The sequence below is a fragment of the Mycetocola tolaasinivorans genome, assembly GCF_003667565.1.
In the GTDB taxonomy this organism is placed as follows: Bacteria; Actinomycetota; Actinomycetes; order Actinomycetales; family Microbacteriaceae; genus Mycetocola; species Mycetocola tolaasinivorans.
This window is the reverse complement of record NZ_RCUX01000006.1, coordinates 1-56,233: the sequence shown is the minus strand read 5'-3', so window position 1 is coordinate 56,233 and position 56,233 is coordinate 1. Positions and strand designations below refer to the sequence as shown.

53 protein-coding genes, 2 rRNA genes and 3 pseudogenes (1 of these 58 cut by a window edge) are annotated in these 56,233 nt (G+C 67.0%); 29 read left to right on the top strand and 29 right to left on the bottom strand.

The window, feature by feature from the left end; all coding sequences use genetic code 11:
- On the top strand, positions 1 to 1,371 hold the 3' portion of the coding sequence (gene pgm, locus D9V32_RS08625) for a phosphoglucomutase (alpha-D-glucose-1,6-bisphosphate-dependent) (protein WP_121648508.1). The gene continues 276 nt to the left of window position 1, outside the view; the window shows 1,371 of its 1,647 coding nt (coding positions 277-1,647); its start codon lies off the left edge, out of view; its stop codon occupies positions 1,369 to 1,371.
- 75 nt (positions 1,372 to 1,446) lie between these two features.
- On the opposite strand, the gene thrC is transcribed toward pgm, so the two are convergent.
- Together thrC and D9V32_RS08615 are read right to left on the bottom strand one after the other, a co-directional pair.
- Positions 1,447 to 2,874, bottom strand: a complete 1,428-nt coding sequence (thrC, locus tag D9V32_RS08620) for a threonine synthase (protein WP_121648507.1) — start codon at positions 2,872 to 2,874, stop codon at positions 1,447 to 1,449.
- Between the two features lie 111 nt (positions 2,875 to 2,985).
- Complete coding sequence (locus tag D9V32_RS08615; protein ID WP_183086246.1) at positions 2,986 to 4,263, bottom strand: MFS transporter; 1,278 nt, start codon at positions 4,261 to 4,263, stop codon at positions 2,986 to 2,988.
- Between the two features lie 115 nt (positions 4,264 to 4,378).
- Here D9V32_RS08615 and D9V32_RS08610 point away from each other — a divergent pair, with 115 nt between their 5' ends.
- The 3 genes and pseudogenes from D9V32_RS08610 to D9V32_RS08600 form a co-directional block, all read left to right on the top strand.
- Complete coding sequence (locus tag D9V32_RS08610; RefSeq protein ID WP_220700678.1) at positions 4,379 to 5,011, top strand: TetR/AcrR family transcriptional regulator; 633 nt, start codon at positions 4,379 to 4,381, stop codon at positions 5,009 to 5,011.
- Entirely contained in the window at positions 5,008 to 6,039 is a 1,032-nt protein-coding gene (locus D9V32_RS16475) for an LLM class flavin-dependent oxidoreductase (RefSeq protein ID WP_121648504.1), read from the top strand. The genes D9V32_RS08610 and D9V32_RS16475 overlap by 4 nt, the downstream gene beginning before the upstream one ends.
- Positions 6,040 to 6,043: 4 nt before the next feature.
- A pseudogene (locus D9V32_RS08600) lies at positions 6,044 to 6,736 on the top strand (2-oxo acid dehydrogenase subunit E2); the annotation flags it as partial.
- A gap of 57 nt (positions 6,737 to 6,793) precedes the next feature.
- On the opposite strand, the gene D9V32_RS08595 reads toward D9V32_RS08600, so the two are convergent.
- Positions 6,794 to 7,705 carry an amidase domain-containing protein gene (locus D9V32_RS08595; RefSeq protein ID WP_121648502.1) on the bottom strand — a complete coding sequence of 304 codons (912 nt, stop codon included), beginning with the start codon at positions 7,703 to 7,705 and terminating at the stop codon, positions 6,794 to 6,796.
- A gap of 252 nt (positions 7,706 to 7,957) precedes the next feature.
- Between D9V32_RS08595 and D9V32_RS08590 the strand changes: the two genes are divergently transcribed.
- The 4 genes from D9V32_RS08590 (at position 7,958) to D9V32_RS08575 (ending at position 11,515) form a co-directional block, all read left to right on the top strand.
- Positions 7,958 to 9,247 carry an aminotransferase class V-fold PLP-dependent enzyme gene (locus D9V32_RS08590; RefSeq protein ID WP_121648501.1) on the top strand — a complete coding sequence of 430 codons (1,290 nt, stop codon included), beginning with the start codon at positions 7,958 to 7,960 and terminating at the stop codon, positions 9,245 to 9,247.
- 47 nt (positions 9,248 to 9,294) lie between these two features.
- A complete protein-coding gene (sufU, locus tag D9V32_RS08585) occupies positions 9,295 to 9,747 on the top strand; it encodes a Fe-S cluster assembly sulfur transfer protein SufU (protein WP_121648500.1) in 453 nt (150 codons plus the stop codon).
- Between the two features lie 145 nt (positions 9,748 to 9,892).
- Positions 9,893 to 10,327: a DoxX family protein gene (locus D9V32_RS08580; RefSeq protein ID WP_121648499.1), complete on the top strand. Its 435-nt coding sequence runs from the start codon at positions 9,893 to 9,895 to the stop codon at positions 10,325 to 10,327.
- 135 nt (positions 10,328 to 10,462) lie between these two features.
- Complete coding sequence (locus tag D9V32_RS08575; protein WP_121648498.1) at positions 10,463 to 11,515, top strand: Gfo/Idh/MocA family protein; 1,053 nt, start codon at positions 10,463 to 10,465, stop codon at positions 11,513 to 11,515.
- Positions 11,516 to 11,541: 26 nt separating this feature from the next.
- On the opposite strand, the gene D9V32_RS08570 is transcribed toward D9V32_RS08575, so the two are convergent.
- A complete protein-coding gene (locus D9V32_RS08570; protein WP_121648497.1) occupies positions 11,542 to 12,879 on the bottom strand; it encodes an FAD-dependent oxidoreductase in 1,338 nt (445 codons plus the stop codon).
- An 83-nt stretch (positions 12,880 to 12,962) separates the two neighbouring features.
- On the opposite strand from D9V32_RS08570, the gene D9V32_RS08565 reads away from it, so the two are divergent.
- Positions 12,963 to 13,340 carry an ArsR/SmtB family transcription factor gene (locus D9V32_RS08565; protein ID WP_121648496.1) on the top strand — a complete coding sequence of 126 codons (378 nt, stop codon included), beginning with the start codon at positions 12,963 to 12,965 and terminating at the stop codon, positions 13,338 to 13,340.
- A 59-nt stretch (positions 13,341 to 13,399) separates the two neighbouring features.
- Here D9V32_RS08565 and D9V32_RS08560 read toward each other — a convergent pair whose 3' ends face one another.
- The gene (locus D9V32_RS08560; RefSeq protein ID WP_121648495.1) at positions 13,400 to 13,804 is read right to left on the bottom strand and encodes a RidA family protein; all 405 of its coding nucleotides are present in this window, start codon (positions 13,802 to 13,804) and stop codon (positions 13,400 to 13,402) included.
- 198 nt (positions 13,805 to 14,002) lie between these two features.
- Between D9V32_RS08560 and D9V32_RS08555 the strand changes: the two genes are divergently transcribed.
- On the top strand, positions 14,003 to 15,286 hold the full coding sequence (locus tag D9V32_RS08555) for an alanine racemase (protein ID WP_245982199.1): 1,284 nt from the start codon (positions 14,003 to 14,005) through the stop codon (positions 15,284 to 15,286).
- A gap of 9 nt (positions 15,287 to 15,295) precedes the next feature.
- On the top strand, positions 15,296 to 16,948 hold the full coding sequence (locus D9V32_RS08550) for an N-acyl-D-amino-acid deacylase family protein (protein WP_121648494.1): 1,653 nt from the start codon (positions 15,296 to 15,298) through the stop codon (positions 16,946 to 16,948).
- A 63-nt stretch (positions 16,949 to 17,011) separates the two neighbouring features.
- Here D9V32_RS08550 and D9V32_RS16035 read toward each other — a convergent pair whose 3' ends face one another.
- Together D9V32_RS16035 and D9V32_RS16660 are read right to left on the bottom strand one after the other, a co-directional pair.
- Positions 17,012 to 18,064: an endonuclease/exonuclease/phosphatase family protein gene (locus D9V32_RS16035; protein ID WP_147440434.1), complete on the bottom strand. Its 1,053-nt coding sequence runs from the start codon at positions 18,062 to 18,064 to the stop codon at positions 17,012 to 17,014.
- A gap of 26 nt (positions 18,065 to 18,090) precedes the next feature.
- A pseudogene (locus D9V32_RS16660) lies at positions 18,091 to 18,327 on the bottom strand (DUF6973 domain-containing protein); the annotation flags it as partial.
- Positions 18,328 to 18,741: 414 nt separating this feature from the next.
- On the opposite strand from D9V32_RS16660, the gene D9V32_RS08540 reads away from it, so the two are divergent.
- The 5 genes from D9V32_RS08540 (at position 18,742) to D9V32_RS08520 (ending at position 23,535) form a co-directional block, all read left to right on the top strand.
- Positions 18,742 to 19,863, top strand: coding sequence for an ABC transporter substrate-binding protein (locus D9V32_RS08540; RefSeq protein WP_121648492.1), 1,122 nt, complete (start codon positions 18,742 to 18,744; stop codon positions 19,861 to 19,863).
- A gap of 4 nt (positions 19,864 to 19,867) precedes the next feature.
- Positions 19,868 to 20,806, top strand: a complete 939-nt coding sequence (locus tag D9V32_RS08535; RefSeq protein ID WP_342772572.1) for an ABC transporter permease — start codon at positions 19,868 to 19,870, stop codon at positions 20,804 to 20,806.
- Positions 20,803 to 21,666, top strand: a complete 864-nt coding sequence (locus D9V32_RS08530; protein ID WP_121648491.1) for an ABC transporter permease subunit — start codon at positions 20,803 to 20,805, stop codon at positions 21,664 to 21,666. The genes D9V32_RS08535 and D9V32_RS08530 overlap by 4 nt, the downstream gene beginning before the upstream one ends.
- Positions 21,663 to 22,787 carry an ABC transporter ATP-binding protein gene (locus tag D9V32_RS08525; RefSeq protein WP_121648490.1) on the top strand — a complete coding sequence of 375 codons (1,125 nt, stop codon included), beginning with the start codon at positions 21,663 to 21,665 and terminating at the stop codon, positions 22,785 to 22,787. Before D9V32_RS08530 ends, D9V32_RS08525 begins: the two co-directional genes overlap by 4 nt.
- Positions 22,788 to 23,121: 334 nt before the next feature.
- Entirely contained in the window at positions 23,122 to 23,535 is a 414-nt protein-coding gene (locus tag D9V32_RS08520) for a hypothetical protein (protein WP_121648489.1), read from the top strand.
- Between the two features lie 153 nt (positions 23,536 to 23,688).
- Here the strand turns inward: D9V32_RS08520 and D9V32_RS08515 are convergent, their stop codons facing one another.
- The 4 genes and pseudogenes from D9V32_RS08515 to lplAB all read right to left on the bottom strand — a co-directional run bounded on the left by D9V32_RS08515 (position 23,689) and on the right by lplAB (position 28,669).
- Positions 23,689 to 24,840, bottom strand: coding sequence for an acyl-CoA dehydrogenase family protein (locus tag D9V32_RS08515; RefSeq protein ID WP_121648488.1), 1,152 nt, complete (start codon positions 24,838 to 24,840; stop codon positions 23,689 to 23,691).
- Between the two features lie 56 nt (positions 24,841 to 24,896).
- Positions 24,897 to 26,273 carry an LLM class flavin-dependent oxidoreductase gene (locus tag D9V32_RS08510; protein ID WP_121648487.1) on the bottom strand — a complete coding sequence of 459 codons (1,377 nt, stop codon included), beginning with the start codon at positions 26,271 to 26,273 and terminating at the stop codon, positions 24,897 to 24,899.
- Positions 26,274 to 26,780: 507 nt separating this feature from the next.
- Positions 26,781 to 27,617: pseudogene (locus tag D9V32_RS08505) on the bottom strand (DNA-methyltransferase); the annotation flags it as partial.
- 2 nt (positions 27,618 to 27,619) lie between these two features.
- On the bottom strand, positions 27,620 to 28,669 hold the full coding sequence (gene lplAB / locus D9V32_RS08500) for a lipoate-protein ligase LplAB (protein WP_121648485.1): 1,050 nt from the start codon (positions 28,667 to 28,669) through the stop codon (positions 27,620 to 27,622).
- Between the two features lie 66 nt (positions 28,670 to 28,735).
- On the opposite strand from lplAB, the gene D9V32_RS08495 reads away from it, so the two are divergent.
- From D9V32_RS08495 to D9V32_RS08485, 3 genes are read left to right on the top strand one after another with little or no spacing between them, the layout of a single operon-like run.
- Positions 28,736 to 29,359 carry a histidine phosphatase family protein gene (locus D9V32_RS08495; RefSeq protein ID WP_121648484.1) on the top strand — a complete coding sequence of 208 codons (624 nt, stop codon included), beginning with the start codon at positions 28,736 to 28,738 and terminating at the stop codon, positions 29,357 to 29,359.
- Positions 29,356 to 29,679, top strand: coding sequence for a hypothetical protein (locus D9V32_RS08490; protein ID WP_121648483.1), 324 nt, complete (start codon positions 29,356 to 29,358; stop codon positions 29,677 to 29,679). The genes D9V32_RS08495 and D9V32_RS08490 overlap by 4 nt, the downstream gene beginning before the upstream one ends.
- 24 nt (positions 29,680 to 29,703) lie before the next feature.
- A complete protein-coding gene (locus tag D9V32_RS08485; protein ID WP_121648482.1) occupies positions 29,704 to 30,009 on the top strand; it encodes a DUF427 domain-containing protein in 306 nt (101 codons plus the stop codon).
- A gap of 19 nt (positions 30,010 to 30,028) precedes the next feature.
- On the opposite strand, the gene D9V32_RS08480 is transcribed toward D9V32_RS08485, so the two are convergent.
- Positions 30,029 to 30,913: an alpha/beta hydrolase gene (locus tag D9V32_RS08480; protein ID WP_121648481.1), complete on the bottom strand. Its 885-nt coding sequence runs from the start codon at positions 30,911 to 30,913 to the stop codon at positions 30,029 to 30,031.
- Between the two features lie 78 nt (positions 30,914 to 30,991).
- On the opposite strand from D9V32_RS08480, the gene D9V32_RS08475 reads away from it, so the two are divergent.
- On the top strand, positions 30,992 to 31,417 hold the full coding sequence (locus D9V32_RS08475; protein WP_121648480.1) for a MarR family winged helix-turn-helix transcriptional regulator: 426 nt from the start codon (positions 30,992 to 30,994) through the stop codon (positions 31,415 to 31,417).
- Positions 31,418 to 31,422: 5 nt separating this feature from the next.
- Positions 31,423 to 32,793, top strand: a complete 1,371-nt coding sequence (locus tag D9V32_RS08470) for an MFS transporter (protein ID WP_121648479.1) — start codon at positions 31,423 to 31,425, stop codon at positions 32,791 to 32,793.
- Positions 32,794 to 32,857: 64 nt separating this feature from the next.
- Here D9V32_RS08470 and D9V32_RS08465 read toward each other — a convergent pair whose 3' ends face one another.
- The 4 genes from D9V32_RS08465 to D9V32_RS08450 form a co-directional block, all read right to left on the bottom strand.
- Positions 32,858 to 33,805 (bottom strand): carbohydrate ABC transporter permease, encoded by a 948-nt coding sequence (locus D9V32_RS08465; RefSeq protein WP_121648478.1) that lies wholly within the window; start codon positions 33,803 to 33,805, stop codon positions 32,858 to 32,860.
- Entirely contained in the window at positions 33,805 to 34,752 is a 948-nt protein-coding gene (locus D9V32_RS08460) for a carbohydrate ABC transporter permease (RefSeq protein WP_121648477.1), read from the bottom strand. Before D9V32_RS08460 ends, D9V32_RS08465 begins: the two co-directional genes overlap by 1 nt.
- An 80-nt stretch (positions 34,753 to 34,832) precedes the next feature.
- On the bottom strand, positions 34,833 to 36,197 hold the full coding sequence (locus D9V32_RS08455; protein WP_121648476.1) for an ABC transporter substrate-binding protein: 1,365 nt from the start codon (positions 36,195 to 36,197) through the stop codon (positions 34,833 to 34,835).
- A gap of 201 nt (positions 36,198 to 36,398) precedes the next feature.
- Entirely contained in the window at positions 36,399 to 36,941 is a 543-nt protein-coding gene (locus tag D9V32_RS08450; protein WP_147440433.1) for a hypothetical protein, read from the bottom strand.
- Between the two features lie 58 nt (positions 36,942 to 36,999).
- On the opposite strand from D9V32_RS08450, the gene D9V32_RS08445 reads away from it, so the two are divergent.
- Both D9V32_RS08445 and D9V32_RS08440 read left to right on the top strand, forming a co-directional pair.
- The gene (locus D9V32_RS08445) at positions 37,000 to 37,695 is read left to right on the top strand and encodes a ThuA domain-containing protein (RefSeq protein ID WP_183086244.1); all 696 of its coding nucleotides are present in this window, start codon (positions 37,000 to 37,002) and stop codon (positions 37,693 to 37,695) included.
- A gap of 119 nt (positions 37,696 to 37,814) precedes the next feature.
- Positions 37,815 to 38,942, top strand: a complete 1,128-nt coding sequence (locus D9V32_RS08440) for a Gfo/Idh/MocA family protein (RefSeq protein WP_121648473.1) — start codon at positions 37,815 to 37,817, stop codon at positions 38,940 to 38,942.
- 83 nt (positions 38,943 to 39,025) lie between these two features.
- Here the strand turns inward: D9V32_RS08440 and D9V32_RS08435 are convergent, their stop codons facing one another.
- A complete protein-coding gene (locus D9V32_RS08435; protein WP_183086243.1) occupies positions 39,026 to 40,087 on the bottom strand; it encodes a LacI family DNA-binding transcriptional regulator in 1,062 nt (353 codons plus the stop codon).
- 107 nt (positions 40,088 to 40,194) lie between these two features.
- Positions 40,195 to 41,142: an aldo/keto reductase gene (locus D9V32_RS08430; protein WP_121648471.1), complete on the bottom strand. Its 948-nt coding sequence runs from the start codon at positions 41,140 to 41,142 to the stop codon at positions 40,195 to 40,197.
- A gap of 114 nt (positions 41,143 to 41,256) precedes the next feature.
- Between D9V32_RS08430 and D9V32_RS08425 the strand changes: the two genes are divergently transcribed.
- From D9V32_RS08425 to D9V32_RS08410, 4 genes are all read left to right on the top strand, one after another.
- Positions 41,257 to 42,183: an NAD(P)-dependent oxidoreductase gene (locus tag D9V32_RS08425; RefSeq protein WP_121648470.1), complete on the top strand. Its 927-nt coding sequence runs from the start codon at positions 41,257 to 41,259 to the stop codon at positions 42,181 to 42,183.
- A 127-nt stretch (positions 42,184 to 42,310) separates the two neighbouring features.
- Positions 42,311 to 43,048: a FadR/GntR family transcriptional regulator gene (locus D9V32_RS08420; RefSeq protein ID WP_121648469.1), complete on the top strand. Its 738-nt coding sequence runs from the start codon at positions 42,311 to 42,313 to the stop codon at positions 43,046 to 43,048.
- Positions 43,049 to 43,108: 60 nt separating this feature from the next.
- Positions 43,109 to 43,366 (top strand): helix-turn-helix domain-containing protein, encoded by a 258-nt coding sequence (locus D9V32_RS08415; protein WP_121648468.1) that lies wholly within the window; start codon positions 43,109 to 43,111, stop codon positions 43,364 to 43,366.
- Between the two features lie 61 nt (positions 43,367 to 43,427).
- Positions 43,428 to 44,150 (top strand): MBL fold metallo-hydrolase, encoded by a 723-nt coding sequence (locus D9V32_RS08410; RefSeq protein WP_121648467.1) that lies wholly within the window; start codon positions 43,428 to 43,430, stop codon positions 44,148 to 44,150.
- 44 nt (positions 44,151 to 44,194) lie between these two features.
- Here the strand turns inward: D9V32_RS08410 and D9V32_RS08405 are convergent, their stop codons facing one another.
- From D9V32_RS08405 to D9V32_RS08360, 10 genes are all read right to left on the bottom strand, one after another.
- Positions 44,195 to 44,449 carry a type II toxin-antitoxin system Phd/YefM family antitoxin gene (locus D9V32_RS08405; protein WP_121648466.1) on the bottom strand — a complete coding sequence of 85 codons (255 nt, stop codon included), beginning with the start codon at positions 44,447 to 44,449 and terminating at the stop codon, positions 44,195 to 44,197.
- Positions 44,450 to 44,728: 279 nt separating this feature from the next.
- A 5S ribosomal RNA gene (rrf, locus tag D9V32_RS08400) occupies positions 44,729 to 44,845 on the bottom strand.
- Between the two features lie 28 nt (positions 44,846 to 44,873).
- On the bottom strand, positions 44,874 to 45,647 hold the full coding sequence (locus D9V32_RS08395; RefSeq protein WP_121648465.1) for a glucosamine-6-phosphate deaminase: 774 nt from the start codon (positions 45,645 to 45,647) through the stop codon (positions 44,874 to 44,876).
- A 1-nt stretch (position 45,648) separates the two neighbouring features.
- Positions 45,649 to 46,569 carry an ROK family protein gene (locus D9V32_RS08390; protein WP_121648464.1) on the bottom strand — a complete coding sequence of 307 codons (921 nt, stop codon included), beginning with the start codon at positions 46,567 to 46,569 and terminating at the stop codon, positions 45,649 to 45,651.
- Positions 46,566 to 48,086 (bottom strand): glycoside hydrolase family 3 protein, encoded by a 1,521-nt coding sequence (locus tag D9V32_RS08385; protein WP_245982195.1) that lies wholly within the window; start codon positions 48,084 to 48,086, stop codon positions 46,566 to 46,568. The genes D9V32_RS08390 and D9V32_RS08385 overlap by 4 nt, the downstream gene beginning before the upstream one ends.
- Positions 48,087 to 48,089: 3 nt before the next feature.
- Positions 48,090 to 49,010 carry a carbohydrate ABC transporter permease gene (locus D9V32_RS08380; RefSeq protein ID WP_183086242.1) on the bottom strand — a complete coding sequence of 307 codons (921 nt, stop codon included), beginning with the start codon at positions 49,008 to 49,010 and terminating at the stop codon, positions 48,090 to 48,092.
- Positions 49,007 to 49,993, bottom strand: coding sequence for a carbohydrate ABC transporter permease (locus D9V32_RS08375; protein ID WP_121648463.1), 987 nt, complete (start codon positions 49,991 to 49,993; stop codon positions 49,007 to 49,009). Before D9V32_RS08375 ends, D9V32_RS08380 begins: the two co-directional genes overlap by 4 nt.
- Before the next feature lie 158 nt (positions 49,994 to 50,151).
- The gene (locus D9V32_RS08370) at positions 50,152 to 51,429 is read right to left on the bottom strand and encodes an extracellular solute-binding protein (RefSeq protein WP_121648462.1); all 1,278 of its coding nucleotides are present in this window, start codon (positions 51,427 to 51,429) and stop codon (positions 50,152 to 50,154) included.
- 61 nt (positions 51,430 to 51,490) lie between these two features.
- Positions 51,491 to 52,681, bottom strand: a complete 1,191-nt coding sequence (locus tag D9V32_RS08365) for an ROK family transcriptional regulator (RefSeq protein ID WP_121648461.1) — start codon at positions 52,679 to 52,681, stop codon at positions 51,491 to 51,493.
- Positions 52,682 to 52,804: 123 nt separating this feature from the next.
- On the bottom strand, positions 52,805 to 53,482 hold the full coding sequence (locus D9V32_RS08360) for a DUF4352 domain-containing protein (RefSeq protein WP_183086241.1): 678 nt from the start codon (positions 53,480 to 53,482) through the stop codon (positions 52,805 to 52,807).
- A 211-nt stretch (positions 53,483 to 53,693) separates the two neighbouring features.
- On the opposite strand from D9V32_RS08360, the gene D9V32_RS08355 reads away from it, so the two are divergent.
- Together D9V32_RS08355 and D9V32_RS08350 are read left to right on the top strand one after the other, a co-directional pair.
- Complete coding sequence (locus tag D9V32_RS08355) at positions 53,694 to 55,193, top strand: sensor histidine kinase (protein WP_183086240.1); 1,500 nt, start codon at positions 53,694 to 53,696, stop codon at positions 55,191 to 55,193.
- Positions 55,194 to 55,202: 9 nt separating this feature from the next.
- Positions 55,203 to 55,895, top strand: coding sequence for a response regulator (locus D9V32_RS08350; protein WP_121648459.1), 693 nt, complete (start codon positions 55,203 to 55,205; stop codon positions 55,893 to 55,895).
- A 217-nt stretch (positions 55,896 to 56,112) separates the two neighbouring features.
- Here D9V32_RS08350 and rrf (D9V32_RS08345) read toward each other — a convergent pair.
- A 5S ribosomal RNA gene (gene rrf, locus D9V32_RS08345) occupies positions 56,113 to 56,229 on the bottom strand.
- Positions 56,230 to 56,233 lie beyond the last annotated feature (4 nt).

Genomic DNA, 56,233 nt, shown 5'->3' with positions numbered 1-56,233 from the left:
CTCGCCACCGCGCTGCGCGTGCTGGTGGCCGGCGGCGTGCGCGTGCTGATCGACACCCACGATGAGGCGGTGCCGACGCCGGCACTGAGCCTCGCGATCATCGACTACAACCGCACCCGCACCGGCGCGGATCGGGCCGACGGCATCATCGTTACCCCGAGCCACAACCCGCCCGCGGATGGCGGTTTCAAGTACAACCCCGAGCACGGCGGCCCCGCCGATTCGGATGCCACCGGCTGGATCGCCGATCGCGCAAACGAGATCATCGCCGGCGGCCTGGCCGAGGTGAAGTCGGTACCGGAGATCGATTTTGAGCAGCCGCCCGTGCTGATTGAGCGCTACGACTTCCGCGGTGCCTACGTTGAGGCGCTGGCTCAGATCATCAACTTCGACACCATTCGTGACTCCGGAATCCGCATCGGTGCGGACCCCCTGGGCGGCGCGAGCGTCACCTACTGGCAGGCCATCGCCGATCGCTACCACCTCGACCTGACCGTGGTGAACCCCGAGGTTGACCCGCGCTGGGCGTTCATGACGCTCGACTGGGACGAAAAGATCCGGATGGACCCGTCGAGCGCCAACGCGATGGCCTCGGTCCTGGAGCACCGCGCGGACTATGACATCCTCACCGGTAATGACGCCGACGCCGACCGGCACGGAATCGTCACGCCCGATGGCGGCCTGATGAATCCAAACCACTTCCTCGCCGTCTCGATCGACTACCTGTATCGCACGCGCTTCTCCTGGCAGCGCGATGCGAAGGTGGGCAAGACCCTGGTGTCGAGTTCGATGATCGACCGGGTGACCGCCCAGCTTGGCCGCGAGCTGTGGGAGGTGCCGGTGGGCTTCAAGTGGTTCGTGCCGGGCCTGATCGACGGCTCGGTGGGCTTCGGCGGCGAGGAGAGCGCCGGGGCGAGCTTCCTGCGCCTCGATGGCACCGTGTGGACCACCGATAAGGACGGCATTCTGCTCGCCCTGCTCGCGAGCGAGATTCGCGCGGCCACCGGCAAGAGCCCCTCGACCCTGTATCGCGAACTCACCGAGCGTTTTGGTGACCCGGCCTATGAGCGCATCGATGCCCCGGCGACGCCCGCGCAGAAGGCCGCGCTGGCAAAGCTCGACCCCGCCGCGGTCACCGCGACCGAGCTGGCCGGCGAGAAGATCATCGCCGCGCTCTCGCACGCCCCCGGTAACGATGCGGCCCTCGGCGGCCTCAAGGTCGTCACCGAGAACGCCTGGTTTGCGGCCCGCCCGAGCGGTACCGAGGACGTCTACAAGATCTACGCGGAGTCCTTCCGCGGTGCCGAGCACCTGGTGCAGGTGCAGGAGGAGGCGCGCGCGATCGTGGCCGCGGCCCTCGGTAACGCCTAGCTCACGCAGTACAGAACCGGCCGGTCCCTTTCGGGGCCGGCCGGTTCTGTTTGTGTTGCGTGTGGTGACTTGCTGCTAGCGACCCACGGCACGCTCGGCGATGTACGCGCGCAGTGCGTCGGCGTCCGCGGGGATCTCCTCGACGCGCTGCGGGGCATCCATCAGGGCGCGGGTTTCGGCGGAGGGCTCGGGGGCGGAGCCCAGGGCCTCGGCGATGATTTCCGGGAACTTCCGCGGCTTGGCGGTTTCCAGAACGAGCATGGGCACCCCGGCCTCGACGTGCGGCAGGGCCACCTTCGCGCCGTCCGCGGTGTGCGGATCGAGCGTGATGTCCGCGCTCTCGGCGAAGGAGCGGATGGTGTCCAGGCGATCCGTGTGGGTGCTGGTGCCGCTCACGAAGCCGTACTCGGCGGCGAAGCGCTCGCGCTCGGCACTGAGGTCGAAGAATCCGTTTTCGCCCAGCTCACGCCAGAGACCGGCGGTGCGCTCGGGGTCGCGGCCCACGAAGTCGAAGATGAAGCGTTCGAGGTTGGAGGCCTTGGAGACGTCCATCGAGGGGCTCGAGGTGGCGAGGGTTTCCGCCGAGGTGCGCGGGCGGTAGATGCCGGTGCGGAAGAAGTCGTCCAGCACGTTGTTCTCGTTCGAGGCGAGCACCAGGGTGCGGATCGGCACGCCGATGAGCTTCGCGTAGTAGCCCGAGAGGATGTTACCGAAGTTGCCCGAGGGCACCGCGAAGGAGACCGGGAAACCGGCGCGCTTTTCGGCGTCTTCGGCGTCGGTGGCGCGCAGCCAGGCCCACACGTAGTAGACGATCTGCGCGGAAATCCGACCAAAGTTGATCGAGTTGACCGCGCCGAGGTGCTGCGCACGCTTGAAGTCGAGGTCCTCGGCGAGGGTCTTCACCAGGTGCTGGCAGTCGTCGAAGACACCGGCCACGGCGAGGTTGTGCACGTTGGCGTCCTGCAGCGAGTACATCTGCGCACGCTGGAAGGCGCTCATCCGGCCGAGCGGGGAGAGCATGAAGATCGAGATACGCTCGCGGCCACGGAAGGCGTACTCGGCGGCGGATCCGGTGTCACCGGAGGTGGCACCGAGGATGTTGAGGCTGCTACCGGTCTTGGCGAGCACGTACTCCATGGCCTCACCGAGGAACTGCATGGCCATGTCCTTGAAGGCCAGCGTCGGCCCCTCGGACAGGCCCACCAGGGTCATGCCGCGGCCGATGTCGGTCAGCGGTACGGTCTCAGCGGCCTCAAACTTCTCGGCGGCATAGGCGGCGTGGGTGAGGCGGGTGAGGTCCTCACGAGGAATGTCGGTCGCGAAGAGCCCGATGACCTCGGCGGCGAGGTCGGCGTAGCTCAGCGAACGCCAGCTCTCCAGCGTTTCCGCGGAGACGGTGGGCATGGTTTCGGGAACGGCGAGGCCGCCGTCCGGGGCAAGGCCCTCAACCAGAACGTCGGAATACTGGCCAATAGCGTGGCCGCGCGTCGAGATGTACTGCAATTCCGCGCCTTTCTCCTCGGGGGTCTGTGAGAAATCCAGCCTACCGGGCGCGCCGGGGAGAAGAACACCGCGGCCGGTGCACGTTGGTGCGTCGGCCGCGGTGGTTGCCACTCAGCGCGAGCGGCGCAGGTGCGTGCGGTGCAGCGCCGCCACGATAACCGTCAGGACGATATTGGCCCCGATCATCACGAGCAAAACGGTACGGAATGCGGCCGCGTAGTCCGCGCCATGACCGGGGATCCCCGCGGCGGTGGCATCGGCGACGCCCTGATCGCCGAGGCTCGCAAAGATGAGTGCCGCGACGATCGCCGCAAAGGCCGCGATCACCACGGCCTCGCTGCCCACGCGCACGAAGTTCAGGACTCCGGCTGCGGCCCCCGAGCGGTGCGGGGGCACCTGGGCCAGGGCCTCGCCATCCACGAGCCCGATGGTCATGCCAAAGGCAGCGCCGATCAGGAGCATGCCCGGGATCGCCCACCAGATTGCGACATCCGGTGAGATCACGAGCAGCGCGCCATCACCGATGATCATCGCGATCAGGGCCACATAGATCACACCCATCGGCGTGATTCCGGCGAAGCGGTGAATCGCTTTCGACACGGCCAGGGGTGCCACCACGATTGGCACCATCATGAACAGCATGAAGAGGCCGGCCGAGGAGGCGGAGAGATCGTAGATCGCGCCGAACGCGACCGGGAGGTAGGTGCCGAGCGTGATCGCCCCGATCGCGGTAGCGACGGGCACGAGGGCGAGGGCGAGGAAGTGGGGGTTGCGCAGAACCCCGAAGTCAACGACCTTCCGGCCGGGCTGCGGTTCGTGCCTGATCTGCGGAAGGGCACGGCTGAACACCAGGGCAAGTACGGTCACGATGCCAAACACGATGAAGACGCCGCGCCACCCGAGCCACCCGGTGAGCACGCCCGCGATTACCGGGCCGATGGCCGAGCCGATACCGATGACGGTGCCAAAGATCGCGAAGTTTCGCGCCCGCGCCGGCCCCTCCCAGGCGTTCGACATGATCGATGCCGCTCCGGTGAACACCGCGGCACCGCCAATGCCGGACAGGATGCGCCCGATGTCGAGCACCACCAGGTCGGCTGCGACCGTGCTCACGAGGGAACCAGCCGTGAAGAACACGAGCCCGAGGATGACCGTGGCGCGATACCCCAGGCGGTCGGAGAGCACTCCCCACACCAGGGTGAAGATGGCGAAGGATGCGTTGAATCCGTTGACCACCGCCTGCAGCAGGAATGGCGAGGCACCAAGATCGCGCGCAATGGTGGGCAGGAGCACCCCCATTCCCGAGATCGCCAACGGCACGACGAAGACCGAGAGCACGATCACCGGCATGGCCAGCCTCGAGGGGGAGGAACGGGGTTTTTCTGTCACGGGAGGACCTTTCACTGGGAAGACGGACACGGTGCGGAGCCGTCGACACCGCACGGTTTCGCGTGCGAGTGGACTAATTCTGTAGTGCCCGTTACAGTTATAACAGATTAATATAGTGACCATTACAGATTGGTGGAACATGTCTCGTGGACGAACCCGAACCTTTGACCTCGAACAGGCCCTCGACCGCGCGGTCGACGTGTTTTGGCGGCGCGGATACGAGGCAACATCGATTTCCGAGCTGACCGAGGCGATGGGCATCAACCCGCCGAGCCTGTACGCGGCGTTCGGGAACAAGCGCGCCCTGTTCGACCGAGTGGTCGAGCGATACATGCGCTTTTCGGCCGAGAACCTACGGGCGGCCGCCGCGCAGCCAACGGGCCGCGCGGCCGCCCGCCAGATGCTGACCAGCGTCGTGATCAGCGCAACGAGCGAGGGCCAGCCCACCGGCTGCCTGCTCGTGCAGGGCGCGCTGACGGGGGCGGCCGAGAACGCCGATGTGCAGGATGAACTCGCGCGGCGGCGCGAGGAGGTCCGGCACGGCATGCAGCTTCGCTTCGAGCAGGCGCGTGACGACGGCGACTTTCCGCCGCAGACCGATCCGGCAGCACTCGCCCGCTACTACCTCACGGTCGCGACCGGCCTGACCGTGCAGGCCGCAAGCGGCATCGGCCGCGAGGACCTCCTCCAGGCGGTGGACTTTGCGATGGTCGCATTCCCCGATGCCAGCGCGGAGGTGTCCCGGTGAGTGCGCGCAGACTCGGGTTCCTCTCCTTTGGGCACCACCAAAACACTCCGGGAGCGTCCGCCAGGACGGCCGGCGATGCCCTCCGACAGGGCATAGAGATCGCCGTGGGTGCCGAGGAGCTCGGTCTCGACGGGGCGTGGAGCCGCGTTCACCACCTTCAGCGCCAGTTCTCAAGCCCCTGGAGCCTCCTTGCCGCCATCGCAGCGCGGACATCGCGGATCGAGATCGGCACCGCCGTCATCGACATGCGCTATGAAAACCCACTGCTGATGGCGGAGCTCGCCGCCTCCGCCGACCTCATCAGTAACTCTCGCCTCCAGCTCGGGCTGAGCCGAGGATCCCAGGAACCCGCGCGACGCGGATACGAGCGCTTCGGCTTCCACCCACGCGAGGGCGAGAACGCGGCCGATATGGCGCGCGAACACACCGAGGCGTTCCGGGCGGCAATCGTCGGAGCATCCGTGGCCGAGACCGATCCTGGTGAGACCGGCGTGAGCCTTCCGCTGTCCGTCGAGCCCCACTCACCGACGCTCGGGGAGCGAATTTGGTGGGGATCCGCGACCCGCCACAGTGCGCAGTGGGCCGGCGAGCAGGACCTGAACCTCCTCAGCAGCACGCTGCTCTCAGAGGACACCGGCATTCCCTTCAGCGAGCTTCAAGCAGAGCAGATTCGAGGTTTTCACGCCGCTCGCTCGGCGGCCGGCTATACCGGGAACCGTCGCGTTGCGGTGGTGCGCAGCATCCTGCCGATCGTCTCGCAGCGGGATTCTGAACTCTACGGGGCCGCAGCGAATGCCTCACGGGAGCAGGTGGGCGTACTCGGTGGTGCGATCTCCCGGTTCGGGAAGAGCTTCATCGGGGCCCCAGATCGGATCATCGAGGAGCTCACCCGAGATGCGGCCGTCATGTCGGCCGATACCCTGCTCGTCGCGATCCCCAACATCCTCGGCGTCGACCACAACCTGCGCCTGCTGGAAACCATTCGCGATCACATTGTGCCGGCGATTGGATGGGAAAGAGATGCCTGAGTCCGAAGTTATCCCGGTCAAGGGGGTGCGCAAGGCGACCGCTGCGGCGATGACGAGGTCCGCATTTACCATCCCGCAGGTGTCGGTCTGGACCGAAGTGGATGCCACCCGCACCATCGAGTACGTTTCGCGGCTCAAGCTCTCCCCCGACTACGCCGACGTTCGGGTTACCCCGCTGCTCGTTGTCTCCCTCGCGGTGCTCTGGGCCGTGGGCCGCACGCCGATGATCAATGCCCGCTGGGTGGACGGCCCGGATGGAGCGGTGATCGAGATGCACCCGGGCGTAAACCTCGGTATCGCCGCGGCCACGCCGCGGGGTCTCCTGGTACCCAACATCAAGAATGCTCAGGAGCTTTCCGCCCACGATCTCGCCGCGGCACTGGGCACCCTCGCCGCCACGGCTCGCGCCGGCCGCACGACCCCCGCCGATCAACGCGACGGGACGATCACGATCACAAACATCGGAATTTTCGGTGTTGATGCGGCCACGCCCATGATCAATCCGGGTGAGGCGGGAATCGTCGCGGTGGGCACGATCCGGCAGAAACCCTGGGTGGTGGATGGCGAAATCGTGCCACGCTGGGTCGCCACCGTCGCCGGTTCGTTTGATCACCGGGTGGTCGATGGCGACGCCATGAGTCGCTTTATCGCCGACATCGCTGCGGTACTCGAAGACCCCGCGATCCTCCTCGCCTAGTGGCCGAGGGCTACGCCTTCGTTTCCGGGACGCGAACCGACACCTACCGACCGCGGGCTACGCCTTGGTCTCGGGGACCGAGTAGAACCAGGCCTTCATTTCCTGGCCGGGCTTGTTGGCGGCGTTCTTGTCCTTGATCAGTTCGTCGAGGTCGCGGTAGTCGCCGTCGAGGTTGTGTGAGACGAAGGCAACCTTGATGTGGCCGTTGACCTTCTTGACGCTGGACACGGTCATGACGTGGTCGGGGCGGCCCTCGCCGGTCCAGAGGAAGATGCCGATGTCGCCGACCTTGAGCTTGTCGCGGTCGTTCAGGCCGAGCTTGGTGAGACCCAGGGTGGAGGACTCGTCGGTCAGCCACTTATCCATGGTGGGTACGAAGCGCCAGGACTCGGTGGAGGAGGCGACGTTCACACCGGGGCTGCTCCACTTGGAGTTCTGCTGCCAGCCGCGGGCGATGAGCCCCTGGCTGGTGAAGTTGGCGCAGTCGCCACCGCCGGAGTTCATGTCGCCCCACTGCGCGGTGTTGTAGTTGTTCCAGTGCTTGAAGAGGTAGGCCATCTGGCGGTCGACGTCGGTCTTGACCTCGTAGTTGTAGTCGACGCTGCCGGCAATGGGCTTCTCGCCCACGAGTGCGGTGACCGGCACCTTGCCCACGACGTAGTTGAACGAGGAGGGCACGGTGACCTCGATCGTGGTGGGGTTCTTCACGGTGATATCGCCGGCGTCCTCGGTGCCGAAGTGCACGTTGGTCACGCCGGTGAGGTTTTCACCGGTGAGGGTCAGGGTGCTGCCACCGGCGAGCGCACCGGTGGTCTGCGAAAGCTTGGTGAGGGTGGCCGCGGACGAACCGGACTCGGCGCTCGCGGAGCTCTGCGGGGCACCCGAGGTTTCGGGGGCGGAGGCCGAGCAGCCGGCGAGGGTCACGGCAAGCAGGCCGCTCAGGGCGAGGGCGGGAATTCGAGTGCGCACGGGGGGCCTTTCACAGGTCTCAACAAGCAGTGTGTCGAGTTCATCCTAGGTTGCGCTTCCTGAGAACTAGACGCGAGCTTCCCGGCGGGCCGAGAATCGGCGGCGCGCCCCGGGTGTCGTAACCCGGGTGGCCGTGCGGGCCCGCGCACGAGAGAATGGGGGTACGGGGAATGCTCGTTCCCCGCCGAGTGTTGCCCACTGTGAGCAGTGCCCACCCCCAACGTGCCCCACCGGGCAGAGGAATCAGCACCCATGACCCAGAACCTCCCGATCGACGATGCCGCCGCCGCGGTTTACGCTGCCGACTTCCCGGCCCTGGATCAGGAGGTGAACGGCCACCGCCTCGCGTATCTCGACTCCGGTGCGACCTCACAGAAACCCACCGCGGTTCTCGACGCCGAGCGCGACTTCTACGAGCACCACAACGCCGCCGTGCACCGCGGCGCTCACACCCTCGCGGCCCTCGCGACCGAGCGCTTTGAGGATGCCCGCGCGAAGGTCGCCGGTTTCATCGGTGCCGATATCGACGAGGTGGTGTGGACGAGCGGTGCCACCGAGGCACTGAACCTCATCGCCTACGGCATCTCTAACGCCAGCGCTGGCCTCGGCGGTGAGTCCGCGCGACGCTTCGCGATCGGCGCGGGCGACGTCATCGTCACCACCGAGGGCGAGCACCACGCCAACCTCATCCCCTGGCAGGAGCTCGCGGCGCGCACCGGCGCGACCCTGCGCGTCATTCCGGTGCTGGATGACGCGACCCTCGACATGGATGCCGCCGCCGCGCTGATCACCTCCGAGGTCAAGCTGCTGGCCTTCACCCACGTCTCAAACGTTTCCGCGGTCATCAACCCGGTGGCCGAGCTCGTGGCGCTCGCCCGCGCGGTCGGTGCCCTCGTGGTGCTGGATGCCTGCCAGTCGGTGCCGCACATGGGCGTGAACGTCCGCGAGCTGGATGTGGACTTTGCCGCGTTCTCCGGCCACAAGATGCTCGGACCCACCGGTATTGGCGTGCTCTATGGCCGCTCCGAGCTGCTGAACGCGCTGCCGCCGTTCCTCACCGGCGGTTCGATGATCACCACCGTCACGCTGGAAAAGGCCGAGTATCTGCCCGCGCCGCAGCGTTTCGAGGCGGGTACGCAGCAGGTGGCGCAGGCCATCGGTCTGGCCGCGGCGATCGACTATCTGGACGCCGTGGGCCTCGACCGCATCCACGAGCGCGAGGCCGACCTCGGCGCGCGCATGTACCGCGGGGCCGCCGCGATTCCGGGCATTCGCGTGCTCGGTCCGAGTGATGCCGCCCTGCGTTCGGGCGTCGTGGCGCTCGATGTTGAGGGTGTCCACGCACACGATGTGGGCCAGTACCTCGATGACCGCGGCATCGCGATCCGCGTGGGCCACCACTGCGCCCAGCCGCTGCACCGCCGTCTCGGGGTCACCGCCTCGACCCGGATCAGCCCCTACTTCTACAACACCACCGCCGAGATTGACGCCGTGATCGACGCCCTCGGCGAGGTCCGCGCCTACTTCGGCCTCACCGACTAAACCCCCGCCTCACTCCCCACTCAGATTTAGAAACTGGAGCTGCCATCATGGGCTCACCCGAACTCGCCTCCCTGTACCAGCAGGTCATCCTCGAGGCTTCCAAGCAGAAGCACGGCTTTGGCCTGCGCCCCGAACCGCACCCCAGCAACCACCAGCTGAACCCCACCTGTGGTGACGAGATCACCCTGCAGCTCGTCACCGATTCCTCGGGTGAGCACGTCGAAAAGCTCGCCTGGGAGGGCCAGGGCTGCTCGATTTCGATGGCCTCGGCCTCGCTGCTGACCGACCTCACCGCGGGCCTGCCGGTGGCCGAGCTGCCCGAGCGGATCGGCCTGTTCCGTGAGCTCATGCAGTCAAAGGGTGCCGGCGTGGAGGATGACGAACCACTCGGTGACGCCGCCGCCCTCGAGGGTGTCTCGCGCTATATTGCCCGCGTAAAGTGCGCGATGCTCGCCTGGACCGCCCTGGAGGGCGCGATGATGGAGAGCGCGGCGAAGTAGCGCGGCCGTGGGGCACTCCCCTGCGCCACACGAATCACGCGGCCCCCCTGGCAAAGCCCTGGGAGGCGCGCGGCGGTGGTTTCGATCGACTCCGATCCCGGAAATAGTTGTAGCGACAATCTATTTCCGATCGAAGGAGCCCATCTTGACCCCGACGACCACCTCATCCCTCGGCCTCGCGATCCTGCGCATCGCGCTCGGCGTCGTCTTCTTTGCGCACGGCTGGCAGAAACTCACCGAGTACACCCTCGCCGGCACCACCGAGGCGTTCCGCGGCATGGGCGTGCCCCTGCCCGAGCTGGTGGGCCCGGCCGTCGCGATCCTCGAGATCGTGGGTGGTGCGGCGCTGATCCTCGGCCTCGCGACCCGCATCGTCGCCGCCCTGCTCGTGATCGACATGCTCGGTGCCCTCTTCCTGGTGCACGCCTCCGCGGGAATCTTCGTGGATGCGGGCGGCTATGAGCTCGTTCTGGCCCTCGCCGCCGGTGCCGCGGCCCTCGCGCTGACCGGCCCCGGCGCATACTCCGCCGATCGCCTGGTGACGAACCTGCGTCGCGGACGCTCGGCGGTCGCCGCCTAGGCACCCCACACACGTCCGCCCTCGAAGCCCTCCCCCTGGGTTTCGGGGGCGGATTTTTCTGTCGACACGCGAGTAGAGTTGAACGCACCGCGCGGCACGGCTGCCGCATTCCCCGCACCACGTTTCGGAAGACCAATGATGCCCTCTCCCGCCACCCGCTCCATTCCCGTGCCCCGCCGCCCGCTGCGCCTCGGCGTACTCGGTGCCGCCCGGATCGCCGGCCGCTCCCTGATTCCGGCGGCGACCGCCGCCGGCGACGTCCTGGTGGCCGTGGCCGCCCGCGATCCCCAGCGCGCCCGCGAGTACGCGGCCGAGCACGGCTTCCTCCGCGCCGAAAGCGACTACGCCGCCCTGCTGCGATCCCCCGATATCGAGGCCGTCTACGTGCCGCTGGTGAATTCCGAGCACGCCGAGTGGGCCGCCCGAGCCCTCGACGCGGGCAAGCACGTGCTCGTGGAGAAGCCCATCGCGGCCAATGCCGACCAGATGGAGGCGCTCGCGAGGCGCGCGGCCGGGTCCGGCCTGGTGCTCGCCGAGGCGTTCCACTACGCGATGCACCCGCTGTGGCTGCGCGTGCACGAGGTTCTGGGCTCCGGGCAGCTCGGCACGGTTCAGGGCATCACGATTCGCTCGGAGATCCCCGCCCCCGCGGATTCAGACCCGCGCTGGAGCCTCGCCCTCGCCGGCGGCAGCGTCATGGACGTCGGCTGCTACGCCCTGCACGCCGCCGAGAGCCTGGGCGCGCACTTCGGTGGCACGCCGCGGGTGGTCTCGGCCACCGCCCTGGCCCGCCCGGAGGACGCCGAGGTGGATCGCTCCCTCACCGCCGAACTCACCTACCCCGACGGCACCCCGGTGCACGTCTCCTCCTCGATGGACGCAGCCGACATGGAGTTCTCGTTGCGCATCACCGGCACCGCGGGCGCCCTGGATGTCCCGGACTTCGTGCTCCCCCAGCTCGATGACCGCCTGATTTTCGGCCCCGCTGACGCCCCCATCACCGAGCACCTGGGCACCCGCGCCTCGTTCGACTTCCAGTTGGACGCCTTCCGCGCGGCCGTCCGAGGCGACGCCACCTTCCCGGTGAGCATCACCGAATCACTGCACACCCTGCGGCTGGTGGATGCCGCCTACCGTGCCGCGGGCCTGGCACCGCGGCCGGGGGCGGAGCTCAGCGCGCGGGTGTAGGGAATCCCACCCCCGCGCACCGGCGGCTAGCCCCGCGAAACCTCACCCGCGAATCCGTGCTCCAGACCGGTCGCAAAACCGGCTGTGGGGCGCGGCTCGGGGATTCCCGGGGCCACGCAGCACACTCCGGATTCCGGCAGGATGAGTTCCACCCGCGCGGCAGCCTCGTGATCGCCGGCAATTGCGGCCACCACCGAGCGCACCTGCTCATATCCCGTGGCCAGCAGGAACGTGGGTGCACGACCGTAACTCTTCATGCCCACGATGAACACGCCCGCCTCCGGCTGGGCAAGAATTTCGGCCCCGTGGGGCTCGACGGTGCCGCAGGAGTGGTGGTTGGGGTCGATCAGTGGGGCGAGCTGGGCCGGCGCCTCGACCACGGGGTCGAGGTCGAGTCGCACCTCGCGAAGCATGTCGAGATTCGGGCGGAATCCCGTGGCCGCGGCGATGGCATCCACCACGATCTCGGTGGATCCATCGGCCTTCACCTTGACCCGTCCGGACGGGGTCGCGGCCAGGGAGTGGATCGCGAAGTCTCTCAGCAGGGTGATGCGGCCATCGGCCACGGCGGCACGCAGGCGCGTCCCGAGCGCTCCGCGGGCGGGGAGCTCATCGGCATCGCCACCGCCGTAGAGACGGTGCGGGGAGTGGCCTCGGATCCCCCAGAAAATCTCGGTGTCCGGCTCGGATTCGGCAAGCTCCACGAGCGCGAGCAGCGTGTTGGCGGCCGAGTGTCCGAGGCCCACTACCAGGGTTGAGCGACCGGCGAAGCGCGTGCGATCACGCCCCAAAACGTCGGGGAGCGCGCCGACGAGCCACGGCGCACACGCGGACTCCCCGGCCGCCGGATACCCACTGGCCCCCAGCGGATTGGGGGTGGACCAGGTGCCGGAAGCGTCGATCACCGCGGCCGCGGCAATTTCCTGCACCCCGCCCGCGGTCTCGACCCGAACCACGAGGGAGTGGCGTTCGCGCCCCACCGAGCGCGTCTTATCGATGCCGCGACGACCCACCCCGATCACCCGCGCGCCGTAACGGATGTGCGGCGCGATCTCCGGTGCGGTCGCGAGCGGCTGCACGTACTCACGCACCAGCTCGGCCCCGGTGGGCACCCGCTCGGGGTCGGGGGCGACCCATCCGCGCGGTTCCAGGAGAGCGCGGGCCGCCGGGTCGGTATTGAATCCCCAGGGGGAAAACAGCGAGATGTGCCCCCACTCGCGCACCGCGGAACCGGCGAACTCGCCGGCCTCGAGCACGAGCGGGCGTAGGCCGCGGGTCACCAGGTGGGCGGCGGCCGAGAGCCCGATCGGTCCGGCACCGATCACGATGACGGGGAGTTTGGGATCCGGAGTGGGGTGAGACATGGCACGTCCATTCATTCATGCAGATTGACAGGTATCAACAGCATAGACTGTTAATAGAAGTAATGACATGCAATACTGGATACATGACCATCACGACCCTTGAGCTCACGCCCCTGCCCCGGAAATCCGGAGATGACCCCGCGGCGCGCGCTCACGCCCTTGCGCCACTCATGCGTGCACTCGGCGACCCGAATCGCCTGCACCTCGTCCTGCTCCTCGCCGACGGCCCCCTCACGGTGCGCGAACTCACCGATGCCTCGGGCCTCAGCCAAACCCTGGTCAGCCACCACCTCGCACCGCTGCGCGAGCTGGAGCTCGTGACCGTCACCCCGCGCGGCCGCGCGAACGTCTACGAGCTCTGCTGCGAGGCCCTGGCCACCCCGGTGCGCCTCCTGGCCAGCATTGCCAGCGCGACGCCCGAGGGTCGCGAGGCCTGCTGCGCGGCGGATAACGGCTCCTAAAATCCACAACGCCCCTCCCGACTCAGGTTCGGGAGGGGCGTTGTGCGTTGCGTAATCGACTAGTCGGTCAGCGCGATCGCGTCGATCTCGACGAGCATTTCCTCGCGCGGCAGGCCGGTGAACACGGTGGTGCGGGCGGGCAGCACACCCGAGGTGACGCGAGCCGAGACGAACTCACCGTAGGCGTCGTTCATGATCGGGAAGTCCTCGCGCTTGGTGAGGTAGACGCGCAGCATCATCACGTCGTCAAACGTGGCACCGGCGGCCGCGAGAATCGCCTCAACGTTCTGCAGGGTGCGGGTGGTCTGGGCGGCCACGTCGCCGGGGAAGAGGTACTCGTTGGTTGCGGGGTCCACCGGACCCTGACCGGACACCTGCACAAACGGGCCCTTGCGCACGCCCTGCGAGAAGGTGTGCGCGGGGGCGGGGGCGTCGGTGGTGGAAATGGCGATGCGTTCTGACACGATGGGGCCTTTCGGGCGGGGATGCCGGACCCGGTGCGACGAACGCGCCCCGGGCGCCAACCTGTTGACGGCGTTCGATTCCCGATGCTAGAACATACGTAGGGCGGGTGCAAGCACTCGGCGACAACGATCTGCCCACGGACACGGTCGTCGAGACCGGGGCGAGGACGCCCCACCAATCAGGCAGGGGTTTTACCGATGACAGGCGCGATCGACCCGATGGCCCATCCGCTCGCTTCCGGCCCACTGAAGGCGTTTCCGCCCGCGCCGGCCGGCATCACCCCCGAGGCGCTGCGCGCTACGCAGCCACCGCTGGATTCACTGACGACCCCGCTCGTGAGCGTCGATCAGGGTGCGATTCGCGACAACATCGAGGCGATGCGTGGCTGGTGCGAGAGCGCCGGCGTGGGCCTCGCCCCGCACGGCAAAACCACCATGAGCCGGGCACTGTGGCTGCAGCAGCTGGAAGCCGGTGCCTGGGGAATCACGGTGGCGACGCCCTGGCAGCTGAGCGTCGCGCTGGGCTGGGGCATCCCGCGCATCATGCTCGCGAACGCCCTGGTGCAGCCCGCCTATCTGCGGCTCGTGGGCACCGCACTGCGCGAGACGAACACCCGGATCGTGGTGTGGGCGGACTCCCTGCGGGCGGTCGAGATCATGGACACCGTGCTGCGCACCGAACCCGCGGTGCGGCCGCTCGAGGTGCTCGTGGAGCTCGGCCAGCACGGCGGCCGCACCGGCGCACGAACCCACGAGGAGGCCGTCGAGATCGCGTCCGCGGTGTCCGCCTCCTCAGTGCTCGCCCTCGCGGGTGTTGCGGGATACGAGGGCGCGCTGGCCCACCACGGCGACGCGGCGTCCCTCACCATCATTCGCGACTACCTGACTCGCCTCGCGGGTCTCGACGACGCCCTGCGCGACAGCTACGATCCGCGCATCGACTCGGCGATCGTGACCGCGGGCGGCAGCGCCTACTTCGACGTCGTGGCCGAGGTGCTCGCCGCGCGGCACGCCCCCGCGGAGGGCCGCGAGGTTCTGCTGCGCTCGGGGGCCTACATCTCCCATGACGACGGCTTCTACCGCGGGATCACCCCGCTTGGCCGCGGCGGTTCGCGGGAGTTTCGCTCGGCGATCCACGGGTGGTCCACCGTGGTGTCCCGGCCGGAGCCCGGCCTCGCCCTGCTCGATGGCGGCAAGCGCGACTTCCCGTTCGATGAGGGCCTGCCCGAGGTGCAGGGCGTGCGCCACCTGGGCAGCGAGCGCGTCGAGGAGCTGCCGGGGGCGCGCGTCACCGCGATGAATGACCAGCACACGTTTGTGGAGCTGGCCGCGGGCAGCGAGATCTCGGTGGGCGACGTGGTCCGGCTCGGGCTCTCCCACCCCTGCACGACCTTCGATAAGTGGCGGGCCCTGGTGCTGATCGATGATGTGCGCGCCGAGCGTCCGCGCGCGGTCGACGTCATCACCACCGAGTTCGGTTAGGCGAGCACCGTGCAGACCATCCTGCTGCGTCACGCCCGCATCGTTGACGGCACGGGGGCACCGAGTGTTCCGGGTGACGTTCTGATTGTCGATGGCCGGATCGCCGCCCTCGGCGAGTGGCTCACCGTGCCCGCGGGCGCGCACCTCGAAATTGACGTGGCCGGGCAGGTGGTGGCCCCCGGGTTCATCGACATGCACGCGCACTCCGATCTCGCGGTGCTCCACGATCGCGAGCACCTGGCGAAGGTCTCCCAGGGCGTGACCACCGAGGTGCTGGGGCAGGACGGCCTCTCCTATGCACCCACCACGGATGCGACCATGGCGATCCTGCGCCGCCAGATCACCGGCTGGAACGGCGAGCCCGCGAGCGTTGACTTTGCCTGGCGCAGCGTGGGCGACTACCTCGACCTGATCGACCGGGGTGCGGCGCTCAACGTGGCCTACCTCGTGCCGCAGGGCAGCGTCCGGATGGCCGTGATCGGCACCGAGAACGTGCCCGCGACCCCCGCCGATATTGACGCAATGCGCGCCCTGGTGGCCGCCGGAATGCGTGAGGGCGCGTTTGGGATGTCCTCGGGGCTCACCTACGTACCCGGGATGTTCGCGGACACCGATGAGCTCGTGGCGCTGTGCACCGAGGTGGCGGCTCATGGCGGATTCTACGCACCGCATCAGCGCTCCTACGGCCGCGGAGCACTCGAGGCGTATGCGGAGATGGTCGAGGTCGCGAAGCGCTCGGGGGTGGCCCTGCACCTGACCCACGCCACGATGAACTTCGGCGTGAATGCGGGGCGGGCGAGCGAGCTGATCCGGCTCATCGAGGAGGCCGCGGTGGACGGCGTGGCCATCTCGTTTGACACCTACCCGTACCTCCCCGGCTCCACCACGCTCTCGGCGCTGCTGCCCGGCTGGGCGGCCGCCGGTGGCCCCGACCAGACCCTCGCGCGGCTTCAGGATCCCGTGCAGCGCGAGCGGATTCGGCACGAGCTGGAGGTCACCGGATCTGATGGCTGCCACGGGGTGGTCACCGACTGGGACACCATCGAAATTGCCGGCGTGCGTAACCCCGCCCTCGGCGGTATCGTCGGGTCCACCGTGGCGCGGCTCGCGCAGAGTGTGCGCGGCGGCACCCGCTCGCTGGTGCCGCCGGAGATCGCGGCGGCCTGGCCCACGGATGACCCCACCGGGGTGTTCTTTGCGCTCCTCCAGCAGGACGGATTGGCCACCACCATCCTCCAGCACGTGGGCGATGAGGCAAACGTGCGCACCATGATGCGGCACCCGCTGCACACCGGCGGGAGCGACGGCATCCTCGTGGGCGACAAACCCCATCCGCGCGCCTGGGGCACCTTCCCACGCTTCCTCGGCCACTACGTGCGTGAGGAGGGGGTGCTGGGCCTTGAGGAGGCGGTGGCGCACCTCACCTCGCGTCCGGCATCGATCCTCGGCCTGGAGGATCGCGGCGTGCTGCGCGTGGGCGCGGTGGCCGACCTCGTGGTCTTCGACCCGGACACCATCGCCGACCGCGCCACCTTCGCCGAGCCCCGGCAGCAGGCCGCGGGGATCTCCTGGGTGTTTGTGGCCGGGGTGCCGGTGATCGCCGAGGGCGAGCGCACCGAGGCCGTGCCCGGTCAGGCGCTGCGTGGCTCGGGATGGGTGTAGCGCAACACCCGCGCTGATCACTCACCCAGCTTCCAGAACTCGGCCGGCCACCACAGGGGTGCGCTACCGTGCGATAGTGACGATAACCGCGCGATGGTCGCCGTGCCCGATCTGGGAGGAGGCACAGCGCTGGATTTTCGTGTCCGATCGCACCAGCACATGATCGATGGGGGCAGCGAGCGAATCCGGAAGTGACAGCGGCCAGGTCCCCACACCGCGTGCGCTACACGCAAGCGAGGCATCTTTATACCCCTGGATTCGCGCGAGGGGGCCGTGACGAAGCGTGGCGTTGAAGTCACCGGCAATAATGTCGGGGATCTCCGAAGCGGCCGACTCGGCAATGGTTTTCAGGTCGGTACGCCATGCATCCATCAGCGCGGGAAGGGGCGGAGCCGAATGGACGCCCAGGATCGAGTATCCCGCGCGATCCGCTGAGGTGAGGGAAACGGAGCCGAATGAGGTGGGAAGGGCATCGTTCTGAGTGAACTGGATACGATCGGCACGCGTGAGTATCGTTGTTGGGGCGATGCCGCCCGAGTATGCAGCGGTGAAGCCCTGATCGCGAGTGCTATGGACCGTAAACGGAAGACCGGAGCTGGCAATTGCGCGTTCGGCGGCATACTCGCCTCCCTCGGGGAGGACGATCACATCCGGATTACCGAGTCTATCGAGCTGCAACAAGTCCGCCGCGGTGAGCGTGTCCTGGCTGTTATATACAGCGACTGTCAGCGTTCCTCTCGCTCCGTCGGCGGATTGTTCAGCCTCAACGGGAACCGAAGAACCGGAGGGCCACAGCACCAAACCCAAACCTGCCAGGAGGAGCATCACAGTCGCAGAAATTGTGACGCTGCGAAGTCCCGGTGAGCGCCGCAGGATACGGCGTTGCGCAAGTAACACCGTGATTGCGCAAACAGCTCCCAGGATGAGAACCAGACCAAAGATGGCGCTAAACGCCAGGAGGTGAGCAACGCCTAGGCGTTCACTCACAACGCTCGCGAGAGATGAGCCGGGGAAAAACACGAGTACCAGCAGGGCCGCTGCCGTGAGCAAGAAAGCTACGGCAGCGGCCCAACGAGCAAACGATACTTTTGGCCCGGCCTCATTGAGAGAATCCATGTTTTGGCCTTCTCGGGCCCGCCTTTCTACTTCAACGTTACGAGTCGACCCTGGTTGGCGAGGTCTTTACACTTGGTCGACGCGGTAGCGTTCGATTTCGTTGCCGATCCAACACTCCGCCCAGTAGCGTTGTTTGCGAGGTCCATTCGCTTATCAGGACCGGCTGGGGTCTCACTCTCATGACGATCCCCAAATCCCTTCGCGGCTGATGCACCCATCTCAATCGTCATGCGCGCGTTCCAGGAGCAGTGCCGGAACGCATCACCTTTACCCTGATACTAGGTGTTTTGGGCGAACTTGGCCTGAGCCTGACTACTTGCGTCATCTGCAGCGTTTTTCGCTTTCAAACAAATCGCCGACCGGGCCACCTTCGCCGAGCCCCGGCAGCGGGCCGCCGGGATCTCCTGGGTGTTTGTGGCCGGGGTGCCGGTGATCGCCGAGGGCGAGCGCACGGAGGCCGTGCCCGGCCGGGCGCTGCGTGGCCCGGGATGGGTGCCAACCAGGTAGCGAGACCGCGGCGACGCGCCGTCTGGTCGTTTCGCACGCACCCCGTGTTACGCAGCGTGTCGAACCGCTTTGCGATGCCCCCCGAACGGGAGAGAGGATGACGATGAGGGAACACTCCCCCTCATTTCCGGCGATCCCCACGCCCCACTCCTTTTCCCCCGGAGGAAACAATGTCTCGTTCGATTCGTCTTGTGAGCGCTCTTGCGCTGCTCACCGTTGCCGGCCTCGGGCTCGCCGGCTGCTCGGCCAGCGCCTCCCCCGCGGAGAACTCGGCGAGCGCCAAGGCCGCCACGGCCGAGAGCCTCAAGGACTTCGGCACCATCGATGAGCTCGCCGCGGCCGCCAAGGCCGAGGGCAAGCTCAACGTCATCGCGCTGCCGCGCGACTGGGCCAACTACGGCGCCATCATCGATGCGTTCAGCAAGAAGTACGGCATCAAGGTCAACGAGCTGCAGCCCAACGGTTCCAGCGCCGATGAGATCGCCGCCGCGAAGAACAACAAGGGGCTCGACACTGCCCCCGACGTGTTCAACATCGGCGACACCATTGCGAACAGCAGCGAGAAGTACCTCGCCGTGTACCGCAACCAGGCGTGGGACGAGGTAGACCCGAGCCTCAAGGACGCCGATGGTCACTTCATCGCCGGTGAGGGTGGATTCCTCTCGATCGGATACGACTCCGCCAAGGTGCCCGAGCCCAAGACCTTCAACGATCTGCTGGGTGCCGACTATAAGGGTCTCGCCATCTCCGGTGACCCCACCAAGAACGCTCCGGGACTCGCCGCCGTGGGTCTCGCAACCCTGCAGGAGGGCGGCACCCTCGACAACTTCCAGCCGGGAATCGACTTCTTTGGGAAGCTCAACAAGGCCGGTAACCTGATCAGCGTGCAGCCGAGCTCGGCCACCGTGGTGTCGGGTGAGACCAAGCTGATCATCTCCTACGACTACTCCAACGTGGCCTACGGCCGTGACCTCCCCACCTGGAAGGTCACCATCCCCGAGGGCACCGGTTACGGCAGCTTCCTCTACCAGGCCATCAACAAGGATGCCCCGCACCCGGCGGCCGCGCGCCTCTGGCAGGAGTTCCTGTACCAGGCCGAGCAGCAGAACGAGTGGATCAAGAGCGGTGCCCGCAGCCCGATCGAGGCCGCGCTGGTGAAGGCCGGCACCGTGGACAAGACCGCTCTGGCCGGTCTGCCCGCCGCCCCCACGAAGTACGAGATCCCCACCATCGAGCAGTCGAAGAAGGCCGGCGAGCTGGTCGGCACCAACTGGGCTCGCGCGGTCGGCTAACCACGTGACCTCGCTTGTTACCCCGCCGGGTACCGGATCCTCCGGTACCCGGCGTTCGGGCACCCGGGGCACCGCGCGCTCGCGTTCCCGAATCGCCCTGACCGCGGGCCGCGGAGTGGGCCTGCTGCCCTTCACGCTCTACGTGCTGCTGTTTCTCGCGGTGCCCACGGTCATCGCACTGGTCAGCGGTTTTCAGGATGCCGATGGCGGCTGGACCCTCGACAACCTCTCGGCGCTCGGCGATCCGCTGATCCTCCGCACCATCGGCAGCTCGCTGTGGCTCGCGGCGCTCACCTCGCTGCTCGGCGCGATCATCGGTGCCCTGGTGTGCTTTGCGATGATGGGCCTCGATGAGACCCGCCTGCTCTCCCGCGTGGTGACCTCGATTTCCAGTGTGCTCGCCCAGTTTGGTGGCGTGATGCTGGCGTTTGCGTTCATCGCGACCATCGGTATTCAGGGTGCGATCACGGTGTTCCTGCGCGGCGAACTCGGCATTGATATCTATCAGGACGGCGTGTGGCTGTATGAGCTCCCCGGCCTGATCCTGCCCTACCTCTACTTCCAGGTTCCGCTGATGATCATCGTGTTCCTCCCCGCCATGAAGACGCTGCGGGTGCAGTGGGCCGAGGCCAACCTGACCCTCGGTGGTACCCGCCTCACGTTCTGGACGCGGATCGGTCTGCCCCTGCTCTTCCCCTCCTTTGTGGGCAGCTTCCTGCTGCTGTTCACCAACGGTTTTTCGGCGTACTCCACCGCCGCCGCGCTCATCAACCAGGCGTCCCCCATCGTGCCGCTGCAGATTCGTCTCGCGCTCAGTAGTGAGACCGTGCTGGGGCGCGAGAACGTTGCCGGCGTGCTGGCGCTGGCGATGATGGTGATCATGGCCGTGGCGATGGCGCTCTACGCGCTGGTGCAGCGCCGGGCCGCGAGGTGGCGGATATGAGCGCGAAGCCGCGTCACCCGCTGGCTCCGGCGCGGGCCACCCGGATCATCATCCTGGCCGTGATCGGCGCCCTGTTCGCGGTGCCGATCGCCTCGATGGTCGAGTTCACGCTGCGTGATCCCCAGACCGGCGGTCACACGCTGAATAACTGGGCGAGCCTATTCGCCCCGGATGCCGCGAGCACCTACGAGGTGGTGTGGACCGGGATCGGCAACTCGCTGCTCCTCTCGGCCTTCGCGGTGGCGGTGGTGCTGCTGATCCTGGTGCCGACGATGGTGTACGTCGAGGTGGAGTTCCCCCGGCTGTCGCGGGTGCTGGAGTTTATCTGTCTGATTCCGCTCTCGCTGCCGGCGATCGTGCTCGTGGTGGGTTACGTGCCGGTGTATCAGTTCATTGGTCGCACCGTGGGCACGGATGTGTGGTCCCTGGGCTTCGCGTACGGCATCATCGTGCTGCCGTTTGCGCATCGCGCGCTGAAGTCGAACCTCGACGCGATCGGCATTCGGGTGCTCAGCGAGGCTGGCCGCACCCTCGGCGACTCCTGGTTCGGGTTCCTCTGGCGCGTGGCCGTTCCCAACCTGCGCAGCGGCATTTCGGCGGCGGTGCTGATCACCGTGGCCGTGGTGTTTGGGGAGTTCACCCTCGCCTCGCTGCTGAACCGTACCAACCTGCAGACCGCGCTCAACATCATCAACTGGCAGAACCCGTTTGTGTCCGTGGCGATCTCGCTGGTCTCACTGATCGCGGTGTTCCTGCTGCTCCTGGCCGTCAGCGGCCTGGGCCGGGTGGGTGTGCGCCGCACTCGGCGGCCCGCCACCCCGACTCCCGTTTCCCCCACTCCCCTGCGAGGTACCCGATGACCACGTCCTCCCCCGTTCTGCCCGGCATCGTGGGCACCCCGGTGCACTTCGAGGCGGTCTCCCTACGCTTTGGCAGCACGCTGGCGCTGGATGAGTTCTCCCTCGTCATCGCCCCCGGCGAGTTTGTTGCCCTGCTCGGGCCCTCGGGCTCCGGCAAGACCACCGCGCTGCGGGCGCTGGCGGGGCTTGAGGCGGCCACCGCGGGGCGCATCCTCGTGGATGGCGGCGATATCACCGGCGTCCCCACCAATAAGCGCGACCTCGGCATGGTGTTCCAGTCGTACTCGCTGTTCCCGCACCTCACCGCGCTGGAAAACGCCGAGTATGGCCTGCGTTCGCGCCGTCAGCCGAAGGCCGCGCGCCGCGAGGCGGCACAGGCGGGCCTTGATCTCGTGGGTCTGGGCGACCTGGCCGACCGCTACCCGCATGAGCTCAGCGGCGGCCAGCAGCAGCGCGTGGCCCTCGCCCGCGCGCTGGTCACCCGGCCGAAGGTGCTGCTGCTGGACGAGTCGCTGTCGGCGCTGGATGCCAAGGTGCGCGTGCAGCTGCGCGAGGAGATCCGCCAGCTTCAGCTGCGCCTCGGCATCACCACGATCTTCGTGACCCACGACCAGGAGGAGGCACTCTCGGTCGCCGACCGGGTCGCGGTCATGCGGGACGGCCGGATCGAGCAGGTTGGCACCCCCGAAGACCTCTACCTCCGCCCGGCCAGCGCCTTCGTGGCCGAGTTCGTGGGCGTCACCAACCGCATCCCCGCCGAGAACCTCGGCGACGGCACCGTGCGTGTGCTGGGCAGCGTGCTGCCGGTGGCGGAGGTTCCGGCGACGGAGGTTCCTGCGGCGGAGGTTCCTGCGGCGGATGCAACCGCGGGCGGGCTCGTCGCGTATGTGCGGCCGGAGAATCTGCGGTTGGTGGTGGGTGCTGGTGCTGGTTCTACTGCCGGATCCGGCGTCTCCGCGACCGTGGTCGAATCCTCGTTCCTCGGCTCCTTCCGGCACACCCTCGTGACCCTCCCGGATGGCTCGCTCCTGCGTATCCAGCACGCCGCCACCGAGGCCCTGGCCATCGGCACCGAGGTGCTGGTGGAGGCGGTGGCGGTCACGCGGGTGGTCGCGGCGTAGCAGTCCTCGCGGACCCGAAATTACCGCTGTCGGGGCGTCTCACTGCTGCGGAAACTTCTCATTCAGTTCCGCGTAGGCCTCTGCCTCGGTGAGTTCACCCGTCAAGATTCTGCGTGCACGCCCCAGCGAATCCATCTGAGAGTCGTTGTTACGGCATGCGTCTTCAGCAAATCGATTGTGATTCAGGATAACGCTCGCGGCGACGTAGTGTTCAGCACACATGGGTCATGCCGGGCTCTGATTTCGGTGGTTCATCAGGTCAGCCGCTCCCTGTGTGCTGCCCCGCGGTTCCGTATCCCCGAGGTCCAGCTATGACCACCGAAAAGGAGTGAACATGAGTCAGAAACCGAGCCGACGCACGGTCACCACGGGCCTCACCCTGCTCCTACCCGTCCTCGGGATCGTGAGCATCGCCATCATCCTCTACCGGCTGAGCGACAATACGGGCACCGCCGTCGTGGCGGTGGGGCCATCAATCGCTATCCCCCTCCTCGCCGTTGTCTCGCTGCTCGCCGTGGTCGGTCCCGTCATCCTGGCTATCGTGGACAGGCAAGAACGGCTCCTGCTGATTGCCGCCGGGATATTCGCGATAGCTGGTTTGGCAAACGCAGCACTGACCTCATCGCTGTTGGGCGGGACCACACATTTCCCCTTCTCCATTGCGGGAATAGCCGTCGGCCTGCTTCTCTGCCTTAATCGCTTACTCCTCGCAGCCGAGCGAGGGCGCTTCCGACCCGCAACGACCTGATCTGGATGCGGGCACTACTCGGAAACGAAAAACCCACCCGGCTGGCACCGGGTGGGTTCGAATGTTGATCTCAACGCTACGTGGCTTTGCCTCGCACCACAACGAAAAGGCCCCGACCCGGACATGCCGGACGGGGCCCTCACGCGGGGGAACCTAGCGGTTTAGCTCGATCTGGCCGAGGTCCGCGTAGCGCAGGCGCACCGGGTCGTGCAGGGTGTGGGTGCGGGCGTTGCGCCAGAAGCGGTCGGCGCGGAGCGAGCGGTCGGCGGTGCGGGCACCGGTCCAGGAGAACAGCTCGGTGGACACGCGGTTGGAGACGTCGGCGGAGAGCGCCTTCGTGGCCAGCAGGCCCTCGCGCACCTCGGTGAGCAGTGGTTCCGGAGCGTCGGGGGTGGCCTCGGCCCGGTCGATCACCGCGGCGGTTTCGCGCAGCAGCGCGGCCACGGCGCGCACGGCGGCCGACTCCTTCCCCACCTGGAAGCGCAGGATCGGGTCCTCCACGAGGCTCGCGTACTGCGCCAGCTCGAAGGGCACCCGGTTGCTCGCGCGCACCGAGGCCACGCCGTAGCGTAGCGCGCCCTCGGCGATGCCCACGTCGATCGCCGCGTGCGCGAGGCGTCCGGCCTCGGCCCAGGCCGTGGGACGGGTCGCCGGGCTCCAGGCAAACACAAAGTCGGCGGGCACGGCCACCTCGCTCAGGCGCAGGGTGCCGCTGCCGCTGCCGCGCTGGCCCATACCGCTCCAGTCGTCGATGATTTCGAGGCCCGGGGCGTCGGTCGGGATGAAGGACATGATGACGCTGCCCTCGCCGTCCACGGCCATCACGGTGATCCAGGCGGCACCCAGCGAGCCGGTCGCGTAGAACTTCTGGCCCGAGGCCAGGTAGGAGCCGTCCTCCTGACGGGTGAACACGGTCGAGAAGTCGGCCGCGTGGCGGCCCCCGCGCTCGGCCGCGGCGTTGGCGATCCGCTTGCCCGCGCGAATGTCCGCGTAGAGACGCTCGCGCGCCTCATCCGAGCCGAGCATCACCACGGCGTCGGTGAAACCATAGTGCGGCTGGAGGAGCTGGGCGATGCCCGGATCCGCCTGCGCCAGAATGCGGAACACCTCGGTGATCTCGACCTGGCTGGCACCCGGACCGCCGAGCGCCGCGGGAATACGCAGCGCGAGCAGGCCGGAGTTCTCCAGGATCTCGCGGGCCGCGGCGTACTCGCCCGACTCGTCGCCATCCAGTGCGATGTTTGCGAGCGCATCCCGGGTGGCCTCGGCCAGGGCGATGAACTCGGGGTTGATGGTGTGGGACATGGCACATCCTTTACTGCGAGGGGCCGCCGCGGCGAACCCGAAAATGGGTGGGGCGACTAGATCGAAACCTGGTGCGCGGGGTGGGTCGCGGGCAGACGCGGCGAACCAAAGACGCGCTCGCGCAGACCCGAGGTGCCGTAGCTCTCCCGGGCCAGACCGCGCTCACGCAGGCGGGGCAGAATGTGCTCGATGAAGTCATCGAAGGTTTCCGGCTGCACGATGGGCTGCACGTTGAACCCGTCAATGCGGCCGTCGATCGCGCGACGCTCGATCTCGTCCACAACCTCCTCGGGGGTACCCACGATCGGCTGCACGTACGAACCCAGCGTGCCGAAGTGCTGCTTCAGCTGACCCACGGTGCGGGCGTTGCCGCCCTCCACCGAGAAGCGCTTGGCCTGAGTCTGGACGTGATCGGTGTCGCCCTTTTCGAAGACGGTGTCCTCGTCATAGTGGTCGAGATCCCGGCCGCTCACGCCGCACCAGTGCGCGAGGGCACCCTCACGGGAGAGGTAGTTCTGGTACTCCTCCAGGCGCGCCTGCGCCTGCTCGTGGGTCTTGCCCACCACAACCTGCAGGCCGCCGAGGAGACGCACGTCCTCGGGGTTACGCCCCGCGGCCACCGCGGCGGCCTCGATGTTTTCGCGAGCCTTCAGCTGCCCGGCGGCCTCGTTCGTTCCGAGGAACACCACCTCGGCGTGCTTCCCGGCAAACTGCACGCCACGGCCCGAGGTACCCGCCTGGAACAGCAGCGGGGTGCGCTGCGCGCTCGGCTCCACCAGGTGCGGGCCGGCCACCGACCAGGTGCGCCCCACGTGGTTGATCGCGTGAATGCGGTCAGCCTCGGCGTACACGCTGCGCTGGATGTCCGCAACGACCGCGTCCTCATCCCAGCTCTTCTCCCACAGCTTGTAGGAGATCTCCAGGAACTCCTCCGCGCGGTCGTAGCGGTCATCGTGGCTCCACTGCTCGGTCAGGCCGAAGTTACGGGCGGCCGAGGGCAGGTAGGAGGTCACGATGTTCCAGCCCACCCGGCCACCGGTCAGGTGATCGAGGCTCGACCAGCGGCGCGCATTCGCAAACGGGTGCTCATAGCTCGTGGACGCGGTGACCACAAAGCCGAGGTTCTCGGTGACCGCGGCCATCGCCGGAATCAGGGTCAGCGGATCGTGGGCGGGGAACTCCACCGCGTTCTCAATCGCCGGAGCGGACGAGCCACGGTAGGTGTCATAGAGGCCCAGAACATCCGCGAAGAACACCGCGTCAAAGCGCGCCTCCTCATAGCGGCGGGCGCGATCCAGCCAGTGCTTCAGGCTGCCAAAACCCAGGCGATCATCGCGCGGGTGAGCCCACATGCCCTGCTGCACATTACCAACGGTGTTGCCCTCAAACGCGTTGAGGATCAGGGGACGGCGAGGTTCGGTGTGACGGCTCATCGGGGGAATCCTTGATACTGGGGAGGTGCCGCTCCGAGGCGTGCGCCGGCATCATGGCGCACCGGAAACGTCACCGTGGGGATGCGATGGCGGCCCGGTTCGAGGGGGATCGGTGGGGCACCATACGCTTCACATTCTGTCCCAGGATCACCACGACCCGGCAGTTGTGTGACGAATCATGACACCCACCCCCGCGCGGGGGCTTGTGGGTCCTGCGCGCTACTCCGCGGGCACCGTTTCGGCGGCCGCCGCGCGGGCGGCAGGGGCCTTCGTGACCGGGGATTTCGCCGCCGACTTATTGGCGACCGCTGCCTTCTTCGCGCGCGGCTTCGCCGGCACCTTGGGCTTTGCCTTGGCGCGCGTGGCCCGGGTATCCGGTAGGGCCGGCACTGCCAGCGCAAAGCCGTCGCGGGCATCGGCCAGCAGGGCGCGCAGTAGCGCCTCGGGGTCGGCGCTCGGCTCGGGGTCGCCACTCGCATCGGTGACGGGCGCGTCTTCCGCCTCGGGCACCGGCATCCCGAACCGTCCCCGCATGACCTCGATGGCCTGCGGATTCTGATCGATCAGCACGAAATTGCGACGCAGCTCGCGCGCCGCCGCCCCCGTGGTGCCGCTGCCGGCGAAGAAGTCGAGGACCCAGTCGCCCTCGCGGCTCGACGCCTGGATGATGCGGCGCAAAATGCCCAGCGGTTTCTGGGTGGGATACCCGGTTTTTTCCTTGCCCGTGGGCGAGACGATGGTGTGCCACCAGACGTCCGTGGGCAGCTTGCCGCGCGCGGCCTTCTGCGGGGTCACGAGCCCCGGAGCCATATACGGCTCGCGATCCACCGCGGTCGAGTCGAAGTGATAGTTCTCGGGATCCTTCACATAGACCAGGATCGTGTCGTGCTTGGTGGGCCAGCGGCGGGTGGCCTTCGCGCCGTAGTCATAGGCCCAGATGAGCTCGTTGAGGAAGCTCTCGCGGCCGAAGATCGCGTCCAGCATGACCTTCGCGTAGTGCGCCTCGCGGTAGTCGAGGTGGAGGTAGAGCGTGCCCTGCGGGCTCAGCAGTCGCCACGCCTCCAGCAGGCGCGGTTCGAGAAACGCCCAGTAGTCATCGAAGGTGTCATCGTAGGTGCGCAGCTCGCCGCGGATGCGCTGATAGCTCTTCCCTTTAAACCCCACGCTGCCGCTCACACCGGGTTCATCACGCACCGCGGTGGTCACGTGACGGGCCTGGCTTCGGCCGGTGTTAAACGGCGGGTCGATGTAGACCACCGTGAAGGACTCATCCGGCAGGGTGGCCAGGAGCTCCAGGTTGTCTCCGTGCCAGATCTCGCTGGATTCGGGAAGGCTCGAGGTCACGACTAGGGCACCCGGTTCAGCCAGGCATCGGTCGCAAACTTCTCGCGCACGAGGGTCTCCGCCTGCGCATACTCGTCCGCGGTGATCTCGCCGGAAACCGCACCGGTGAGGGTCACAAAGGTGGCCTTCATGGCATCGATGATCTCGGCGCGGCTGCGTCCGGTCTGGCTGCGCAGCGGATCCACGCGCTTCGCGGCGGAGGTGGTGCCCTTATCCGAGAGCTTTTCACGGCCGATGCGCAGCACGCGCGCCATCTGGTCGCCGTCCATGTCGTAGCTCATGGTCACGTGGTGCAGCACGCCGCCGCTGCCCAGGCGCTTCTGGGCGGCGCCGCCGATCTTGCCGGCGGGCGAGGTGATGTCGTTGAGCGGCTTGTATACGGCCTCGATGCCCAGCTCGCGCAGCGCGGTGAGCACCCAGTCGTCGAGGTAGGCGTAGCTCTCGGCGAAGGTCATGCCCTGCACGAGATCGGCCGGAACGTACAGCGAGTAGGTGATGATCGCACCCTTGGCCATGAGCATCGCGCCGCCACCGGAGATACGTCGCACGACGTCGAAGCCCTCGGCGCGGGCGGCGTCCAGGTCCACCTCGTTCTTAAGCGACTGGAAGGAGCCGATGACCACGGCGGACTCGTCCCACTCCCAGATACGCAGGGTCGGTCCGCGATGTCCGAGACCGACCTCGCTGGTGAGGACCTCGTCGAGCGCGAGGTGCGTGCGCGGGGGCACCGCGTGGGTGTGGATGATCTGCCAGTCGAAGTCGCGCCAGTCGGCGGCCGCGGTCACGGAGCGACGAATCGCGGTCGCGACCGACTCCGGGGTGAAGCCGAGCAGCTGCGCGCCCTCGGGCAGGGCGGCCTGAATGGCCGCGGTAATGGTGGTGGCGTCGCTGCCCGCATCAAGACCGTTCACGGCGGCGTTGATGTCCTCAATGGCCTCGTCGGGTTCGAGGAAGAAGTCTCCCGCGAGCCGGAAGTTCGCAAACACCCCGTCCACGACATCGAGATCAACCACCACGAGCTTGCCGCCGGGCACCTTATATTCACCGTGCATGCCCCCAGCCTACCGATTCACTGCGAATCCCTCCCGTGTCGCGGCGAAGAGGGGCAGAATGAATGCATGACGACGTTTATCCTGGCCCGGCACGGCGAAACCATTTGGCACACCGGACATCGATATGCGGGCATGAGCGACATCCCCCTCGACGCCGAGGGCCAGCGCGCCGCCGACGCCCTCGCCGAGTGGGCGGTGGGTGCCCAGCTGGACGCCATCGTGGTCTCGCCGCTCATCCGCGCGGTCAACACCGCACGCCCCAGCGCCATCGCGCTGGGTGCCCCGCTGCACATCGAACCCGATCTCGTGGAGGTCGATTTTGGCATCGGCGAGGGCAAAACGATCTCCGAGCTGCGCCCCGAATATCCCGACGAGGTGGCCGCCTTCGAGGCCGCCCCCGCCGATACCCCGCTGCCCGGTGGCGAGGTCGGCCGGCACGCCATCGAACGCTACCTGCGGGTGCTCGACAAACTGCGCGAACGCTACCCGGTGGGCCGGGTGCTCATCGTGGGGCACGGCACCGCAATTCGCCTGGCGGTCAGTGAGCTGATCGGCATCGACCCCAACCGCTACCGCGATCTCATGCCCGAGATGCTGAACTGCGGCCGCACCACCCTCGAAATCACCGACCGCGGTGTGGCCCTGCAGGGCTTCAACGTGCCCACCTACGTTCCCGGGGCCTCCGCATGAGCGTTCAGATCCTCGCCATCGACGGCTGCCCCAGCCTCGACGCCGCCACCGAAAACACCCGGCTCGCGCTCGAAGCCCTCGGCCTCGCCGAAACCGCGATCGAACACGTGATCATTCGTGATGCCGAGGGTGCCCGCGCGCACTCCTTCGCCGGCTCCCCCACCATCCTGGTTTCCGGCACCGATCTTTTCCCATCCGACGGGGCTACCGAGAGCCTCGCCTGCCGCGTGTACCCGACGGAGACGGGCATCGCCCCGGCTCCCTCGCGCACGCAGCTGGTCACCGCGCTTCGGGAGCGTCTCACGCCCCCGATTTCCTGAAACATCCATTCGAAGGAGAACACCATGCAGGCTCTCGTAAACGGTGCCGTCATTGCCGACGCCGCCCCCGCAGACATCGTACTGATCGAGGGAAACCGCTACTTCCCACCCACCTCCATCACCGCGGGGGCGCTCGTGGAAAGCCCCACCCCGTACACCTGCCCGTGGAAGGGCGTCTGCCAGTACTTCGACGTCATCACCCCCGAGGGCACCCGCATCGTTGATGGTGCCTGGAGCTACCCGAACCCCTACGACGGTGCCGAGGAGCGCGTGGGGCACGTCTTCGCGAACTACGTCGCGTTTGCGCCTGGAGCAACCTTCACCGACTAGCGCGACGCGCTCAGCGCACTCAAGCGTTTGCCGCCGCAGGCACGTGCCCGTTCAGCCACCGGATGAGGTCCGCGATGATCTCATCGCGGTTGAGCTCGTTGTAGATCTCGTGCCGAGCCTCGGGATAGATGTGCAGGGTGACGTCGGTCAGGCCGGCGCGGTTTCGGTAGGCGGCGTCGAGCTTGGTGAGACCGCGCTGGCCGCCGAGGGAGTCGGCCGAGCCGCCCTGGATGAGCATCGGGATGTCCCGCGGCATTTTCTTGGGCGGGCGGCCGAGGAGGCCGAGGGCCTGCAGGGCGTTCCAGGCGGGCTTTTCGCCGATATCAAAGTTGAGGGGGTCGGCAAGGAACGCGGCACCGGCCTCCGGATCCCGGTTCAACCACTCGACCCCGGTTGCCTGCGGCCCGCGCCAGGGCTTGTTGAGGTCGCCGCCATTGAGCACACCGGGCATCGCAAGGCTCGATCCGGACAGCACCACCGCGTCATAGATGCGGGTGGTGTTGATGAGCTTCTGCGCCATGAGCGAGCCCCAGCTGTGCCCGAGCAGCACGAGCGGCACCCCGGGATAGTCGCGCGAGATGGCCTCGCCCACGGACCGCAGCGAACCAATCGCGCCACGCACCGCCCCCGGGCCAAGGTTGGCGAGGCCGCCGGCCTCGAGACCGGTGCGGCCGTGGCCACGGTGATCATCCGCGACCACCGTATAGCCGGCCGCCACGAGCTCCTCGGCGAGCGCCGCATATCGGCGCGCGTGCTCCCCCACACCGTGCGCGAGATGGATCACCGCACGTGGCTTTTCGGACGCCCAGGTGTACGTATAGATGCGAACGCCGTCCCGATCGATCACGGTTCCGACGCGGGCACCGGTGGGGTCAATCTCGGCTGAAGTGGTTGACTCGGTCACCCCCTCAGACTAGCCAGTGCCACCCATTTACGCCCGCATTATTTACTTAGCAATGCTAATAAGTTATGCTAACGATCTATGACGATCGATCCGAACCTTGACGCGACCCACATCCGCCAGGGCGTACTCCACCTCTCGCGACGCCTGCGCGCCGAGAAGGCGGATAACGAGGTCAGCGACGGTCAGTTCTCGGCGCTCGCCTGCCTCTACCGGCACGGCCCGCATACGCTCGGCCAGCTCGCCGAACACGAACGCGTCTCCGCGCCCTCGATGAATCGCACGGTGAACTGCCTCGAAAAAAGCGGCTACGTGGGGCGCGCGAGCGATCCCTCGGATGGCCGCCGGGTCATGATCAGTCTCACGTCAGAGGGCCACGAGCTGGTCTCTCAAACGGTGCTCCAGCGCGACGCCTGGATCGACACCCGCATCCGTGACCTCTCCCCGGAGGATCGTGACACCCTCACCCGCGCCGCCGAAATAATGAGGAGGCTCGCGACCGCGTGAGTGCCATGTTCCGCTCCCTGTCCGGATACAACTATCGCCTGTGGTTTATCGGAGCCCTGGTGTCCAATGTGGGCACCTGGATGCAGTCCACCACCCAGAGCTGGGTGGTCCTGACCGATCTGACCCACAACGATGCCGTGGCAGTGGGCGTGACAATGTCGCTTCAGTTTGGCCCGCAGCTCCTCCTGGTGCCGGTGAGCGGATGGATCGCCGACCGCTTTGACCGCCGCAAGATTCTCCTCTGCACGCAGAGCGCGCTCGCCCTCCTCGGGCTGAGCCTCGGCCTGCTCCTGCTGCTCGGAACCCCGCAGCTCTGGCACATCTACCTCTTCGCACTCATGCTGGGCCTGATCAACGCTATCGACGCCCCCGCCCGGCAGACGTTTGTGTCCGACCTCGTCTCCGAACACAACATGTCCAACGCGGTGGCACTGAACGCCGCCTCGTTCAATGCGGCCCGCATGATCGGACCGGCCGTCGCGGGCCTCCTGATCGTCGCGGTTGGCTCCGGCTGGGTGTTTGTCATCAACGCCTTCACGTTCCTCGCAATGATCTTTGTCCTGAGTAAGCTGCGCCTCGAGGAGATGCGCACACGACCCAAGCGCGCGGCCACCGGGCGCGGGCAGCTGAGCGGCGGCTTCCGCTACGTTGCCGCTCACCCCGACCTCGTCGTGATCTTCGCGATCGTGCTCCTCATCGGTGCGTTCGGGCTCAACTTCCCCATCTTCTCCTCCACCATGGCGGTGGAGTTTGGTCGCGGGGCGGGCGAGTACGGAATCCTCTCCTCCATTCTCGCGATCGGGTCCCTCACCGGGGCGCTGCTTGCCGCCAGACGCGCGCGTGCGCGGCTTCGCGTCGTGATTCTTTCGGCCGGCGGATTCGGTATCGCCGCCGCCATCTGCGCGGTGATGCCCACCTATGCGAGCTTCGCGGCGGCCACAATCCTGCTCGGCTTCACCTCGGTGAGTATGCTCACCACCGCCAACGGATACGTACAGACCACCACAGAACCCGGCATGCGCGGCCGCGTGATGGCGCTCTATATGGCCATCCTGATGGGCGGTACCCCCATTGGCGCACCCGTGATGGGCGCGATCGCAAATACCTGGGGGCCGCGCTGGGCCCTCGGAATTGCGGGTGCCATTTCGGTAGTCGCGTGCCTCATCGGCATGGCCTGGATGGTGATCGCGCGCGACATGCGGATCCGTCGCCATCCAGACTCTGCCTGGCGTCTGCGCGTCACCCACCTCAGCAGCCCGGACGAACCCGAACCCGTCGAGTTCTCCGATGAGCTCGCCGCCACCGCGCCGATCACGCTGCCCAAGCTGCCCAAACCCGGCCCGCAGCCGCCGAAGGGCACCCCACCCACACCGTAGACGCGCTGCGCGCACGGAGGGCCCACCGCGAACGACGCGGTGGGCCCTCCGTGCGTGTGGCCGGCTAGCCCTTCACGCTGCCCGCGGCGAGGCCCGACTGCCAGTAGCGCTGCAGGTAGAGGAACAGGAAGATCAGCGGGATGATCGACACGAACGATCCGGTGATGACCATCGAGAACATCGCGCCGCCGCCACCGCCGCCACCGCTGGTGCTCGTGGCCTGCCACTGGGCGAGGCCCACGGTGAGCGGGAAGAGGTCACCGTTATTGAGCATGATCAGCGGGAGGAAGTAGTTGTTCCAGGTCGCGACCACCGCGAACAGGAACACGGTGACGATGCCCGGGGCGAGCAGGCGCAGACCGATCTGCCAGAAGATGCGCAGCTCGCCGGCACCGTCGATCCGGGCGGACTCCATCAGGCTGGTGTCCACAGCATCGGCCGCATACACGCGCATCAGGTAGGCACCGAACGGGCTGATGATCGAGGGCAGGATGACCGCCCACATGGTGTTCGTCAGCTGCATGCCGCTGAACAGCAGGTAGGTGGGTACGGCCAGCGCGGTGAGCGGCACCATGATCGAGCCGAGCAGCACGCTGAATAGCGCCTTGCGGCCGGGGAACTCGTACTTCGCGAAGGCGTATCCGGCAGCGGTGGCCAGCAGGGTTGCACCGATCGCGCCGACGCCCGCGTAGAGCGCGGTGTTGCCGAGCCACTTCAGGAACACGCCATCCTGGTAGGCGAAAACGCTCGCGATGTTGTCAAACAGCTTGAAGCCGTCGCTCGCAAAGGCGAAACCGAACGAGGTGAACAGCCCGGTATCGGACTTCGTGGCCGCAAACGCGAGCCAAATGAGCGGCAGCAGGAAGTAGGCCGCCACACACACCATGAGTGCGGTGAGCAGGCCGCTCTTGCGCGGGGTGATCGCGGACTTCCGCGGAGGCACAGCACGGTTACCGTGCGCGGGCTTCTTCGCCGCGGAGGAGGAACGGGTGGGGTTCAGTGTTGAGGTCATTAGCCCATCGCCTTCTGGTTGCGGCGTTCAATGGTGTTCTGCACGGTGAAGGAAACCACCATGATCACGATGCCGAGGAAGAACGCCAGCGCCGCCGCATAGTTCACCTGCTGGTTCACAAACGCGAGGTTGTAGGCGTAGAGGTTCGGCGTGTACGAGGCCCCGATCACGTTCGGTGCGATCTTGTACATCAGGCTCGGCTCGTTGAACACCTGGAAGGTGCCGATGATGGAGAAGATCAGGGTGAGCAGCAGCGCCGGGCGGATCGCCGGAATCTTGATGCTCCACGCCACGCGGAACGCGCCCGCGCCGTCCATACGGGCGGCCTCAAAAACCTCGGTGGGCAGGGTGCGCAGCGAGGCGTAGAGGATGATCATGTTGTACCCCACGAACTCCCACGTGATGATGTTCATGATCGAGGTGAGCATCCACTCCTGCGAGAGCAGATCCGGGGTGGGGAGGCCAAGGGTCGCGCCGAGCTGCGCGATCGGGCCGTACTCACCGCCGTAGAGGTAACCCCACATGAGGGTTGCGATCACGCTGGGCACCGCGTAGGGCACGAAGATCGCGAGGCGGAAGAACTTCGAGGCCCGCAGGCGATCACTATCGATGATCAGCGCAAACAGCAGCGAGAGCGCCAGCATGATCGGCACCTGCACCAGCAGAATCGTGGTGACGCGGCCGAGACCCTCGAGGAACTTCGGGTCGGAGAACGCGGTGATGTAGTTCTCAAGCCCCACAAAACTGACCCCGCCCACGATCTGCTCGCGGTAGAGGGAGAGGTAGGCGGAGTAGCCGAGCGGTAGCAGCACGAGGGCAATCAGCGCGATAAAGAACGGGGTGACAAAGAGGTAGGCGGCGCGGTTTTGAACGCGCTTGCTTGCGGAGGTGCGCGGCTTTGCGGCGCGGCTCGCTGAGGGAGCGGAGAGTACGGCCATGACATCCATCACTTAGGAGGGGAACAGACGGGGAGAGTGGGGGCCGCCGGCGCGCGTGGAAGGCACGTCGCGCCGGCGGGCGGGAAGGACTACTTGACGGTGAAGCCCTGGGTGGTCGCGTACTCGACGATGGCCTTCTGCCACGCGGTGAGGCCCGCACGCAGGTTCGTACCGTCGGCGATGGCCTTGCCATAGGTTTCGTTGTAGCTCTGGAACACGAAGTCCATGATCGGGAGCCACTGGAAGCCGGTGTCGATCTGGGCGGAGCTGTCGAGGAACACCCGGTTGATCTCCTGATCACCGAAGAACGGCACGGTGTTGGACGCGAAGTCCGGCGCCTCCTGCTGCGCGATTGTCGCGGGGAACTGCGACTGCTCAAACGCCAGCATCTTCGTGGACACCGGATCCTCGTTCAGGAAGCGGGCAAACGCGTAGGCAACCAGCGGGTTCGCGGAGCCCTTCACGATCGAGGTGCCGTTACCACCCCAGTTTGCCGAGCGGGGCTTGCTGGCATCCCACTGCGGCAGCGGGGCCACACGCCAGCTTCCCGCGGTGTTCGCTGCGGTGCCCGAATCGAGGAACACCGGGCCCCAGGCGGCGGTCAGCCACGAGGCGTACTTGCCATTGGCGATGCCCTGGAACCAGGAGTCGGTGAAGTCGTTGGAGTTGTCCACGAGGCCCTTGTCCAGGAGATCCTGGAAGTTATCGGTGACCTTCTGCACCTCGGGGCTGTCAAGGTTCACGGTGATGGTCTTGTCGCCATCAAACCCGAAGGGCTTCGCGCCGGCCTGCCAGAAGTAGCCGATGGTCTGTCCGGCGTTGTTGCCCGGCAGGGTCATGATGTACGAGCCGGTCTCGCGGATCTTCGCGGCCGCATCGGCAAACTCGGTCCAGGTGGCCGGGGGCGTGGTCACGCCGGCGGCGTCGTAGATGTCCTTGCGGTACAGGTTTGCCATGGGGCCGGCGTTGGACGGGAAACCGTAGATTCCCTTTCCGCGGTCCACCTGGCTCCACAGCCACTCGGGGTACTTATCCTTCGACTCGGCCGCACCAAACGCGGTGAGGTCCACCAGGCTGCCGTTGACCGTGAAGCTGTCGAGGAACTGGTACTCGATCATGGCGAGGTCGGGCGCACCCTTACCGGCCTTGATCGCGGTGCGCAGCTTCGCGTACTCATCCGGGCCCTGACCCACGTTGACCACGTTGACGGTGATCTCCGGGTATTTCTCCTGGAACAGCTTTGCCTGCTTTTCGATGCCCGGAGTCCACTGCCAGTAGGTGATCGTGGTGGGCTTCTTCAGTGCTGCCTGAATGTCTTCTTCGGTGTACTTCTGTTCGGATGCCGAGCCGTTTCCGGGGCCGGCCGCACCAGCGGCGCAGCCGGTGAGGGCGAGCGTGCCGGCCAGGGCCAGCGCACCGAGGGTGCGCATCCGAGACGAGATGGAGTTCTTCATTGAATCCTCTTTGGGGTGTGAGCGGGGTATCGCGGGCCTCTCGCGGAGGCCGGATGCGATGGTTTCGGGGATCCGTCGTCCCGATCCGGGCGGGTGGCTCAGACCGGGACGACGGGTGGTACGAGAAACGTGTATCTAGTGCGACTGTAAGAGCCGCGGGCCCCTCCCGATACCGCCCACCACTAAAGAAACCGGAGAACTTTAGTAGGAGGGCAGCTGCTCCACGGCGTCTACCGCGAGCCGCGCACGGTTGCGGATGCGGTGCTCGGCGGGGCCGCTGATCACCAGGATCTCGGCGTCATCTCGCAGATCTACCCGCACCGAATCGGAGGTGACGGTGACGGCTTCCGGAGCAGCCCGCACCCCAAATCCGTTGTCCATGACCCAGAGATTCTCGTCCTCGGAGAGCACCTCGACACCCTCAAACAGTAGGCTCCAGAGGCCGGAATTCTCCCGGTCAAACTCGATTTTTCCGGCCGTGGGGGCGTGAGCCCACAGCTCGATCGAGCCGGCTCCCGCGGCGGTGGGTCCGGAGAGCGTGGAGTAGCCCGCAACGAAGCGCTGAACTCCGTCTCGCTCGCTCACCGAGACGTCCGCAAACCGCGGAATTTCGGGGATCTGAGCGGGGTCGGCGAGGGCGCGCAGACGCAGCACCTCGTAGAAAACGGCGTCGGCAAGCAGGGTCGGGGCGGGGCGGGTGGGATCGGTGCGCGGGGCACTCCAGTGTGCATAATCAATGTCCATGCGGAAGATCGTAAACCCTCCGCAGCACCCATCCGCATCCGCAGAAAGCGAGCACCCCATGACCCGAGTCACCCTGTTTTCGGCCATCGCCCCCTTCGACGACCCGTGGCACAACTTCGCCATCACCTCCGATGAGTTGGAGAAAATGCTGACCGCCCGCGGCTTCGAGGTCGAGCGTCCCGGTACCGTCGCCGAGCTCCCCGCGGCCCTCGAACGAGCCGACCTGTTTGTGGCCAACTGCAGCGCCGATCAGTTCGAGGAGGCGGCCGAGTTTGCGGCCTTTGAGACGGCCCTCGCGGGGCTCCTGGAGCGGGGCGGATCGGTGCTCTCGATGCACGCCTCGCTGCTCGCGTTCCAGGCGGTGCCGCTGTGGGAAAAAACCCTGGGCTGCCGCTGGAATCACCCGGTTTCGATGCACCCGCAGAAGGGCTGGTCGCTGATCCAGTTCACCGCCGAGGAGCACCCCATCAGCGCCGGTTTCACCCCGTTCTCGCTATATGACGAGCGCTACTCCCGCCTGGCCCTGCTGCCCGGCAACACCACGCTCGCATTCCACACGATGGAGGGCGAAACCCACCCGCTGCTGTGGACCCGCGAGGTGGGCTCCGCCCGCATCGTGGTGGACGCCCTGGGCCACGGCCTGGAGTCCTTCGACAGCCCCGAACACCGCGAGCTGATCGAGCGCTCGCTCACCTGGCTGGTACCCGGATCGACCCCGCTGAACACCTCGGCGAGCGCCGCCCACGCGCACTAAAGAAAGGCCACATCAATAGTTCGGCGGTGGTTTACCCCCGCACCCGGCGTGTTTGGATGGTGCCGTCGACCCCGCATCGGTGCGGGGCACGATCAACCGTCTAACGAAGGAGACGCACGGTGACGAAGCCATTTGCTCGGGTTGGTGTGGGAGTGATCGGCGCTGGATTTATCAGCGATCAGTACCTCACAAGCCTCACCTCCTACCCCGATCTGGAGGTGATCACCGTGGGTGATCTCTTCCCGGATCGGGCCGCCGCCCAGGCTGAGAAGTACGGGGTTCCGCACTCCGGTGACGTGGATTCGGTGCTCGCCCACCCCGACGTGGAGATCGTGGTGAACCTCACGGTGCCCGCCGTTCACGCCGAAATCGCCCGCCGCGCACTGGCGCTCGGCAAGCACGTGTGGAACGAAAAGCCGCTGGCCACCAGCCTCGAGGACTCCGCGGCGCTGGTAGCCGAGGCGAACGAGCGCGGGCTGATCCTCGGCTGCGCTCCGGACACCTTCCTCGGCCCCGGCATCCAGACGGCGCTGCGCCTGCTGCGCGAGGGCGCGATCGGCACCCCGCTGACCGCCCACGCGGTGATGCAGAACCCCGGGCCGGACCGCTGGCACCCGGACCCCGCCTTCATCTTCCAGGAGGGCGTGGGCCCGCTGTTTGATATCGGACCGTACTACCTGACCACGCTGATTCAGATCTTCGGCCCGATCGCGGACGTGAGCGCCCTGGCCTCGAAGACCCGCGAGACCCGCACCGTCAAGGTGGGGCCGAAGACCGGTGAGCGATTTGATGTGACCGTCCCGACCCACACCACGGCGCTGCTGAGCTTTGTGGGCGGCGGGCAGGCGCAGGCCACCTTCAGCTATGACACCGAGAAGGTGCGCGAGGGCTTCCTCGAGATCACCGGCACCGAGGGCACCCTGATCGCCTCGGATCCGAACCACTTCGACGGCACCATCACCGTGCTGCGCGAGGACACCCCGGAACCGCGCGTGATCGAGGTTCCCGCCCACGGAGCCGGCCGCGGCCTCGGCGTGCTGGACATTGCGCGCGCCCTGCGCACCGGGTCGCCGGTGCGAGCCACCGGTGCGACCGCGGACTACGTGCTGCGCACGATGGACGTTATCGCGCGTGCGGCCGAGCTGCGCCAGGTGCTGCCGGTGGAGGGCGACGCCGTGGCGGCGGAGCTCATCCCCGAGGGCTGGCTGGGCGAGCTGATCCCCGGCTCCCCCGCGACGAGCGCCTAGTCGCGCAGGGTTCGCGTCCGCATCCGGAATTTCGGGTGCGGACGCGAGCAGCGCCGACGCTAGTCTGGCCGCTAGCCCCGCCGCTAGCCTGGCCGCAGAAACGTGGTGCGCGGCGCGGGTGCCGTGGTGCCCCGCATCTTCAGGCGTGGGCGGGCATCAGCGTAGGCGGCGGGTTCGGCACCCTCGATGGTGCCGAGCAGGTGCCGCGCGGTCTGCGCGCCGAGCGCCAGAACGTCGCGTGACATCGCCGAGATCGGCGGCCAGGCCACCGCGCAGAGCGGGGAGTCATCCCAGGCAATGATCGAGAGCTCCTCGGGAACGCGGATTCCCAGCTCGGCGGCTACGCCCTGCCCGGCGAGCGCCATCAGGTCGTTTTCGTAGACGATCGCCGTGGGCCGGCCCGGGGTAGTGAGCGCCGCCCGAGTGAGCAGGGCACCGGAGCGCGCGGTGAGATCGGAGCGTTCGATGCGCGCCGTAATGCCGCACTCGGCCGCGGTTTCCACCATCGCGCGGTCGCGCAGCCGGGTAAACACGCTCTCGGCCGGGCCGGAAACCCGCAGCACGCTGCGATGGCCCAACTCGTGCAGCTGCAGGATCAGCTCCCGCATCGCGCCGCCATCGTCCACGCTGATCGAGGTGAGCCCACCGGCCACCGCACGATCGGCGACCACGATCGAGGGCAGGGCCCCGGCGCGAGAGAAGTAACCAATGCGGGGATCATCCTGGCGGATATCAACGAGCATCACGCCGTCAACGGTGCCGAGGCGCTGCCAGCGCCGGTAGAGCTCCAACTCGGCATCGAGCGTGCTCACGATCTGCCAGAGCAGACCATAGGAGCGCTTGGAAATCTCGGATTCCACACCCGCAACAAACTGTGCGTAGAACGACTCCACGGCGAGGTTCGGCGCCTTGCGCTCGAGCGCGAACCCGATCACGCCCACCCGCTCGCCCTCGCGGCGGCGGCGTACCCGCGGACGCCAGCCCATCTCCTGTGCCCGCTCCAGGATGCGCTTTCGCGTCTCATCGGAGACCCCGGGACGGTCGTTCAGCGCGAAGGACACCGCACCGTTTGACACCCCGAGGGAGCGCGCAACCTCTTCAATGGTCACGCGTCGGGGAGCGGAAGAAACCTCATCGTCTGTCACGTTCCTAGCGTAGAACACCGCGGGCATGCGGGTGTGCGAGAGCAGGGCACAACGCCCGGCCGCTCCGAAAAGAGAGGGCCGGGCGTTGTGCCCTGCTCGCGGGGTACCTACGCGGTAGCGCTCGCGGCACCCAGGAGCTGCAGCTCGGCCGCGCTGAGCTCGACCCGCAGCGAGTCGACGATCGGGGGCAGCTGCTCGAGTGAACGAGCGCTCGCGATCGGCGCGCCCACGGTGGGCTGCTGGCGCAGCCAGGCGAGCGAGACCGCGGCGACCGAGGTGTCGTGGGCGGCGGAGATCGCATCCAGCGCCTCCAGCACGCGCAGCCCACGCTCGTCGAGGTACTTGGCGGCCTCTCCCGCACGCGGGCTGTCGATCTCGACGCCCGGACGGTACTTACCGCTCAGGAAGCCGCGGGCCAGCGCGAAGTAGGGGAACACCGAGAGGTTGTGGGCGGCGGCGCGCTCGCGCAGGTCGCCCTCGAAGGCACGCTCCACCAGGTTGTAGTGCGGCTGGAGGGCAACCGGGGCGTGCAGGCCGTTCTCGGCCACAATGTTCAGCCACTCGTCGATGCGCTCGGCCGAGTAGTTCGAGATACCGATCGAGCGCACCTTGCCGGAGTCCACCAGCTCGGACAGCGCTCCGACGGTGTCGGCCAGGGGCACGCTCTCGTCATCGAAGTGCGCGTAGTAGAGGTCGATGTGGTCGGTGCCGAGGCGCGCCAGCGACTCATCGGCGGCCAGGCGGATGTTTGCCGGAGCGAGACCCTTGCGGTCGGGCTTGGTGCTGACCTTGGTGGCGATCACGATGTCGTCGCGGCGGCCACGACCCGCGAGCCAGCTGCCGATCACGGTTTCGGATTCGCCGCCGGTGTGTCCGGGGACCCAGGCCGAGTAGCCGTCGGCGGTGTCGATGAAGTTGCCACCACCGGCGACGAACGCGTCGAGGATCGCGTGCGATGTGGGTTCATCGGCGGTCCAGCCGAAGACGTTTCCGCCCAGGGTGATGGGGGCGATTTCGATATCCGAGGTGCCGATGTGAACGCGTTCTGCCGTCATGATTCTCCTCCGAGGATGTTCTGATTCGAGGTTTCCTTGACCCTAACCCCGCCTCATGACAAACCGCTCAACATGACGTTACATTCCGGCGCCGTGACCCCTATGGTGGAAGCTATGACCTCCCCCTCGCTTCTCGTGACCGTACCCGGACAGACCCTCGCCCAGGCCATTGGGGAACTCCCCGATGGCGTCGAGCTCGCCGTGTGGGATCTCAAGACACCGGCACCGGCCGCGCACGTCGACGTGCTGGTGGCCCCCTATCTCGCGCCGAACGTGCCCTTCCCCGGCATTGAGAACGTCACCACCACGCTGATCCAGAGCCAGTCCATCGGGTTCGACGGGGTCGAGGGCACGCTCCCCCCGGGGCGCGTCTATGCGAATGCGGCGAGCGTGCACGAGGCCGCCACCGCCGAGCTCACCCTCGCCCTGCTGCTCGCCGCCCAGCGCGGCATCCCCGAGTCCGTGCTGAACGCACAGACCGGCCTCTGGAAGGGATCACTGACGCCCAGCGTCGCCGACCGCCGCGTCCTGATCGTCGGATATGGCGGTGTGGGGGCGGCCATCGAGGCGCGCCTGGACGGCTTCGAAACGGTGATCACCCGGGTCGCCCGCTCAGCACGGGAAACCCCGTACGGCCCCGTACACGCGCTGAGTGACCTGCCGGCGCTGCTGCCCGAGGCGGAGATCGTCATTCTCGCTGTGCCACTCACCGACGACACCCGCGATCTCGCCGACGCCGCGTTCCTCGCTGCACTGCCGGATCAGGCGCTCGTGGTGAACATCGCCCGCGGCCCGGTGCTCAACACCGCAGCCGCCGTGGCCGAGGCGGAATCCGGCCGGCTGCGCTTTGCGCTGGACGTGACCGACCCCGAGCCGCTGCCTGCCGATCACCCACTGTGGACGCTGCCGAACGTGCTGATCACCCCGCACGTGGGCGGCGCGGCCACCTCGATGATGTCCCGCATGGCCGCCCTGGTCCGTCGCCAGGTCGCGCACCTGCTCGCCGGTGAGCCCGTGGAGAACGTGGTGATCCGCTCCTAACCTCGCCTCGGGCGGGTAAACGCTCGATAACCTTTCGTCCGAATACCCCGCAGGGCGCGTACGTCGTGTTAGTGTTTGTGGTCCGACCACACACGGGGCGCAATGCAGCGCGGCAGAGGGGGATGAAATGGTGGAATCACGAGCATGGCAGGTTGTACTCGAACGCATCGAGCACGATCTACTCTCCGGCACACTGCAGCCCGGCGACCACCTGCCCGGTGAGCGCGCCCTCGCGGCCGATCTGGGCGTGGGCCGCTCGAGCGTGCGCGAGGCACTGCGCGTCCTCGAGGTGCTCGGCCTCATTCGTACTGCGAGCGGATCCGGCCCGCGCTCGGGTGCGATCATCGTTGCTCTACCGAGCGGCGGCATGTCAGCACTCATGCGCCTGCAGGTGGCCGCGCAGGGTTTCAGCGTGGAGGACATCGTCCAGACCCGCCTGATCCTCGAAACCGAAACCGTCTCGCGCCTGGCCGAGAACCCCGATCTACGCACGATTCACACCCCGCGCACCCTGCTCGGGGCGATGGAGTCACAGAACCTCTCCCCCGAGGAGTTCCTCACCCTGGATGCGCAGTTCCACCTGTCACTCACCGAGGCGATGGGGAATCACGTCCTGACCGCCACCATGGCGGGCCTGCGCTCCTCGATCGAGGACTACGTGCGGGCGGGCCTCCCCCGCCTGGCCTCCTGGCCGGCCACCGCGACCCGGCTCCGCCACGAACACCGCGCCCTGGCCGACGCGATTGGTGCGGGCGATGCCGAGCGCGCCCGCAGCGTGATCCACGACCACATCACCGGTTACTACCTCGAAACCGGTCTCGCGGAAGACGTCACCGCCACCCCGGTTCCAGAGCCCGCGAGCTAGCCATTCAATTTTTGACACGACGCATTTGACGCGCCCGTGTCGAGCCGAGAGGATCAGGGTATGTTGTTGCGTCAGCTCATTGGACACACCCTGCGCCGGCTCCGGCTCGCCCAGGGACGCACTCTCGACGAGGTTGCCCGCGCGGCCGGGGTATCGCTCGCGCACCTCTCCTCCATCGAACGCGGGCAGGCGGAGGCGTCCTCCGAGATTATTGACGCGATCTGCCGGGCCCTGGGGATCAGTGTCACCGATCTCCTGGATGTGATGCGGAGCTCTGTGCCATACGAGACCAAGACGGACGTTGCCCTGGCTGCGTAGCTCGATTCTCCCGAGCACGGAATTCACCCTGGGAGCGACGCGCCACCGCTAGCGTGGAGCCATGATTCCCCCACGTGATCTCCTCGAAATTGCTCCCTCGCTGCACCGTCTCCGGATTCCCGATGGTCAGGCACACGCGCTCAACTGCTACATCCTGTGCGAGAACTCCGGCGTCACCCTCATCGACACGGGGTGGGACCACAGCGCACCCCTGATCGAGGCTGCGCTAAACGACCTGGGCCGCACACGCGCGGACGTCACTCGAATCATCCTGACCCACTTCCACGATGATCACGCGGGTGCCGCCGCGGAAATCTCCGGCTGGGGCGAGATCCAGATCATCGCCGGAGCTCCAGAAGCAGCGGTGATCCGCGGCGCGGAAACCGGTCCGTTAGCCCGTCTCACCCCGGCCGAAACCGGCATTCACGCACAGCCCACCGCACCACCCGCGGGGCCTCCCTGCCGCGTGGATGTCGCGGTGACCGACGGAGACCGCCTGGACATCGCCGGCGGTGTTCACATTCTGGCCGCTCCCGGGCACACCCACGGGAGCATCGCACTGCACTTTTTAGCCCTGGATGTAGTCCTGACCGGCGACACCGTGGCGGAATTCTTCGGCGAGGTAATCCTCGGGGTGTTCAACGTTGATCGCGCACGAACCCGGCACTCCGCCGATCGTATCGCCAAGGCCGGGGCAAGCATCGCGGGCTTTGGGCACGGCGAGGCCATCCTGCACGACGCGAGCGCCCTGATCGCGGCGGCCGCCGACCCTTTCGCCGATTAGACGAACCGGCCCAGGCTGGGTTCCGGTCAGGGGGCGGGCACCTACTAATCTCGGCGTAGATCTTTGAGACTCACACGCTGGCCGTCGTCGGCCGCTTTCGCGTCACGATATGCGGCAACGTCCTGGGCGGCCTCGAAGGCTTCGAGCGCCTCCATGTCCGCGACGCTCACGAGTACGGCCGCAAGCCTTCCATTGCGCGTCACCCCGATGCGCTCTCCGGCGTAGCGAGCGCGGCTCAGTACGTCCGAGAGCTGCCCACGCAGCTCACGAGTGGCGATTTCAGTGGTGAGGGAATCCATACGTCAGTTGTAGCGACATGTGCAAATGTGTACACAGTTGATTTTGTGAACCCTGCAGGCCGAGGAATCGGTGCCGACGCGAGCCCGCGTCCCGTGCATGTGGCGCTCCATACCAAAGGAAAACGGAAGAAGCTTTGTTATGCGCGCTGCGCAACAGCGCCGCCACCGCACAGAACGCCGCCGATCAGTTGGTCGAGGCGGGAATGCTCACACAGAACAGCGCCGGTTAAACGAACCAGCCCCTCGACTGGAATCCAGTCGAGGGGCTTCGAATTATAAGTCCGGCGGTGTCCTACTCTCCCACAGGGTCCCCCCTGCAGTACCATCGGCGCAAAGAGCCTTAGCTTCCGGGTTCGGAATGTGACCGGGCGTTTCCCTCTTGCTATGTCCACCGAAACAGCTAATTCGTGGTTATGTGTCTAGTCTACACGCCCGCGGGGGTGCCCGTGACCACGGTGTATTCGGCGGCGTCCAGACCGGAGGCCGCGGCCGCATCCAGGAGCACCGTGACGTTCGGGTGCTGCTGGATCGCCGAGGCGGGAATCTCGGGACTGACCGGCCCGTTAATAGCGCGCGCGACGGCATCTGCCTTGTGCTCGCCGAAGGCCAGGAGGAACAGGTGACCGGCACGCAGAATCGTGCCCACACCCTGCGTGATGGCGTGTCGCGGCACGTCGTCGATGGAGTCGAAGAAGCGTGCGTTGTCCTGCCGGGTCTGCTCGGTGAGCGGCACCTGACGGGTCAGTGAATCGATCGGCGAACCCGGCTCGTTGAAACCGATGTGGCCGTTGGCCCCGATGCCGAGGATCTGCCAGCCCACACCGCCGGCGGCACGAATGGCCTCCTCATAGGCGGCACCCGCCGACTCCAGGGTGTCCGGGTTGCCCGAGGGCACGTGCACACGCTCGGGGTTCAGCCCGAGGGTCTGGGTGACCTCGGCGTCGATGACGTGGTGGTAGCTCTGCTCATGAGCGGGGTCGATGCCCACGTACTCGTCCAGGGCAAAACCACTCACGCTCGACACGTCAATGCCCTCGGTGCGCACCCTTTCGGCGAGCGCCGCGTAGATCGGCAGCGGCGTCGAGCCGGTCGCCAGCCCCAGCACGGTCTCGGGATCGGTCTGAATGGCGCGAGCCAGAATGTCTGCCACATACTCCCCGGCGGCGGCGGGGCCCGCTACTACAAGAACTTCAGTCACGTTATGGAACTCCGATGAGGGCGGCGCCAACGGCGGCCACCGGGTGGTTTTTGGGGATCACGCGGATTCGTTCGCCGAGGCGCAGCGAGGCGAGGAACGGTGAGCTTTCCGCCCACCCGTCCAGTACCTCGTTGACACCGCTCAGGAGCGGTTCACCGAGGCTCGTGACGCCTCCGCCCAGCACCACCGTGCGCACATCCACGCTGAGGGTGAGGATGCGAACCGCGGTGGCCACCCCCTCAAAAAGCAGGGCGCGAATCCGACCGGCCACCGGGTCTCCGGCAGCCGCTGCGGCCATCATATCGTGGACCGGCGAGGTACCGGTGGTCGGCCATTGACGCGCAATAGCCGAGCCCGAAGCGATGGTTTCGAGGCATCCGCGCTGCCCGCAGGAGCAGATCACGCCGGTGGCATCCACGGGGATATGGCCGATCTCTCCGGCCACCCCCGAGCTCCCCCGACGCAGGTGCCCGTCGAGCACGATTCCGGCCGCGAGACCGGTCCCCAGATTGAGGTAGGCGAGGCCGTCGGTGCCCAGCGCGGTATCGGATCCGGTACTCGACACGTATCGGTACGCGCCCACGGCCGCGGCGTTCACGTCGTTTTCCACGGCCACCCGGGTACCGAGCTGCGCGGCAGCCTCGGTTCCCAGCTCGAAGCCGTCGAGGCCGAGATTGACGGCGTGCTCCACTCGGCCGGTGGCCGAGTTCACGGCCCCGGGGATGCCGATCCCGATCGAGTCGAAGCGGTCGGCGGTGATGCCAACCCGGCCCGCGAGCTCGACACTGGATTCCACCACCGAGGCAAGCACCTCGTCACGGCCATATCCGGTGGGGCGGATCAGCTCCGCCACCACCGCATCGTTATCGTCGAGGATCACGGCGGCGGTTTTGGTGCCGCCGACATCGATCCCCAGTCTCATCGGGCGCTCGATTCCGCGGCAAATCCCCCGGCTAACCAGCGCCCGAGGAAGGCCTGACCGGCCAGGCGCGAAGCACCGAGGGTCGCGATCTGCGCGTCGGCGCGATCCGGAGCGGGCCAGCCCATATCCACGGTCACGGGGGCATCGCCACGCTCGCGCAGCGCACGCAGCACGTGCTGAACTCGCTCGCTGCGGTGGTTGTTCTGGCCGAGCAGCACGATGGGTGCCCCCGACGGGATCCCGGCTACCGCGGCATCCAGATCCGCGCCGTCCACGAGGTGGAACACCAGCCCGGCGGCGCGCACGGCGTCATCCTGGGCGGAGTGCGGACCCCAGGGCAGCTGCCCGACGGCGATGTTCGGCACGCCCTCGACCGTCACCACGTGGACGGGTGCCTCGGGGCTCGGGGCGGGCAGCACGGTGCCGGGCTGTACGTCGAAGGTCGCGGCCACGGCCACGGCGCTCGGCCACGCGGTGTCCGGCACCGGCTGAGCGGCCGCGGCAGCGCGCACGGTGCGGCCCTGATCGGCCAGCACCCGCAGGCGCTCGGCGGCCTCGAGTACCCGCTCGGCGGGCAGCGCGCCGGACTCGATCGCCGCGGCCACGTGGGCCTCGATCTCCCCCATCTGCTCATCGGTGTTGTTGCTCCCGATGCACAGCAGGTCGCAGCCCGCGGCGAGCGCCCGCACCGCGGCCTCGGGGATCCCGGTAATGCCGCTGGCACCCTTCATGTCCAGCGCATCGGTCACGATCACGCCGGTGAACCCCAGCTCGCCGCGCAGCAGATCCTGCAGGATGGTGCGCGACAGGGTGGCCGGATGCACCGGATCCACCTGCGGCAGCATAATGTGCGAGGTCATGATGGTGTTGGTACCCGCAGCGATGGCGTCCACAAAGGGAATCAGCTCGCGCTCACGCAGCTCGGCCAGCGACCGATCGATCACCGGCAGCGACAGGTGCGAGTCGTTTTCGGTGTCGCCGTGGCCGGGGAAGTGCTTGGTACTCGCGTCAATGCCGCGGCCCTGTACCCCGCGCACCCAGGCGGCGGTGTGCACGCCCACGGTGGCGGCATCGGTGCCGAAGCTGCGGGTGCCGATCACCGGGTTGTTGGGGTTGGAGTTGATATCGGCATCCGGCGCGAAGGTCATCGTCGCGCCGGCATCGGCGAGCTCATAGCCCACGCGGGCGGCGACGCCCTCGGTGCCCACGGTGTCGTTCAGCCGGCCCAGGATGGCGTTACCCGGGAAGGGCGAACCGGTCTGGTGGTGCAGGCGGGTGACATCGCCACCCTCCTCATCGATGGCGATGACCGCATCCGGGTTGGCATCGAGGATGGCCGCGGTCAGCTCACGCAGCTGGCTCGGTGACTCGATGTTCATCGAGAACAGGCAGACTCCTCCGAGGCCCCCGCGCAGGCGGGCGGCCAACCAGTCCGGCAGCTGCGGGCCGTCAAAGCCCGGCAGCATGGTTGCGGAGATCGCCCGGAGTACCGCCGGGGTCAGGACGGATTCAGACACGGGTTATCCCTTCACGGCACCGGAGACCAGGCCACTGGTCATCCGGCCCTGAACGATCAAGAAGAAGACGATCACGGGGATCGCCATGAGGGTCGAGCCGGCCATGATGGCGGCCCAGTTTGTGGTGCCGGTGAGGGTCTGGAACGTGCGCAGCCACACGGGCAACGTCATCATATCCGGCCGCGAGTTGACCACCAGGGCCAGCAGGAACTCGTTCCACGCCTGGATGAAACCAAACACACCGGTGGCCACGAGGCCCGGGGCGAGCAGCGGGAAGGTGATCTTCCAGAACGCGCCGGAGCGGGAGAGCCCATCGACCATACCGGCCTCCTCGAGCTCCACCGGGATACCGTTCACGAACCCGCGCAGGGTCCAGATGGTAAAGGGAAGCACCGTGGCCACGTACACCAGGGTCAAACCGATGATGGTGTTGAGCAGGTGCCAGCCATCAAGCACCCGGTAGGTCGAGACGATCATCGCCTCGGCCGGGATCATCTGGATGATGAGGATGGTGAGGATGAAGGCCTTGCGGCTCTTGAAGCGGAAGCGCGTCACGGCGAGCGACGCCAGGAACGCAAACACCAGCGCGATGGTCACGGTCAGCAGGGTTACCACGAGGGAGTTACCGAGCGCGGGCAGGAACGGGGTCCGGCCGGGCTCAAACAGCACCGTGTAGTAGTTGCGCAGGGTGAAGTTGTCGGGCCAGAAGTGCAGGGTCGAGGAGCGGATCTCGTTGTTCGGCTGGAACGAGGTGTTGATCATCCAGTACACCGGGAAAACGGCGCAGAGGAAGATAAAGACCGAAATGATGCTCAGCACAACGGTGGTGGTTTTCCGGCGACGGACGGCACCGTTGCCGGCGGTCCTGGACGCGGGCGGGCGGACGCGGGTGGCGGCCGGGGCGAGCGGGGTCTGCGTGGTCACAGCTCCTCCTCCTTGATGCTCTGGCGGACGTAGTACAGCGAGATGGCCATGAGGATGATCACCGTGATCACGGCGATGGCACCACCGATGCCGTACTCGCCACTACCCAGCGAGGTCTGATAGATGTACACGCCGAGCGTGCTGGTCTGTTCCTTGATGCCACCGATACCCTGCAGCGCGTAGATCTGAGTGAACACCCGAAGGTCCCAGATGATTTGCAGGATCGTGATCACCACGAAGATTGACTTCAGGTACGGGAAGACGATCAGGCGGAAGCGCTGCACATAACCGGCACCGTCGAGGGAGGCGGCCTCGAGCACCTCATCGGGCACCTGGGTGAGGCCGGCGTACACGGTGAACGTCACGAACGGGACGGCACCCCAGATCACGATGATCGCCGCGACAAAGAAGAAGGAGACGGGGTTGATCAGCCAGGAGTGCTGCTGGAAATCGAGGCCAAACACGTTGACCAGCACGTTGTTGATCACACCGTAGTCGGTGTCAAAGATCCAGCCCCAGACGATGGTCGCGGTCAGCGCGGGCATTGCCCAGGCCAGCAGCAGACCAACCGACAGCAGGAGACGGAAGAACTTGGTGAGACGCACCATCATCATCGCGATGAGCGTGCCCAGCAGCATGGTGAAGACCACACACACGAGGCAGAACAGGAGCGAGCGGCCGAGGACTTCCCAGAAGGTGGAGTCGGATAGGACCTTCGCATAGTTGCCGAAGCCGATCCACTCCGGCGGGGCACCAAAAACCTGGGCGCGGCCGAACTTCTGGAACGACATGATGATGAGGTTGATCAGCGGCCAGCCGATCACCACCGCAAGGACCGCGAGGGCGGGAACCAGCAGCCCATAGGGCGTCAGCTTCGTTCCGAGTTTTGCCCGCCCGCTGAGCTTGGGCCCGGCGGGCTGTGGAAGCTCGGGTTCCTTGGGTTCGTCTGGCACCCGCGGTCGAGCGCTGTTCAGGGTAGACATACTGGGTCTCTCTTCAGTGAGATGGTGGGGATAGCGACCGGGTAATTCGCGGGGGCGATGCTCTGGAGAAATAGAGTCGGCCGGGGGTGTGTGGTCCCCCGGCCGACCCAGCGTGGGGAGGATCGGTCGCGACGAGCGCCGCGACCGATCCGGTGGCGTTAGCCGTTGAGAACGCCGTCGATCTTCTTGTCGAGCTCCTTGGCGAGCGACTCAACGTCGCCGCCCTGAGCGATCTTCACGAAGAAGTCCTGCAGCAGACCGGCTGCCTCGACGTCTGCCCACTTCGGCGACGGCGGGGTCAGACGAGCCTTACCGGCAGCCTCGGCGGTTGCGGTGGCAACCTCATCGGTGCCGAGTTCCTTGGCCAGCGAGAGCTTCGCGGGAACGAGACCGTTCTTTGCGTAGATGGTCTGGAACTCGTCGCTGAGGATGATCTTCAGCGCCTTGGTTGCCAGCTCCGGGTTCTTCGACTTGTTCGACACGGCGATGTTCGAGCCACCGGCCATGACCGAAGCGGCACCGCCATCCTTACCGGGCAGAGCGTAGACTCCCAGGTTCTCTTCCTGGTCCGGGCAGCCCGGGGTCTCCGAGTCGGCGGGGGCGAGGATCGACCACTTCACCCAGCTGGGCGCCGAGAGCTGCAGCGAGGTTCCATCACAGAAACCAACCTGCGGGTTGTCTTCCTTGCCGTCCTTCGGTGCGCGCGAGGCGTTGACCATGGCGTCCTGAACCTGCTTCAGACCCTCGAGCGAGTTCGCGGTCGAGAAGGCCGAGGACCACTTGCCATCCTTGAACGTGGCCACCTCGCCACCGTTCTCCCAGATGAAGGGGAGGGCGTTGTACCAGTCCTGTCCGGGCCACCAGATACCCGACTTGCCGGCGTTGTCTGCCGCGAGCTTCTTGCCGTTCGATACGTAGTCGGCCAGCGTGGTGGGAACGGTCAGCCCGGCTGCGGAGAGTGCGTCCTTCTTGAAGAACACGAGGCGCGCGCCCGAGTAGAGCGGTGCGGCGTAGAACTTGCCGTCGTAGCTTCCGGCCTCAACGAAGCCGGGCAGCAGGTCCTTGCCACCGAGGGAGTCGAACTCCTTGGTGAGGTCGAGGAAGGCACCGGCCGAGGTGAATGCTGCGGCCTGGGTGTTACCCACCTCAACCACGTCGGGGCTGTCGCTACCCGAGAGGTTGGTGTTGAGCTTGTCCACGAGACCGGTCCAGGACTGCTCCTCGATGATCAGCTTTGATCCCGGGTTTTCCTTCTCGAACGTGGTGGTGAGGTACTCGCGTGCTTCCTTCGGGGTGTCTGTTCCCACGAGCCAAACGCGAATCTTTGCGTCGGCCGCGGGGGCCCCGCTGGATCCCGGATCGCCGTTGCTGGCGCAGCTGGTCAGAGCCAGGGCCGACGCGGCCACGAGGGCCAGTACTCCCAGTTTCTTCTTCATGATGCGTTCCTTTAACAATTGGTGTGACGAGGTGATCATGTGATCGTTCTCGGGGTCTCGGCTATGAAACCCCAAGCTGTCCGGAGAGGACAAGGACGGCCGCGCCGCGCAGGACGATGTCCTGGCCGAGCGCGGTCATTCGCAGCGTCAGTTCAGCGTGAATATCACTGATTGTGCGCTGACGGATGGTCTCGAGGACGGCGGTTGCAAACGCACCTTCGAGAAGTTCTGTGGGCCCGCTGAGCACGATCTCGGCGAGGTTGAGGACGCCCACTACCGGGGCGAGGGCGATGCCCAGGCGCTCTCCGGCGGCGGCGAGGAGGGCCTGTGCTTCGGCCGGGGTGGCGGCGGATTCCAGCTGTTCGGCGAGGCGGCCGGCGGCCACCCAGGCCTCGACACAGCCGTCCTTACCGCATGCGCAACGCGGGCCACCATCGGTGCCCACCACGACGTGACCGATTTCACCGGCGGCCGCACGGCTGCCCGAAACGGGAACGCCGTCGACGATCAGCCCGGCACCAACACCGGCACCAATCTGAATCAGGATCAGGTCGTTTGCGGCGTTTTGGCTGCCGAAGGCGTGCTCGGCGAGCACCGCGGTGTTGGCGTCGTTGGCGACGGTCACGGGCAGGGCGAAGCGGGCCTCGAGCAGGTCCCGCAGCGGCAGGTCGTGCCATCCCAGGTTGGGGGCGGTGCGGATGCGGCCGTTGCCGTCAACCACACCGGGGCTGCCCACGCCGATGCCGAGGATCGGTGCCGAGCGATCGGCGATCAGCCCATCGACGAGGGAGTAGACGATTTCCAGGGCGTCGTCACCGACGGCGGAGCCGCGGGGGTGCGAGGCGCGTTCGATGATGGCCCCGCTGAGGTCGAAGCGGGCGGCGTGGAACGCGACCTTGTCGGAGAGATCCATGCCGATGAGGTGGAACGCGTTCACGTTGAGCGAGAGCAGGGTAGCGGGCTTGCCCGGGCGGGCTGCCTCGCGCTGACCGAGTTCGGCGATCAGGCCCTCCCCGATCAGCTCGGCAACGAGGTCGGAGATCGTGACGCGGGTGAGACCGGTGCTGCGCGCGATGTCTGCGCGGCTGAGCCCCTCGGTGCGGTAGAGCTGCTGGAGAACGAGGGAGCGGTTGTGGCTGCGTGCGTGCTCGGGCAGCGCCTTTGCAGTGGGCCGAAGCCCGCGCACGGCGGTGCCGCTACGAGGCACGCGCCCCGTCGCTACGTTGCGATCGGTGTCAACTCCCTGAGTCATGTTTGTTAGTAAAGCTTACGAACAAACTAAGCGCAAGCAATTTTGGGGTGAACGTGACAAAAACGTTACCGACGGTAAGGGTGTTCCGGCCGCCACCCGGGCGACCGGAACACGCCGCCGAGCCTAGTTCAGCGCGATCTTCTTTCCGCTTCCCCAGACCGAATTCGACACCGTCAGCGTGGCAAGTTCGGCGTCCGCCGGCAGGTCAAAAATCACCGATCCGGTGACGGCGTTTCCCGGGTTGATCTCGGAAATCCAGGTGTCTGCCGATGCCGTGTCATAGATCGTGGCGCTACTGTCCGCGTTAAAGCTCCGCCCCTGCGAGTCCTCCACCTTGAGGTAGTTCACGAGGAAGGTCTCGGGATTATTTCCCACGTTCTTAACTGACAGCGCAACGCGCACAAATCGGCCCTGGGCGGTCGCCGAGAGATACTGGCCGCCGACGCTGGCACCGGCCTCTTCCACTCCCGTCACGGTGAACTCCATGGATCCGGCGGTCACCGGGGTGCCGATCGCGGGAAGATCCTTGCCCGGCGCTTCCTTGGCCGGTTCCTCCTTCGCCGGTTCCTCGGCCCCCGATTCCTGAGCGGCGGGTTCCCCAGCCGCCGGGGTCTTCACGGCCACGACACCATCGCCCTTCGATCCGCCACCCGCGGCGACGCTGGCCACCACGATGATCGCCCCCACAATGCCCAGCACGGTGAGCACCTTGTGCCGGGCAAACCAGCTGCGCTTCTTCACCGGCGGCAGGGCCTGGTGCTGCGGTTCCGGGGCATAGATGGGGTTCTGGGGAGTGCTCATGGTTGCTGTGTCCTTCGAGTCGGGTGCGCCGCTATTCGAGCGGGTCGCCGGGCCGCGAATCGACCCGAGACCCAGATAACCAGTGCGAGGCACCCGCGCGCTCCCGCCAAACGGGCCGATGTCTCCCGCCGTTTGGGGGGATTCTCCGCGGTATTCGCTCCCCCCGCTTGGCGGCCGCGGCGCACGGCTGCCCTGCCCTACGATGAAGGGCATGACCTCTCCCCTGCCTCCGGGCTCGCACCCTGGAGCCCCCAACACGCAGGGATACGTGCCTCCTCACCCCGGTTTTGGCGCGCCCGCTCACGATGCGTTCCCCACGCTTCCGCCCGGATACGCCACCCTGCCGGCGCAGGGTGGACAGCCCGCGCTGATCAGCGTTCGGGGGAGCACCCAAGCCCCGACGGGAGCACCTTCGCGCCAGGGCCAGCCCGCGCGCGCTCCCGGCCGGCAGTTTCGTCGTATTCGTCGAGGCACTGCCACGACCACGTGGGTGTGGGTCAGCCTGTTCTTTGCGCTGACGCCCGTGGTGCAGCACTCGGGTGGCGTGGAAGCGGGCGCGCCCGGCACAAACGCGGTGATTACCGCGGCCGCGGGAATCTCCGCGTTCCTCGCCGTGGGGCTGTCGATCCTTCTGATCTGGCGTTTTCGCTACCCCTTCCTCGTCACCGCACTGGGTGCGGGACTCGCGATCCTGCTGCCCGCCACCCCACTCCCCGCGCTAATCGGCCTCGTCTCGGTACTGCGCTTCCGCCGGGGAAAGTGGGTGTGGATTCTGACCGCTGCGGTAACGCTCGCCTGCACGGTGTCTGCGTACTGGGATTCCCGCGCGGTGCCCACATCCCTCACGGCGAGCTTTTTGGGGAGGGATGCACCCTACGCCGAGGTCCAGGCGGCCCTGCCGTGGCTACTCCCCGCGGTAACGCTCGTCATGGTTTTGCCGTTTGTCTCCGCGGGGCTGGTCCTGCGCGCGCGCACCGAACGCGATGTGGCACTCACGGAGGTCGTGGATACCCGCGGCCGCGCTGCCACCCTCAGCGATGAGGTCACCCGGCAGCGTGAGCGCCAGGAGGTGGCCCGAGAGATTCACGACACCCTCGCCTCGAGGCTTTCCACGCTCTCCCTGCATGCCGGGGCGCTGGAGGTCAACGCACGGGAGAGCGATGCCGCCCTCGCCGGTGCCGCAAGCGTGGTGCGGGAGTCCGCTCAGCGTTCCCTCGATGATCTGCGACACGTTGTGGACGTGCTGCGTGACCCCTCGCCGGGCACGCGCGTCGCCGGCGGACGCACCTCCCTCGCGGATCTCCCCGACCTCATCGAGGCCGCCGAGGCGCTGCCGGGAGGAATCGTCTCCAACGTCTTTCTGTCCGATGCCGCGGGCTGTGATCCGCGCGTCGCCCACGCCTGCTATCGGATCGTTCAGGAGGCCCTCGCCAATGCGCGCCGACACGCTCCCGGGCAGACGGTCTCACTGTCCCTGCGTGGGGGCCCGGGGAGCGGGCTCACCCTCACACTGACCAATCCATGCCCAGCGGGGCTCACACCCACGTCGGTGGGCGGCGGTCACGGTATCACCGGGATGACCGAACGAGCGCAGCTCCTGGGTGGAACGCTCACCGCGCGTACCGATGACGGCGGCGTTTTTGGCATCTTCGCCTGGCTGCCCTGGATTCCGCCGGAGGTTCCGGCCGGGCAGGCGACACCCGCCCCCTAGAATCGAGGGGTGACTTCCGCCAGCGTTTCCGCACCCTCGGGTGTGCCCCACATCAGCGTCCTCGTTGTCGATGACGACCCGTTTGTGCACACCGGGGTTGGCAGCATCCTCCAGGCCACTCCCGATATTCGTGTCGTGGGGACCAGGCTGGACGGTGCCGAGCTCATGGCTGCCTGTGCGCAGCTCACGCCCGATGTAGTCCTCATCGACGTCCGGATGCCCGGTATCGATGGGGTCGCCGCGGTCACGATCGCGCAGGGTCTTCCCGTTTCCCCGCAGTTTGTCATGATGACCTCGTTTGACGACGGCCCCCGAGTGGTTGAGGCCATCGCCGCGGGCGCCGCGGGATTCATCCTGAAATCCGATGGACCGGACGCGATCACCTCGGCCATCCGCGGGGTTGCTCGCGGCGAGACCGCGCTCTCCCCGCGCAGCGCCGCACACCTGGCCGACTGGGTACGCGCCGGCGGCGCCGGCGCTCCGCAGGAGCGGGCTCGTCAGAGCGTTGAGCTGCTCTCACCCCGCGAACGCGACGTCGCCTTCGCACTGCTGGACGGCTCTGCCAACGCGGAGATCGCCCGACGCCTGTTTGTCGCGGACTCCACGGTCAAGTCAACGCTGCAGGACATTCAGCTGAAGCTCGGCGCTCGTAACCGTACCGAGATCGCGGTGATCGTGGCGCGTTCTGGGTTGGACGCGTGAGCCCGGTTAAACAGTAAAAGCCTCACCCTCCAGGCAAGACCACAACACACACAACACACACCCCACACACACGCTCTCTGGGCAAGGCACAGCCGCGCCAACCCACCCCACACCCACGCAACACCCCACCCGCCATACAGGTGCGGGTTAAACAAGAAAAACCCCGACCTCGAAAGGCCAGGGCTTAAACCTGCAACACACAAAGTGTTGTAAAGAAGTCCGGCGGTGACTTACTCTCCCACAGGGTCCCCCCTGCAGTACCATCAGCGCAAAGAGCCTTAGCTTCCGGGTTCGGAATGTAACCGGGCGTTTCCCTCTTGCTATAACCACCGAAACAC

Bases quoted from the DNA above. Each gene is read 5' to 3' on its own strand.
- D9V32_RS08490 (WP_121648483.1), top strand. From the start codon at position 29,356: ATGAGCGTTCAGATCCTCGCCATCGACGGCTGCCCCAGCCTCGACGCC.
- D9V32_RS08455 (WP_121648476.1), bottom strand. From the start codon at position 36,197: ATGAAGAACTCCATCTCGTCTCGGATGCGCACCCTCGGTGCGCTGGCC.
- D9V32_RS08575 (WP_121648498.1), top strand. From the start codon at position 10,463: ATGATGCCCTCTCCCGCCACCCGCTCCATTCCCGTGCCCCGCCGCCCG.
- D9V32_RS08540 (WP_121648492.1), top strand. From the start codon at position 18,742: ATGTCTCGTTCGATTCGTCTTGTGAGCGCTCTTGCGCTGCTCACCGTT.
- D9V32_RS08515 (WP_121648488.1), bottom strand. From the start codon at position 24,840: ATGTCCCACACCATCAACCCCGAGTTCATCGCCCTGGCCGAGGCCACC.
- D9V32_RS08525 (WP_121648490.1), top strand. From the start codon at position 21,663: ATGACCACGTCCTCCCCCGTTCTGCCCGGCATCGTGGGCACCCCGGTG.
- D9V32_RS16035 (WP_147440434.1), bottom strand. From the start codon at position 18,064: ATGGATTCTCTCAATGAGGCCGGGCCAAAAGTATCGTTTGCTCGTTGG.
- D9V32_RS08355 (WP_183086240.1), top strand. From the start codon at position 53,694: ATGACCTCTCCCCTGCCTCCGGGCTCGCACCCTGGAGCCCCCAACACG.
- D9V32_RS08390 (WP_121648464.1), bottom strand. From the start codon at position 46,569: ATGAGACTGGGGATCGATGTCGGCGGCACCAAAACCGCCGCCGTGATC.
- D9V32_RS08360 (WP_183086241.1), bottom strand. From the start codon at position 53,482: ATGAGCACTCCCCAGAACCCCATCTATGCCCCGGAACCGCAGCACCAG.
- D9V32_RS08590 (WP_121648501.1), top strand. From the start codon at position 7,958: ATGACCCAGAACCTCCCGATCGACGATGCCGCCGCCGCGGTTTACGCT.
- D9V32_RS08415 (WP_121648468.1), top strand. From the start codon at position 43,109: ATGTTGTTGCGTCAGCTCATTGGACACACCCTGCGCCGGCTCCGGCTC.
- D9V32_RS08475 (WP_121648480.1), top strand. From the start codon at position 30,992: ATGACGATCGATCCGAACCTTGACGCGACCCACATCCGCCAGGGCGTA.
- D9V32_RS08485 (WP_121648482.1), top strand. From the start codon at position 29,704: ATGCAGGCTCTCGTAAACGGTGCCGTCATTGCCGACGCCGCCCCCGCA.
- D9V32_RS08425 (WP_121648470.1), top strand. From the start codon at position 41,257: ATGACCTCCCCCTCGCTTCTCGTGACCGTACCCGGACAGACCCTCGCC.
- D9V32_RS08410 (WP_121648467.1), top strand. From the start codon at position 43,428: ATGATTCCCCCACGTGATCTCCTCGAAATTGCTCCCTCGCTGCACCGT.
- D9V32_RS08555 (WP_245982199.1), top strand. From the start codon at position 14,003: ATGACAGGCGCGATCGACCCGATGGCCCATCCGCTCGCTTCCGGCCCA.
- D9V32_RS08450 (WP_147440433.1), bottom strand. From the start codon at position 36,941: ATGGACATTGATTATGCACACTGGAGTGCCCCGCGCACCGATCCCACC.
- D9V32_RS08570 (WP_121648497.1), bottom strand. From the start codon at position 12,879: ATGTCTCACCCCACTCCGGATCCCAAACTCCCCGTCATCGTGATCGGT.
- D9V32_RS08405 (WP_121648466.1), bottom strand. From the start codon at position 44,449: ATGGATTCCCTCACCACTGAAATCGCCACTCGTGAGCTGCGTGGGCAG.
- D9V32_RS08445 (WP_183086244.1), top strand. From the start codon at position 37,000: ATGACCCGAGTCACCCTGTTTTCGGCCATCGCCCCCTTCGACGACCCG.
- D9V32_RS08460 (WP_121648477.1), bottom strand. From the start codon at position 34,752: ATGGATGTCATGGCCGTACTCTCCGCTCCCTCAGCGAGCCGCGCCGCA.
- D9V32_RS08530 (WP_121648491.1), top strand. From the start codon at position 20,803: ATGAGCGCGAAGCCGCGTCACCCGCTGGCTCCGGCGCGGGCCACCCGG.
- lplAB (WP_121648485.1), bottom strand. From the start codon at position 28,669: ATGCACGGTGAATATAAGGTGCCCGGCGGCAAGCTCGTGGTGGTTGAT.
- D9V32_RS08510 (WP_121648487.1), bottom strand. From the start codon at position 26,273: ATGAGCCGTCACACCGAACCTCGCCGTCCCCTGATCCTCAACGCGTTT.
- D9V32_RS08465 (WP_121648478.1), bottom strand. From the start codon at position 33,805: ATGACCTCAACACTGAACCCCACCCGTTCCTCCTCCGCGGCGAAGAAG.
- D9V32_RS08495 (WP_121648484.1), top strand. From the start codon at position 28,736: ATGACGACGTTTATCCTGGCCCGGCACGGCGAAACCATTTGGCACACC.
- D9V32_RS08365 (WP_121648461.1), bottom strand. From the start codon at position 52,681: ATGACTCAGGGAGTTGACACCGATCGCAACGTAGCGACGGGGCGCGTG.
- sufU (WP_121648500.1), top strand. From the start codon at position 9,295: ATGGGCTCACCCGAACTCGCCTCCCTGTACCAGCAGGTCATCCTCGAG.
- D9V32_RS08520 (WP_121648489.1), top strand. From the start codon at position 23,122: ATGAGTCAGAAACCGAGCCGACGCACGGTCACCACGGGCCTCACCCTG.
- D9V32_RS08420 (WP_121648469.1), top strand. From the start codon at position 42,311: ATGGTGGAATCACGAGCATGGCAGGTTGTACTCGAACGCATCGAGCAC.
- D9V32_RS08375 (WP_121648463.1), bottom strand. From the start codon at position 49,993: ATGTCTACCCTGAACAGCGCTCGACCGCGGGTGCCAGACGAACCCAAG.
- D9V32_RS08430 (WP_121648471.1), bottom strand. From the start codon at position 41,142: ATGACGGCAGAACGCGTTCACATCGGCACCTCGGATATCGAAATCGCC.
- D9V32_RS08470 (WP_121648479.1), top strand. From the start codon at position 31,423: ATGTTCCGCTCCCTGTCCGGATACAACTATCGCCTGTGGTTTATCGGA.
- D9V32_RS08370 (WP_121648462.1), bottom strand. From the start codon at position 51,429: ATGAAGAAGAAACTGGGAGTACTGGCCCTCGTGGCCGCGTCGGCCCTG.
- D9V32_RS08565 (WP_121648496.1), top strand. From the start codon at position 12,963: ATGACCATCACGACCCTTGAGCTCACGCCCCTGCCCCGGAAATCCGGA.